This is a genomic window from Blautia sp. RTP21359st1_E11_RTP21359_211015 (assembly GCF_040910705.1).
Classification (GTDB): domain Bacteria; phylum Bacillota; class Clostridia; order Lachnospirales; family Lachnospiraceae; genus Blautia_A; species Blautia_A fusiformis.
The window spans coordinates 1-57,671 of the sequence record NZ_JBDGAB010000015.1 but is presented as its reverse complement, the minus strand read 5'-3'; the positions used below and the strand labels follow the sequence as shown (position 1 = coordinate 57,671).

The window sequence follows — 57,671 nt, the reverse complement described above, 5'->3', positions numbered from 1 at the left end:
AATTCCTGCTTATCCTCAATCGTAGATATTTCTGAACTAAATTCTTCTGCATTATCTGTGGTGTAGTTAAAAAGAACCTGCTGCACTTCCTGCATTTGTTTAATGAGTTCTGCCGGGTCTTCAATAACCTGTTTGAATGTATCTGTTTCATTTCCCGCACCAACTTCATTAGGGTCATTAAAACGGTTCAGCTCTTTGAGGTATGCTTCATTTGTTTCCTCAAAATTCCTTTTTATATTTGCAAAATCAATGACATAACCATAATGGTTTTCTTTATACGGTCTGTTGACTCTTGTAATTGCCTGCAACAAATTATGGTCTTTCAATTTTCGACCAAAATACAGGCGTTTCAATCTTGGTGCATCAAATCCGGTAAGAAGCATATTGAAAACGATAAGAATATCAACTGTCATATTATTTTTGAAGTCATCAATAATCTTATCTCTTGTATCTTTGTCATCACTATCGTGAAGTATAAGTCCAGCTCGCAAATGACTTTTCATAGAAGCGTCTTTATTAAGTTCTGCTTGAATTTCATCAAAATACGCAAACAGCTTCCTTGCCTGCTCACTTGTTTCACAAATGACCATACCGCCGAGCGTATTATCTCCCTGAATTTGTCTAAATCTCTTTAGGTCAGAAATAATATATCTAAGCAACTCTTTGACATAGTTATCGTGTTCAACAATCTGACTTTTCTTTACGTCTTTCTTTTCTACCAAGGTTTCAAGTTTTTCATAAATTTCAGAAAGTCGCTCCTTATACTGCGTTTCTATATCCTCACGGATAATTTTCAGCGTATATCCATCTAAAATTGATTTGTCATAATAGTATGTATGAATATAATTACCAAAAACTCTCCAAGATTCTCTTTCTTCTTTCAAAAGTGGTGTTCCTGTCAACGCAATCTTAATCGCATTTTTATCCGCATCAAGAAGATTAGCCAAGAATGAGCCTTCTGGTTTATATCCTCTATGTGCTTCATCAATAATAAACACTCTCTGCAAATTCGTTGCATACGCAGGAAGGTCAACTTTTGACCTATCTTCAGCAAAACGCTGTATATTTACTACTGTAATTTCAGGTTTTCCCGTATTTCCCTCTTGTGCTTGATTGTTACGGAACTGCTCCATAAGTTCAGCACGGGAACTTGCCGTTTTCACAACCAATCCACGAGCTTCAAATTCTTCTGAAGCCTGTTTCAGCAAATCAAGGCGGTCAACAATGAAATAAAACTTTGCAACTTTATTTTGTTTGCTGAAATAGTCAGAAAGAACATAAGTAAGATAATACGAAAGGGCTGTCTTTCCACTACCTTGAGTATGCCATATAACACCTGAATTAACACCTTCATCAATCTTACTTCTTACTGTTAAGGCAGCAAACATCTGTTGATAACGCATTATATGTTTCTGCTCAATAAACTCTATCTTGCCATTTATTTCTTTATGAAAACGAACATAGGCAATTCCATATTTTAATATAAATAACAATCTTTCAGGACTGCACATAGATGTCAGTACTCGATTGGTCGGTGTATAGGTATCTAAATTTGTTTGATATTCCGGAGAAGTATGAATAACCTGACAATTAAAGTCAGTCAATATCTTCTTTTCAACAATCGGGTCAATATCCTTATATGGGAAATCTGCATTATAAGGTGCAATATCCAAATTTGTAGGATTTTCTTCTCTGAAACAGTTGAACGGTGCAGACTGTTTTGCCGTCGTACAATAGAATGCCCCCTGAACCGGAACAATACCACCCATAGTGTCATATTCCATATTATTAGAGAAAATCATCAACTGTGTAATATTCAAAAATCTCCTAAATTTTTTATTAGGAAATCTCTTTTGGTTCATTCTCTTACTTTCTGCAACCATACCGCCGTGATTATTCGGCTTCTTTACTTCAACAAATACAAGTGGAAGTCCATTTACAAACAATGTAATATCAGGTCTAAATTCATCTTGGTCACGCTTACAAGTGAACTCGGCGGTAAAATGATATGTATTATTCTTTGGATTTTCAAAATCCACCAATCTAACAGGCGAAACAGACGATAAACGCTCGTAAAAACTGCGTCCTATATCATCATTATCTAATTCCTGCCTAATAGTTTTCAATGTCTGTTCCGCTTCTCCTGCGTGGGTAGGATTAAGCCGTGCGAACTGCTCCTTGAAAACGTTAATTAAGATATTGGTATCAGGGTCATATACTGTGCCTGCCATATCTTCAGTTATTTTCCCGAAATAGGTATAACCAAGGCGTGTCAAATGAACCATTGCTGGCATTTGAACACGGGTAGCTTCGTTAAACATATTTTTCTTACCACTTGCCGCCATCTTCAGACCTCCTCATATCATTCGTCTAATATGACTTCACATACATCGCCAATATCACAATGAAATACTTTGCAAATTCTCATAAGCACATCAAGGGATACTGTTTCATTCTTATTTAATTTTGTTGCAACAGACGATGAAATTTTCGCAGCACGCATTAAATCTTGTCTTTTCATTTGATTATCAATCATAAGTTTTTGAAGTTTATTGTAGCTTATTCTCATCTGTAACGCTCCTTCGTATTCTCCGTTCCTTTTGGTTACAGTTACTCATTTGACATTATACTATGAATAATCTATTTTTTCAAGATATAGGGGTTTATTCGCAACTCCTATCCGGCAAGGTGTCACTTTTTACAAACACCTAATGCGACTCTTTTAAAAAATAATAAAAAAGAGATGCCGAAGCACCTCAATTATACATTCTATTATTAACATTCATCGCAAGCGTTAAATTCTTTTCCGACCACTCCGAAACAAGCTCCGGGTGTACTTTTGCTAAACTGTTATTCATAGCCAAACCTCAACCTCCTTGTGCTTAGAGTATATGAAGTTTTGGCTTTATCTTGTAGTTTGCGAATATCCATATAAATAGAAAAAGCCCTTTGAGAAAAGGATTTCTCCTCTCTCAAAGGGCAAGTTGGCAAACTTGAATTTGTAAATATCATTTTACATTTTTATATGAAATCACAATATGACTTGGTGCAAATAATACTGATGCAATAATCAATAGCACTGACCTACTCATAATCCCACTAAATAAGAACAACATTGAAGGAATAATAGAAAGTGCTAATGCTCTGAAAACGCTGTTTTTCTTAAAACATATAATCCAAATAGCACAATAAAGCATTACCAATATGGTATCTACAATCAGATATAGTGCAAATGCTTCGTCAGACCACCACCCGAAACAAGTTCCCGGAATATTGATTATCATGAATCCGAAACAACCCAATCTCCCTACTTGTTCTGTGACCTCAACATATTTATTGTTCCACTTATTATCAAATCCATCTTTGCACTTAATCGCAAATACAACATTGGGTATCATAATGACTGCAATAAAAATCAGCCCAAAAACATTAAACCATTCCATATTATCTACCATCACAAACTGGAATTTTCCAATTTAACAAACTGGAATTTGATATGTGCTTTATAAATTTTTTCCGATCCACTCAAGTTCGTTCATGGAATCCTTATTTTTTTCAAGTTCATCTCTGGCTGTTGCGTAATATGATTTTTTGAAAAGCATATCCCATGAAAGATATTTTGCCATACAGTCAAACTGCTTATCAATCAGCTCATACTGGATACTGCCTACGGGAGAACCACCTACAACAATTGTGCCAACTTTTTTGTTTTTTAACTGCAATCCACGGCAGTAGCACTTATCAATGATAAGTTTCAATTGTGCTGACATTCCCCACCAATAAACTGGTGTAGCAAAAAGAATCATATCTGCGGCAGCAATTTTATCAATTGTAGAATTTGTATCATCCTTATCGACGCATCCCTTAGAGCATTGACAGACACCACATCCCTTGCATGGTGCAATGTTGAGTTTGTCGGGTTCAATGATTTCAATTTTATTCTTTTCTGACGCTCCTTTTATAAATGCATTGATTGCTGCCAGCGTATTTCCTTTTCTGGCACTTCCATTAATGATTACAATTTTCATGCGTGTATCCTCCAACTTCCGATTTGTATTTCTGTTTGTTTTAAAAATGGGCAACTCCGATTGGAATTGCCCACTCATTGTACTAATTATGCGATTTTTTCTTGCTTGCACCGATTTCTGCATCAAATGATGTAAGTTTGATGTAAATCGCTGTTTTTTAGTTTTTTATCAAATGAAGTACGTCCCGTCTATTCGGTAAAACGGTACATCTTTACATCATCTTAATAGAGCTTTGCACCTGCTGGAATATGGTCATCAACCATCAGAAGATGGAGCTTTTCTTCGCCTTCTTCTTCGTGGATAGCACTGAGGAGCATACCGCAAGAGTCAATGCCCATCATAGCTCTCGGTGGAAGATTTGTGATAGCGATAAGAGTTTTTCCAACCAGTTCTTCAGGCTCATAAAAGCTATGAATACCACTTAAAATAGTTCTGTCTGTGCCTGTTCCGTCATCAAGCGTAAACTGTAACAGTTTCTTTGACTTCGGTACTGCAACACACTCTTTAACCTTTACTGCACGGAAATCCGACTTGCTGAATGTGTCAAAATCAACTGCTTCCTCAAACAAAGGCTCAATCTTTACCTTAGAAAAATCAATCTTTTCAGGCTCAGCTTTCACTTCTGCAGCTGCCGGAGCTGCTTCGGAAGTCTTGGAAGCTTTCTTATCAGCGTCCAGGGACTTCATCGTCGGGAACAGAAGTACGTCACGAATTGCCTGGCTGTCTGTCAGGAGCATAACGAGACGGTCGATTCCGTATCCGATACCACCTGTTGGCGGCATACCGATCTCCAGTGCATTCAGGAAGTCTTCATCTGTGTGGTTGGCTTCCTCATCACCTGCGTCTGCAAGAGCATCCTGTGCTTTGAAACGCTCTCTCTGATCGATCGGGTCGTTGAGCTCGGAATATGCATTACACATTTCCCATGTATTGATAAAGAGCTCGAAACGCTCTACCTTGTTCGGATCGGAAGGTTTCTTCTTGGTCAGCGGAGAGATCTCGATCGGATGATCCATGATAAATGTCGGCTGGATCAGCTCTTTCTCACAGTACTCCTCGAAGAAGAGGTTGATGATATCACCCTTCTTATGGCGATCCTCATACTCGATATGATGCTCGTCAGCAAGCTTCTTGGCTGCCTCATCATCTGCTACTTCGTCAAAGTCGATTCCTGCATATTTCTTGATGGCATCGTTCATGGTCAGACGTGCGAAAGGCTTTCCAAGATCGATCTCGATACCATTGTAGGAAATCTTTGTGGAACCGCAGACCTTCTCTGCAAGGTAACGGAACATGGACTCTGTCAGCTCCATCATTCCCTCATAATCAGTATATGCCTGATAAAGCTCCATCAGAGTGAACTCCGGATTGTGACGGGTATCAACACCCTCGTTACGGAATACACGGCCGATCTCGTAAACTCTCTCAAGTCCGCCTACGATCAGTCTCTTAAGATAAAGCTCCAGGGAAATACGAAGCTTAACGTCTTCGTTCAGTGCGTTATAATGTGTCTCGAATGGTCTTGCAGCTGCACCGCCTGCGTTGGAAACCAGCATTGGTGTCTCAACTTCCATGAAGTCACGTCCTGCAAGGAAGTTACGGATCTCCTTAAGGATCTGGGAACGTTTGATGAATACATTCTTGCTGTCCTGGTTCATGATAAGATCCACATATCTCTGACGATAACGGGTATCTGTATCTGTCAGTCCGTGGAATTTCTCAGGAAGGATCTGTAAGCTCTTGGAAAGAAGAGTCATCTTCTCTGCATGAATGGAGATCTCACCTGTTCTTGTTCTGAAAGCAAATCCCTCCAGACCAAAAATATCGCCGATATCAGATTTCTTGAAATCTGCATAGGAATCGGTTCCAATGGCATCTCTTGCCACATAAACCTGAATGTTACCCTGTAAATCCTGGATATTGCAGAAAGAAGCTTTTCCCATTACACGCTTGAACATCATACGTCCTGCGATTGATACATGGATCGGGCTTGCGTCCATGATGCTTCTTCTTTCTTCATAATCCTTCTTCTGAGCCTCTTTTGCCTGCTCTTCATCAAGACCTGTTACATCAAGTTCCTTGCGATCTTTGAGAAGCTCTGCCTCATGTGCTTCATAGAGATTCTTTACCTCAAGGGAATGATGTGTCTGATCAAATTTTGTGATCTGAAACGGGTCCCTGCCATTTGCCTGAAGGTCTGCCAGTTTGTCACGACGTACCTTAAGCAGCTGGTTTACATCCTGCTTCTTCTGCTCTGCCACTTGTTGGCCTCCTTAATCTATCTGTCGTTCAAGCGGATCTGTGCGATCCGCTCCGTTGTCTGCTTTATACGTTTCTCTGGATCTCAAGAACCTTGTATTTCATGATTCCGGACGGCATCTCAACCTCAACGATATCGTTGGTGTGTGCACCGATCAGTGCTTTACCTACCGGAGACTCATTGGAGATCTTTCCCTCAAGGCTGTTAGCCTCTGTGGAACCTACGATCTTCAGCTCCATATCTTCCTCAAATTCATAATCATGAACCTTAACCTTGCAGCCTACGCTGATTCTGTCAAGATCGACTTCGTCCTCTACTACAACCTCAGCGTTCTTGAGGATCTTCTCGATCTCCTCGATACGTGCCTCGATATCTCTCTGCTCATCCTTTGCTGCATCGTACTCTGCGTTCTCAGAAAGGTCTCCCTGCTCTCTGGCCTCTTTGATCTTTCCTGCTACTTCTTTTCTCTTAACAACTTTCAGATCGTGCAGCTCGTCTTCCAGTTTTCTAAGTCCTGCGTATGTGAGTAAGTTCTTCTTTGCTTCTTCCATTTTGCCTTACTTCCTTTCAAAACCGTGCTGTTTTTTCTGAAAAAAATACAGCTTCGGATATTTCTGTTGCTACCATTCCCAAGAGCTCTTTTTTCTAAAAAAGGGCGTAAAAATCTCAGGATATTCACAATTCCTGTATTATACCGAAAAGCCCCAGTATTGTCAAGCATTCCACGTCGAAAAAGGGTCCCTGAAATATGCAAAAAAAGCCGCGCGAAATCTCAGATTTCAACACGGCTTTTCTGTATTATCCTGCCCGGTCTGATTCCTTATCTCTTCTCCGGAAAAAGATCTTTATAACGATTAGTCACCATCTGTGTCTGATACTCAAAATCCTGTTTATGCTGATTGACCAGTGTAGAAAGGATGATCCCGGAAAACCAGCAGATGATAGCTGTCAGGATCACAAACCCGCTGACGATCAGTGTCGGGATCTTTTCCACTGTCCCAACCTCCAGAAAATGTACCAGCACCGGAATAAAGAATACCATTCCCACCACAAACAGCACTGCTGCGATAAGGGAGAAGAACTCCAGCGGCTTGTAATTCTTGAACATTTTCACAATAGTCTTCAGGACCTTAAATCCATCTGCATAAGTATTCAGCTTGGACTCACTTCCCTCCGGCCTGTCACGATATTCAATGACTACATTCTCAACCTGCATGTTCTTATCGATGGCGTGGATCGTCATCTCTGTCTCGATCTCAAAATTCCTGGAAAGTACCGGGAATGTTTTTACAAAGCGGTAACTCATGGCACGGTAACCTGTCATGATATCCTTGATGTTGCTTTTGAAAAGACGGTTAATGGAACCTCTTACGATGCTGTTTCCAAAGTTGTGAAAAGGTCTCTTGTTCTCTGTAAAATATGTAGAAGAAAGGCGGTCACCAACTACCATGTCTGTGCCTTTCTCCAGAACCTTGCTGCACATTTCAGCTGCAAACTCTGCCGGATAAGTATCGTCGCCATCTACCATAAGATAACACTGCGCATCGATATCCCGAAACATACTGCGGATCACGTTTCCTTTTCCCTGCTGATACTCATAACGGACAACTGCCCCTTCTTTTCTGGCGATCTCGTCTGTTCCATCTGTAGAGTTATTATCATATACGTAGATCACAGCTTCCGGAAGTGCTTTTTTCATATCGCGGATAACCTTTGCTACCGTCTTGCTTTCGTTGTAGCAAGGAATTAAAACTGCTATTTTATCTGCCATTATTTTTCTCCTGTAAAACAAAAAAACTTTCTGCGGATTCCCGCTAACTGACTGTAGCACGCGCCCCGTTCCTTGTCAATAGAACGTTTCGTTTTCTCCGACATACTTTTCTCTTTTATCGCTCCAGTACCATGTCTGTAAGCTTTTTCAATTCTTCATAGCTTGAAATATTATTAGATTCTCTCCGGATTCCCGCACTGTGCCGCATACCGGCTGTATACCAGGCTACATGCTTCCGCATTTCACGGATCCCGATATACTCACCCTTGATCGCGATCTGATCTTCGGCATGGCGCAGGATCATCTCGCAGACTTCCTCTGCGGTTGGCCTGGAAAGCTTTTCCCCGGTGCGGAAATAGTGGTTCAGTTCCCGGAAGATCCACGGGTTCCCACGTACTGCACGGCCGATCATCACCGCATCGCAGCCAGTCTCTTTAAACATGGCTTCTGCAGTTTCCGGTGAAACGATATCTCCGTTTCCTATCACCGGAATAGTCACCGCTTCCTTCACCCTGCGGATAGCATCCCAGTCCGCCTGACCGGAATAATACTGCTGTCTGGTCCTTCCATGAACTGCGATGGCTGCTGCACCGGCATCCTCCACCCGTTTTGCGATCTCCACCACATCCACCGGCGTATTTTCATCAAAGCCAATGCGGACCTTCACCGTTACCGGCTTGGAAACTGCTCCGGAAACACTGCGGACGATCTCTTCGATCAGCTGAGGATCCTTCAGAAGAGCTGAGCCCTCGCCATTATTTACCACCTTGGGAACCGGACATCCCATATTGATATCGAGAATGTCAAAGGGACGCTCCTCAATGCTTTTTGCCACCTCTGCCATAAGGTCCGGCTCGCTGCCGAAAAGCTGCATGGATACCGGATGCTCCCCGGGATCGATTTCCATCAGCGCCTCTGTATTCTTATTATGAAAAGAGATCGCCTTGGCACTGACCATTTCCATACAGATCAGGCCTGCACCCTGCTCCTTGCAAAGTCTTCGAAATGCCAGATCCGTAACCCCTGCCATCGGTGCAAGCACAAAGGGGTTCGGTATCTCCACATTTCCGATCTTCCACTGCATCTTCATGGATCATTCCTCAACGGCATCTGCTTTTTTCTGCAGTTCCTCATCCGGGATATCTCCCAGGAAAAATACCTTGTAATACATTTCCAGAGATTCCAGAAGCTCTCTTTTGTCCCGCTGGAGTTCCTTGATCTTCAGTGCACTTCCGATCTCGTCAAAACGGGCATCTGCCTCCAGGGCCTCAGTCTTAAACTGCAGACTGCCGTCCTCATCAAATTCCAGTGTCAGGATCCCGCCTACATCCTCTGTGAAAAGCACACACATGATCTGCAGCTCCTGCTTTACCGTCTCAGGAAGAGACGCAAAATCCTGGTTAAAATAATATTTCTGCTCATAAGAGCTTGCTCCGCAGAGCACAATGTTATCCTGATACATAAAATCTCCTTTATTTATAACTTGACACTCCCCACAGCTAAAGCAGGGAGATTCTTGTTTTTTCCACTACTGCAATAAAACATCAACGGAAAATCGCTGCCGGAAATTTTATCCGATCTGTGCTGCATGTTTTACACATAGCTGTATAAACCACGTACAGAAACCTCTCCGGAATTTACTTCCTCGACTGTACCGTCTGCACGCTCTACCAGAAGCTCTCCGCAGGCATTGATCCCTCTTGCGATCCCCTCATATGGATCATTCTGATCCAATACACGTACCGGCTGGTTCAGATTGGCCAGCATTTTCTCATAATCCGGTTTCAGGCCGCTGAGATCCTCTGTCTGTACAAATCTCTCATAATTTTCCTCAAAATGCTTCATCACAAGTCCGACTACCTGTGCCCGGTCAAAGGGATGTCCGCTTTCCAGATACAGAGAGGTAGCCTTATCTGCCATTTCTTCCGGGAAGCTTTCCATATTTACGTTAATCCCGACTCCGATAACTGCACAGCCGATCTTATCCTGCTTCATGGTCATTTCGGTTAAGATACCGCAGACCTTTTTGCGGGAAACAACTACATCGTTAGGCCATTTGATCCCTACCTCAAGACCGAGTTCTGCTACTGCCTGTGCAACTGAAAGTCCCATAACAAGTGTCAGCATCGGCGCCTTCTGCGGAGAAAATTCCGGGCAGATAAGGATACTCATAGTAATGGCACTGTCCGGCGGCGCACTCCATCGTCTTGTAAAACGTCCGCGTCCTGCGGACTGATATTCTGCCACAAACAGCTCTCCGTGTCCTGCGCCTTCTTCCCTCCAGGCACGTTTTCCCCAGAGGTTGGTGGAATCTGTTTCTCTTGCAAAATGGACGGTTTTGCCCGCCCATTTTGTATGTGTTGCCTGTGAAATTATTTCTTCATTAAATAAATCTGACATTATTTCTCCGGCTCTCCTAATGTTGCAACGATCACAGCCTTAATGGTGTGCATACGGTTCTCAGCTTCGTCGAATACCTTGGACTGCGGAGACTCGAATACCTCGTCTGTAACCTCCATATCTGTAAGGTTGAAACGCTCGCCCATCTCTTTTCCGATCTTTGTCTTAAGATCATGGAATGCCGGCAGACAGTGAAGGAAGATCGCCTTTTCACCGGCATTCTCCATTACATGTCTGGTAACCTTGTATGGTGTCAGGTCGTGGATACGCTCTGTCCATACTTCGTCAGGCTCGCCCATGGATACCCATACATCTGTGTAGATGATGTCCGCATCTTTTGTTCCTGCCTCCACATCCTCTGTGAGAGTGATGGTGGAACCTGCCTCTTCTGCCCACTGCTGACACTGTGCTACAAGCTCATCATTCGGGAAATATTTCTTGTTGGTGCAGGCTACGAAATCAAGACCAAGCTTGGAGCATACAACCATCAGGGAGTTACCCATGTTGTAACGGGCATCGCCCATGTATACAAGCTTCAGGCCTTTCAGTTTGCCGAAATGCTCACGTACTGTCAGCATATCTGCAAGCATCTGTGTCGGATGATACTCGTTTGTCAGACCATTCCATACCGGTACACCTGCATGCTTCGCAAGCTCCTCAACAATATCCTGACCGAAGCCACGGTACTCGATTCCCTCATACATTCTTCCGAGAACTCTTGCAGTATCTGCGATGCTCTCCTTCTTTCCGATCTGGGAGCCTGTGGGATCCAGATAGGTAGAACCCATTCCCAGATCATGAGCTGCCACTTCGAAGGAACAGCGTGTTCTTGTGCTTGTTTTTTCAAAGATCAGGGCAATATTCTTACCTCTGTAATACTCATGAAGCTCTCCTGCTTTTTTCTTTGCCTTCAGATCTGCTGCAAGGTCGATCATGTAAGTGATCTCTTCCGGTGTAAAGTCTTTCAGTGTCAGGAAATTTCTTCCTTTAAGATTCATAATATGTCCTCCTCATGGCTGCAGATTTATTTCTGCTCTGCCGGTTTATCTGTCATGATTTCCTTCAGGGATGTTGCCAGCCCTGCGATGCCCTGTATCTCGGACGGAATGATGATCTTCGTTGCCTTACCGTCAGCAACCTTTGTAAGAGCCTCCAGGCTCTTCAGAGTAAGAACAGATTCATCTGCTCCTGCTTCCTTGATCATACGAAGTCCTTCTGCAGTTGCCTGCTGTACTTTAAGGACTGCCTGTGCCTGTCCTTCAGCCTCTTTGATCATACGCTCCTTCTGAGCCTCCGCATGAAGGATCGCCGCCTGCTTCTCAGCCTCAGCATCCAGGATAGCGGACTGTTTTTTACCCTCAGCAACAAGGATGGTGGAACGTTTCTCTCCTTCTGCTTTCAGAATGGCTTCTCGTCTCTCACGCTCAGCCTTCATCTGTTTCTCCATGGCATCCTGGATGGCTGCCGGAGGAATGATGTTCTTAAGCTCCACACGGTTAACCTTGATTCCCCATGGATCTGTAGCCACATCAAGGGAAGCACGCATCTTGGTATTGATAACCTCTCGGGATGTCAGTGTCTCATCCAGCTCCATATCACCGATGATGTTACGAAGTGTTGTAGCAGAAAGATTCTCGATCGCCATGATCGGATTCTCAACGCCATATGCGTAAAGCTTCGGATCTGTGATCTGGAAAAATACAACCGTATCGATCTGCATGGTTACATTATCTTTGGTAATTACCGGCTGCGGTGGAAAATCCACAACCTGTTCTTTCAGGTTTACTCTTCTTGCAACACGCTCAATGAACGGAACCTTGAAATGGATTCCTGTACTCCAGGTAGCCTTGTAAGCGCCAAGACGTTCCAGTACCACTGCATAGGCCTGCGGTACAATGCGGATACAGGATGCAAGTACCCACAGCACAAGAACGATGACTACAAGCAAAACAACAACTCCACCCATAATTTAGCCCTCCTTGCTAATTTCTTTTACGATCAGCTTCACTCCGCGGATCTCTTCGATCTCAACCACTGCACCTGTTGGAATTTCTTCCCCGTCATCTGCGGTCCGTGCAGTCCACTCGATGTCATTGATCCTCACCTGCCCGGTCTGGGCCAGGTTGTTGACCGGCTGTATCACTACGGCTCTTTTTCCCAGAAGGCTCTCTGCATTGGTCTTTTCCACGCCCTTGTTCATGTAGCGGACCGCCAGAGGTCTGGTAAAGATCAGAAGCACCACGGAAACTCCGAAAAATAAAAGGAGCTGTACAACAATTCCCCCACCAAGCCACGAGGCAATGCACGCCACAAGAGCACCGCCTGCAAACCAGACAGTGGTAAGTCCTACCGTGATTGCTTCAATTACCAGTAAAATTGCCAGTATTCCAAGCCAGGCCAAAGGTGTCATAAAACCCCTCCTCTCTTATTCTCTTCTCTGTCTTGCAGCTTCGTACATCAGGATTCCTGATGCCATGGCAGCATTCAGTGATTCTACTTTTCCGCACATGGGAATGCGGATCAGACAGTCTGCTGCCTCCGCTGCCTGATCGGTCAGGCCCTTTCCCTCGTTTCCGATGAAAAAAGCGGTGCCGCCCTTATAGGATTCCTGATCATAGGAATTCTCACCCTTCAGATGAGCTGCAAAACTGCGGATTCCCTTTTCTTTCAGCTTCTTTTCTAATGATACCACATCTTCCACATATAGAAAAGGCATTCTGTAAATGGAGCCCATAGTAGAACGGATCACCTTGGGATTTGTGATATCCACGCAGGTTTTTGTGAGGAAAACTCCGCTTACGCCGGCGCCCTCACCGGTCCTGAGAATGGTTCCCGCATTTCCCGGATCCTGAAGATCCTCCAGAACCATGACCAGAGGATTTTTTCCCGCCAGTACCTCTTCCTCGCTCCAGGAAGGCAGCTTCAGAACTGTCAGGATCCCCTGGGGAGTCTTGGTATCACACATCTGACGAAATACGGAATCCTTCACGATCTCACAGGGATATTTTTCTGCCTGAGACATCAGCTCTCCATCCCGGGAAACGGTCTCGGAGACAAACACCTGGGAAACCCAGCTTTCCGGTGCTTCCAGAAACATTTTCCGGCCCTCTGCCACAAAAAGTCCCTGCTCTCTTCTGGCTTTTGCCTTCTGGTTCAGCTGCATGACATTTTTTATTTTTGCATTTGATACACTGGTTATCATACTTTTATTTCTCTCCTTCCGGCAATCCGTATTCGGTTAACGTAATTCCTCACGACTTGCATTCAGATCCTTGTTTTTTCCGATGGCGATTATGGAACAGTTGTCCGGAAGCGGTTCGGAAGGATCCAGATCTACCGTGACATTTTCACCCTGCTTGATGCCAATGATATTAATGTGAAAACGCTCCCGTACATTCAGATCTACCAGATTTTTTCCACTCCAGGATACCGGCATGGAAAACTCCGCCATACTGAACTCCGCTGAAAGCTCAAACACATCCAAATACCCGCCGGACATAAGATTTCTGGCAACTCGCAGTCCCATGGACTGTTCCGGATAAATGATCTTATCTGCACCAATTTTGTCAAGTATACGTCCATGAAGAGAATTCATACTTTTTGCAACTACAAAGGGCACTCCCAGATCCTTGGCCTGCATGGTCGCGGAAATACTGGCTTCCAGATTTTCGGCAACCGCGATAATGGCTACATCCACATTCTGAACTCCCAGAGCCTTCAGGATTCCCGGTTCACGGACATCTGCTTTTACCGCATAGGTTACTTTTTCGGAAATCTCTTCGATATTTTCTTCTTTGTCATCAATGGCAAGGACATCGCAGTCTGACTCTGCCAGCGTCACCGCCAGAGTCATTCCAAACTGTCCAAGCCCGATCACGGCAAAAGATTTATTTTTCATTCTATTCTCCTGTTTAACCAATCATGATATCTTCTTCACCGAGATGCGTTGTGCTTCCCGGCCTGTTGCGTACACGCATCACAACTGCTGTTCCAAGTGTCAGCGGTCCGATACGTCCCAGATACATGGTAAGGATCACGATCCACTTGCCTGCCACATTCAGCTGAGGTGTCAGTCCTCTGGAAAGTCCTACTGTAGCCCCCGCAGAAGTGATCTCATATAAGACATCTGCCAGATCCACTCCCGGCATTACTGCGGACAAAAGCACCGTCATGGTAAAAAGGATCAGCACACTGGTTCCTGCAACAACCATGGCAGAACGGAGATAGCTCTCACGAATCCTGCGGCCGTATACCTCTACATCCTTTTTTCCCTGAAGATATGCTGCAATGGAAAGGATCAGAACCGCAATGGTAGTAGTCTTCACACCACCGGCAGTGCCCATGGGTGATCCTCCGATAAACATCCACAGCAGGGAAATGATCACGGTAGGTGTGGACAAAAGTGACTGATCCATGGTATAAAATCCCGCCGTACGTGTTGTCACTGACTGGAAAAAGGATGCCATGAGCTTTGTTCCCAGTGGTGCCCCCTTCAGCGTGGAAGGGTTTCCGGATTCAAAGATAAATACCAGAAATGCTCCTGAAAATACCAGGATCCCGGTCATCGTAAGGACCAGCTTGCTCTGAAGCCGCAGTACACGAAAAACTCTGGATGGGGAGAGCTCTTTTCTCAGAACCTTGCGGAATTTATCCCACAGATCCCACCAGACGATAAATCCAAGACCTGACACAATGATCAGGCCAATCGTAGTGATATTGACCAGCGGATTGCTCACATATACCGAAAGGCTTGTTTCCCCGAAAAGATCGATCCCAGCGTTGCAGAATGCAGATACCGCCAGAAATATGGCATGCACCAGACCTTTTTTTATTCCAAATTCCGGTACAAAGCAAAACGCATACAGGACCGCACCGATTCCTTCTGCAAGAAACACGCATTTCACCACACTGCGGACTACAACCACGACTCCACCCATTTCATCCAGGTTATAGGATTCCTTGATGATCCGCCGGTTTTTCAGGGAAATTTTCCTCCGGAGGCTGATGAATATCATATTCGCCAGTGCGATCAGTCCGATCCCGCCGATCTGTATCAGGCACAGGATAACCGCTTTTCCAATGGGGCTCCACTGGACTGCCATAACAACTGTGGAAAGTCCTGTCACACATACGCTGGTCGCCGCTGTAAAAACAGCATCCGGGAAGGTAACAGCCTGCCCGGGTGCACTGCAGAACGGCATCCACAAAATAAGTCCACCTACAAAAATCACCCCCGCAAAGCCGAGGGCAATTATTTGTGACGTATTCAGTTTATGCAATCCGTCTGAAACTTTTTTTAAGTTCATAAATATCTTTATTTTCTGTAATTATGAGAAAGAGAATTGCAGACCTCCCACATGTAGGAATCTACATTCTTCTGCATTGCAAGAGCCTCATTGATGTCGAAATCAACAAACTCACCATGACGGTATCCAACCACACGGCTGCGTTTTCCGGCAACAAGAAGATCTACTGCAAGAGCACCCATCATGGACGCATATACACGGTCCTTACATGTAGGGCTTCCACCACGCTGCATGTGACCAAGGATCGTTGCACGTGTCTCGATACCTGTTGCAGCCTCGATACGCTTCGCCATAGCCTCTGAATGGCCGATACCCTCAGCATTTACGATGATATGGTGTTTCTTGCCTTTCTTACGGCTCTCTACGATATTGTCAATAAGCTTCTGCTCATCGTAATCATATTTCTCCGGGATCAGGATATCCTCAGCACCGTTTGCGATACCGCACCATACTGCAAGGTATCCGGCGTTACGTCCCATAACCTCGATGATACTGCATCTCTCATGGGATGTGGATGTATCACGTACCTTGTCAATAGCTTCCATAGCTGTATTTACAGCAGTATCGAAACCGATGGTGTACTCGGTACATGCGATATCAAGGTCAATAGTTCCCGGCAGGCCAATGGTATTGATTCCAAGGTTCGCAAGCTTCTGAGCACCTGCGAAGGATCCGTCTCCACCGATAACAACAAGGCCGTCGATTCCATGCTTTCTGCAGATCTCTGCAGCCTGCTGCTGTCCTTCCTCTGTTCTCATCTCTGCACATCTGGCAGTATAAAGAATTGTTCCGCCTCGCTCAATCGTATCGGAAACGTCCTTTGCTGTCATATCTCTGATCTCTTCATTTAAGAGACCGCTGTATCCTTTATAGATTCCCTTTACGTTCAGTCCGCTGCTTAATCCTCTTCTGACAACAGCACGGATTGCAGCATTCATTCCAGGTGCGTCACCGCCACTGGTCAAAACGCCGATCGTTTTGATTTTGTTCTCTGCCATATTGTTATCCTCCATCTTATGAAACAACCTATTGTAATACACATATTCGGGTATAGTTTATAGCATTTTTATAAGTTTTTCAATACTCTCTCCACAATTTTAACATTGGAACTTCCATATTTTTTACACATGCGCTCCAGCCAGGAATCCTCGATATGGACCTGATAAGCAGGGGGAAGCTTCTTCATTGCCTTGACATCTTTGAGATAAATAACCACCGTGCTGTTTCCTCTGGATTCCATCAGATCATCTACCAGACCGGTCTCGGCTTTTGTGTACTCTTCCCGGCTTTCAAACTGGAGCCACAGTTCTCTTGGCATATCATCAAAAAGACGGACCTTTTCCAGGATCAGCTTGCTGGCTTTGTCGTCTTCTGCGGATACTCTTCCCTGAATAAAGAGCCGGGCATCTTCATTCAGGAACATCTGGCATTTTTCGTAATCACGTGGAAATACCACAACCTCCACGGTGCCTACCAGATCTTCCACTGTAAGGAACGCCATTACCTTATTATTCTTTGTATATTTTATGTTTTTATCCGTGATCATTCCACCCACGATCACTTTCTGATTATCGTAAACCTCCGGTATCCCTGTTTCATCATCCGGCTGAAAATCAGAAGTTTTTGCAGAGATCATTTTTTCCATCATATTCCGGTAACGCTCCAGCGGATGACCGCTGAGATAGATGCCGAGAACTTCCTTCTCAAAGGTCAGTATCGTCTCCTTCGGATATTCTGCTGCCTGCGGCATACGGATCTCAAATTCCTTTTTATCTTCTTCAGGCGCAATATCAAAAAGACTCAGCTGTCCCGCCATGGTATGCTTCTTATCCTGGTTGATACTGTCTATGATCTGCGTATAAACCGTCATTTTCTGATTCCGGTTTCCCTCCAGGCAGTCCAGCGCTCCGGCCTTGATCAGATTTTCCACAACTCTCTTGTTGATCTGGTCGATATTTCGCTCAATAAATGTTTTCAGGGAGGTATATTCTCCGTGCTCCTCACGCTCCCGCACAATCCCCTCGATTACCGGACGGCCGATACTCTTGATGGCAGAAAGTGCATAACGAATGGAACCATTGTCAACAGAAAAGCCATAAACACCATGATTGATATCCGGCGGAAGGATCCGGATCCCCATCTGGCGGCATACAGAAATATACTCGGCAACCTTGTTCGGCATTTCCACAACGGATGTCATCAGTGCAGCCATAAATTCTACCGGATAGTAATATTTGAGATATGCCGTCTGGTAGGAAACCACTGCATAAGCGGCAGCGTGAGACTTATTGAAGGCATACTTTGCAAAATCTGTCATCTCATCGTAGATCTTGTTTGCGATCTCCTCGGAAATACCGTTGGCGATACATCCCGGTACTCCCTCTTCCACGTTTCCGTAAACGAAATTCTGGCGTTCTTTTGCCATAACAGAAGCTTTTTTCTTGGACATGGCACGGCGCACCAGGTCACTTCGTCCAAGGGTGTAGCCTGCAAGCTCACGGACGATCTGCATAACCTGCTCCTGGTATACGATACAGCCATAGGTTGGCTTCAGGATCGGCTCCATCTGCAGACAGTCATAACGGATGGTATCCGGACGGTTTTTTCCACGGATGTACTGCGGAATGAAATCCATGGGACCCGGACGATAAAGCGAAATTCCCGCGATCACGTCCTCAAGGCTCTGAGGCTTCAGCTCCTTCATGAAGCTTTTCATTCCGGCACTCTCCAGCTGGAACACACCGTCAGTACGTCCTGTTCCGAGAGAATCCAGTACCTTTTTGTCGTTGTAGTCGATCTTTTGCATATCCAGAAGCATACCGGTACTTTTTTCCACCATTTTCACAGCATTCTGGATAACCGTCAGGGTACGGAGACCCAGGAAATCCATTTTCAGAAGTCCCAGCTCTTCCAGTGTTGTCATGGTAAACTGCGTGACAATGGAACCATCCTGTGCTCTGGAAAGGGGTACGTATTCCGATACATCCTTCTGGCTGATCACAACACCTGCCGCATGCATGGAGGTATGCCTCGGAAGCCCCTCCAGACGTTTTGCCAGATCGATCAGACGATGGATATCGTCCTGTTCCTCGTAAGCCTTGCGAAACTCCGGATTCATTCCCAGTGCCTTGTCAATGGTGATATTCAGCTCCTGTGGGATCATCTTGGCGATGGTGTCCACCTGGGCATAAGGCATATCCAGAACACGGCCTACATCACGAATGACACCGCGGGCTGCCAGTGTACCGAAGGTAACGATCTGAACCACGCAGTCATCACCATATTTTCTTCTTACATAATCAATAACCTCCTGTCTCCGTTCGAAGCAAAAATCCACATCGATATCCGGCATGGATACTCGCTCCGGATTCAGGAAACGTTCAAAGAGCAGATCATACCGGATCGGGTCCAGCTGGGTGATCCCAAGTGTATAGGCAACCAGGCTTCCTGCGGCAGAGCCTCGTCCCGGACCGACCATGATATCGTTGTCCCTGGCATATTTGATAAAATCCCATACAATGAGAAAGTAATCTACATATCCCATGTTTTTGATCGTAGACAGCTCATAATCCAAGCGCTTTTTCAGCTCCTCTGTTACCGGATGATAACGCTGCTCAAGTCCCTCATGGCAAAGCTTGTTCAGATATTCCCAGGAGGTAAATCCGTCCGGCACATCATATTTCGGCAGCTTGGTCACACCAAATTCAATCTCCACATGACATCTCTCCGCGATCCTGTGCGTATTTTCCAGCGCTTCCAGCGCATATGGAAAAAGCCTCGCCATCTCCTCCGGCGATTTCACATAATACTGGCCACCCTCATAGCGCATTCTGTTCTCATCGCTGAGCTTTTTCTGAGTCTGCAGACAAAGAAGAACATCATGTGGTTCCGCATCCTCTGCCATAGTGTAATGCACATCATTGGTGGCAACCAAATCGATCCCCGTCTCTCTGTGCATACGGAGAAGCTGCTGGTTTACGGTCTGCTGCTCCGGGATCCCATGGTCCTGAAGCTCCAGAAAGAAATTTCCTTTTCCGAAAATATCCTGGTAACGTAATGCCGCGATCTTGGCATCCTCATACATTCCACGTGCAAGATATCTGGCGACCTCTCCTGCCAGGCAGGCGCTTAAGGCAATGATCCCCTCGTGATATTTTTCCAGAAGCTCCAGATCCACACGTGGCTTGTAATAAAATCCTTCCACAAATGCCTTGGATACAATTTTCATCAGGTTGCTGTATCCCTGATTATTCTCAGCCAGCAGGACCAGATGATAATAGCGGTCATCCCCACTTCCCACTTCTCTGTCAAAACGGGAGCCCGGAGCCACATAAACCTCGCATCCGAGGATCGGATTGATCCCGGCTTCTCTTGCAGCCCTGTAAAAATCGATCACACCATACATAACGCCATGATCGGTGATCGCCGCACTGTCCATACCCAGTTCTTTTACTCTGGCTACATACTCTTTGATCTTATTGGAGCCATCCAGAAGGCTGTATTCTGTATGGACATGTAAATGTGTAAACTCCAAATTTATTCTCCTTATCGTAAAAAGCAGGGCTCCGGATCCTCCCCGCTCTGCACTTTTCTCTGAACGTGCCGGAGCGTGTCTGATCCGGAGCCGGTCAACACCTTGTTATTTTTTAATGTAGATCCTCTTGTCACGGATCTCTACTTTTCCTTCCTTCATCAGATGACCGACTGCACGCTTGAATGCGTTCTTGCTGAGGCCAAACTCTCTCTTGATGACTTCCGGTGAGGCATGATCATCAAATGGCAGTACCCCTGCAAATTCCTCGATCACGCTGAATACGCTCTCTGCATCCTCATTGATCTGGATGTAAGCCTTCTGGCGGTCACTGACGTTCATCTTGCCATCCTCCTTCACCTCTGTGACACGAAGATCAAGAATGGCTCCCGGTCTGTACTTGCCTGTTGCCTCCCGTGCCGGGATCAGAGCGGAATATTTATCATCTACCGCAACAAAAACGCCGAAATTCCCACTGATCTCATAGACACGGCCCTTTACCGCATCTCCCGGTACATAGGGAGTTCTGGTGGAAAGATAATGATACACCTTCATGGTTGCACAGAGTCTGCTGCTCTTATCTACATAAAGAGCTACCAGACACTCCTCGCCCTCACGGACCCGGTTGGTCTGCTCATGATACGGAAGAAGAAGATCCTTCTCCAGTCCCCAGTCAAGAAAAGCACCGATCCTGGTGACCTGTTTTACCTTAAGGACTGCGGTCTGTCCTACCTGAAGCATCGGCTCACGGGTGGTTGCGATCAGTCTGTCCTGGGAATCCTTATAGATGAATACTTCGATCTCATCACCTGCTTTGGTTCCTTCCGGTACCTGTTTAGACGGAAGAAGCACCCGCTCATTCTGAGGTGCGTTTCGGTCCTCTCCAAGATATATTCCGAAATCCACGGTTTTTACAACCAGTAATTTCTGTTTTTTACCTAATTCTATCATTCTTACTCCTGTTCCTTAAAACTATATATGATCATTTACTATTTGCTGTCTGTCCTGCATTATAACATAAGAGAATTATTATAGAAAGCACAAAAAAGGCAGCTTCGGAAATTTCTTTCCGTCACTGCCTTTTATTCGCCATTCATGGGGGATCTGCCCCCACATTGGGTCAGTCTGTTATTCTGTAGGTTTCTCAACCGGCATCGGGTTCATCATCTTGATGACAAAAAGTACGATCAGCATCAGCACGATTCCCACCGGAAGAGCGATCCATGCTGTTTTTACAAAGCCTGCAACAATATAAGTTACAAAGGATACTGCCGCAGCCAGGATCGCATACGGAAGCTGTGTGGAAACGTGAGTCACATGATCACACTGTGCTCCTGCGGAAGCCATGATCGTTGTATCGGAGATCGGTGAGCAGTGGTCTCCGCAAACTGCACCTGCCATGCAGGCGGACATGGAAATGATCATCATCTCAGGACTGGATTTCTCAAATACCGCAACAACGATCGGGATCAGGATACCAAAGGTTCCCCAGGAAGTACCTGTAGCAAATGCAAGTCCACATCCAACCAGGAAAATAATGGCCGGAAGGATAACTTCAATACCACCGGCAACAGAACGCATGGCTTCTTCTACGAATACCGCTGCACCAAGTGAGTCTGTCATAGCCTTCAGTGTCCATGCAAAGGTCAGGATCATGATCGCCGGTACCATAGCCTTGAATCCTTCCGGGATGCATCCCATACAGTCTCTGAAATTGACCACACGGCGGATCATATAGAAAATAATGGCAAACACCAGACCAAAAGCACTTCCCATTGCAAGGCCTGTAGAGGCATCACTCTGTGAAAATGCGGTAACAAAATCTGTTCCGCTGAAAAATCCTCCTGTGTAGATCATACTGATGACACAGCAGATAACAAGCACAACGATCGGGATCACAAGATCGATCACCTTTCCTCTCGGATTCGGTGTCTCATCATCCGTTGCATTCTCATACGGTCTTGCAGATGTTGTATAAAGATCTCCGTTCAGAGCATTGATCTCATGTGTTCTCATGGCACCAAACTCGGTTTTCATCAGTACCATGCCAACCATCATTACAATCGTAAGGATCGCGTAAAAGTTATACGGGATGGTTCTTACAAAAATCGCAAGTCCATCCTGTCCCTCTACGAATCCGCTGACTGCAGCAGCCCAGGATGAGATCGGTGCAATGATACATACCGGAGCAGCTGTTGCATCGATCAGGTATGCAAATTTCGCTCTGGATACGTGATGTCTGTCAGTTACCGGACGCATAACGCTTCCTACTGTCAGGCAGTTAAAATAATCGTCAATGAAGATCAGGATTCCAAGGATGATCGCTGCAAGTTCCGCGCCCACACGCGTGTGGATCTTTTTGCTGGCCCATCGTCCGAATGCGGCGGAGCCGCCGGCCTTGTTCATCATACATACCACAGATCCCAGGATAACCAGGAAGATCAGGATACCTACGTTATAGCTGTCAGCAAGAACCTTGATGATTCCTCCCTCAAAAATCTGTGTTACCGTTCCTTCAAATTTAAATCCGGAATAGATCAGTGCTCCTACTACAATTCCCACAAACAGAGAACTGTATACTTCTTTTGTGATCAGTGCAAGGACGATCGCAACAAGAGGTGGAAGCAGTGCCCAGATCGTTGCATACAGAGCAGGCTGGTAAGTCTCCTCCGCATCCGCAGCCAGCACAGTCAGGGGACTTGCCAGTGCGCCCATGAATACCATTGCCATAACAGACAATGCTGTTCCTGCTTTTTTACTCATTTTTCTCCTCCCTTTTCGGGGACAAAAAAACGGAGGCTGTCTCTTCTTAAGAACACCTCCGGTTAAATAATCCTTATTTAACTAATAGCCTGTCAGAAAATCTCCATTCAGCATATTAAATGCAGATCTCCCGAAGTGCTACCGATAGCGCTCCACATCCGTGACAGTACAACGCATATTCTGCGTTATCCCAGCACCCTGTCATCTGGCCTTCCAGAGCACTTCGGCAGATTTTCCTTTCTTTATGAACAGCCTGCCAGGGCCTTCCGTCCATAAATACTGATAAAATCCGCGCCTCTATCTTCTTATCCGTGACCGTTTGCCCTCCGCAGGACTTCCCGGCCATCTTTTTTTCTTTATACTGTAGCAGTTTCCGACATAAATATCAAGTAGTTTACACAGATTCCTGCCATTCAGACCAATATTGTTACTTTTCACTCCGTTTTCAGTAACACGCTTCGCGGAATATTACCAGCGAACTGTAATCCAATATTGCCTTATTTACTGCTCATTCAGCAGCCACTTCACATCCACTCCCAGCACCTTTGCAAACACCCGCAGTTCATAATCTGCCACAAAACGTTCTCCTCCTTCGATCCGGCTGATACTGTCACGCTCCAGCATCACTCCTTCCACCTGCATTTTTGCTGCCAGCGCAGATTGCGACATCCGTTTCATATTCCTCATCTGGCGTATTTTTTCTCCGGAAACGTTCTTTTTTCCCTGATAAGTGTATATTTTCATCCTGCCACCTATTTTAATAAATGTGTTAATGTTCTGCATTTTTCTTGACATTAGCATATATTTCGGCGGCACCTGTGTTAAAGGTCAGCAAATCTGACATTTTCTGCATTTTTCGACAAAAAATGCCGCGGTACTGTTCCGCGGCATTTCCACTCAGGCGGATATTGACGATCCACCATCGGGTTAAACTGTTTTTTCTTCTGATCAGTCTTCCTGTCCTACCTGACCATAATATGCATTTGCACCATGTTTTCTGTAGTAATGCTTATCCTGAAGCTCCTGCGGTGCCGGTTTTACATCCGGATTGATCAGCTCGCAGCGAGATGCCATCTTGGCAACCTCCTCAAGAACAACTGCGTTATGAACTGCCTCATGAGCATCCTTACCCCAGGTAAAAGGTCCGTGGTTCTTACACAGCACAGCCGGTACTGCTTCATAATCTTTGTTTTTGAAATAATCAGCAATAAGAACTCCCGTATTCTTCTCATATGCCTCTTCGATCTCTCTTTTGGTCAGATTACGTACACATGGTACTTCTCCGTAAATGTAATCTGCATGTGTGGTTCCATAACATGGGATCGATCTGCCTGCCTGCGCCCAGCTTGTTGCCCAGGATGAGTGGGTATGTACGATACCGCCGATATTCGGAAACGCTCTGTAAAGAACTGCATGTGTCGGTGTATCAGAGGATGGATTGTATCTTCCTTCTACTTTATTTCCATCAAGATCTACCACTACCATGTCTTCCGGTGTCAGCTTGTCATAATCCACACCACTTGGCTTGATCACAAAAAGTCCCTGCTCCCTGTCGATCCCGCTGACATTTCCCCATGTAAAGGTAACAAGACCATATTTTGGCAGATCCATATTTGCTCTGTAAACTTCTTCTTTTAATTTTTCAAGCATAGCGCGCCCTCCTTTTACGGTATAGTTGTTTCAAAAACGATGTACTAATCTCTACCGCCTATATTTATTTTGTAAACTCAACTACTGCGTAAGGTTCTTTATCCTCCGCGTTGAGAACTACAGCTTCTTTATTTTCTGTCATATATACTTCCGGAATGATAACATTATCCAGTACTGCCTGACGTTTATATTCAGCACGAAGCTGACCAACTTTAAAATCCTCAGGCAGATGATCCGCTGCCATCCGGATATACTGACAGTTGTTCACATGATGATTGGTGTCCAGATGATGCTTCTGTACGGAAAAAGCATTCTGCACTTCCCGTTCCTTCGGAAGCGCGATCTTTCTTGGTGCATAATCCATCTCTATTTTTTCGCCCAGATCATAGGGATCTGTATCTGCCGGTGTCAGCTTTTCCGGAAGACCGGTTTCTGTATTGATAAAGGACCAGTAGGAATTGGCCCATGCCAGCTTCTCACCATCCATTGTCTCAAGAATAAAATTACGCATTCCGATAAATCCACGGAATCCATAAGGAATTGTTGTTACTTTTATATTTTCACCAAGCTTCGGATATCGCTTCACGATCACCTGCCATGCAGAAAGTACCCAGGCTCTTTTCTGTTCCTTTAATACTTCCATGCCGACTCCTGTCTGCTCGGATTCAAAGGTACAGCAATCCTGAAAATAATCCAGAACTCCCGGCAGCGTCAGACATCCATCTTCTCCGATCTCACTGAATCTTACTCGACTCTCAAAACTGTAACTCATTCATGCCTCCTGTCATACTGTCTATACTTTATTGTAACACTTGGCAGGAAGAAACGCACTTGTTTTTTTTGGGGCGCAGCGGATTGCGAATATCTTCTTATTTTTGAGTACAAAAAAAGTACCTCGCAACTGAGGTACTTAAGAAGCAGGGCTACAAGGATTCGAACCTTGAACTGACGGAGTCAGAGTCCGTTGCCTTACCGTTTGGCGATAGCCCTATGTGTTTTGTTTTTCGCTTGCCTTATCGCTTGCGACGGATGTTATTATATAACAGCTTTTTTGAAATTGCAACCCCTTTTTTTAATTTTTTTTATTTTTTTTCAAAATTTCTTAAACTGCTGTTAAAACTCCTTATTATATGCGGGTTTACGAAGCAAAAAAAATTTTACAATCCACTCCTTTGTGTTATAATAAGCCGTATAATAAAAAGAGCGGAAACAACCGTGTATTTCCCTCCGGTCACAATATCCGGAGGCATCCAAAGGAGAACGCTATGCGAGCAAATAACCTTACTCTGCTCACGGACCTCTATGAGCTTACCATGATGCAGGGATATTTCAAAAACCCTACCAACCAGACCGTTGTCTTTGACATGTTCTACCGCAACAATCCGTGCGATGGCGGTTTTGCCATCTGTGCAGGACTGGAGCAGATGATCGAATACATCGAAAATCTCCGTTTCTCAGAAGAAGACATTACCTATCTGAGAAGTCTTGGCATCTTTGAGGATGATTTCCTTGAGTATTTGAGCAACTTCAGATTCACCGGTGATATCTACGCAATTCCGGAGGGAACCGTGATCTTCCCGAGAGAGCCAATGGTCAAGGTTATCGCACCGATCATGGAAGCTCAGCTTGTAGAGACGGCCATCCTGAACATTATGAACCATCAGAGTCTTATTGCCACTAAGGCAGCACGTGTATGCCACGCAGCCAAGGGCGATCCCATCATGGAATTCGGTCTTCGCCGTGCCCAGGGTCCGGACGCCGGGATCTTCGGTGCCAGAGCTGCAGTGATCGGCGGATGTGCCGGTACTTCCAACGTACTGACCGGCCAGATGTTTAACGTTCCGGTTCTCGGAACACATGCTCATTCCTGGATCATGAGTTTCCCGGATGAGTACACAGCCTTTAAGACCTATGCGAGACTTTACCCGAATTCCTGTACTCTTCTGGTTGACACCTACGATGTCCTGAAATCCGGTGTTCCCAATGCGATCCGTGTATTTGAGGAGATGCGTGAGGAAGGTATCCAGCTGAAGAACTATGGAATCCGTATCGACAGCGGTGATCTTGCATATCTTTCCAAAAAAGCTTACAAGATGCTGGCTGCTGCCGGTTTCGATGATGCTACCATTTCCGCATCCAGCGATCTTGATGAATATCTTATCGAAAGCCTGAAGGCCCAGGATGCCAAGATCAATTCCTGGGGCGTCGGAACCAAGCTGATCACAGCCGATAACAATCCGGCATTCGGCGGCGTATACAAGCTTGCCGCTGTAAAGGACGCTGACAGCGATGCCTTCCAGCCGAAGATCAAGCTTTCCGAAAACACAGAAAAGGTTACCAACCCGGGCAACAAGACTGTATACCGTATCTACAGCAAGAAGACCGGCAAGATCAAGGCCGATCTGATCTGCCTTGCAGATGAGAAATTCGATCCGGAAGAAACTATGGTGATCTTCGACCCGGTTGACACCTGGAAAAAGACCAAGGTTCTTGGCGGAACCTACGAACTCCGTGAGCTCCTTGTTCCGGTAATTAAAGATGGTAAGAGCGTTTACAAGTCTCCATCTGTCATGGAACTCCGCGACTACTGCAAACAGGAGCAGAACACACTGTGGGATGAATCCAGACGTTTCGTTAATCCGCAGAAGGTTTATGTAGATCTCTCCCAGTCGCTCTATGACATGAAGAAGGCTCTCCTGGAAGAAATGAGTGAAAAAGAGCTCTGATAAACAGAAATAAGCATTCATAAACCCTCCTTTCTTATCATAAGCTTATGGATAAGGAAAGGAGGGTTTTTATTGCACAGAGAATTTTATACCCGGCTGATCAGTAGGGAGCATCCTCTGCCGGAAGCCTTTGTGCCGGAACATCTTATCGATATCGGACTTCCATTTGAAGCAGCACCGGGAGATCCGAAGCGGCTTCTGGAGTATCAGGCTGCAAAAGCGGCTTCTCAGCTTTTCCATGCCTGTCACAGATGCGGTCTGAACCTGTGGGCAGTTTCCGGATATCGTTCCTACCAGCGACAGAAGGAGCTCTTTACGGAAAGCCCTTTTGTTGCCAGGCCAGGTACGAGCGAGCATCAGAGCGGACTTGCTCTGGATGTCTCCTGTCCTTCCATCCATATGGAGCTCTCCGAAAGGTTTTCCGCAACAGGAGAAGGCCGCTGGCTGAAAAAGAACGCTCCGCTCTATGGTTTCATCCTCCGGTATCCCAAAAACAGAGAGGAGATCACCGGCTTCCCTTACGAGCCCTGGCACATCCGCTATGTGACCAAACCTCTGGCTTCCTGGCTCACCATCACAAATCTGACTCTGGAAGAATACCACAGTTTTCCTTCCCGGTGCCCGCACCCTCCCTGATCTGCTGCCTCCTGGCATCTGCATCTGATGTTTATATCTTGATCTTCACACATTTTTCTGTACATCTGATGCACGTTTACTGCTCCATCTGTCTGCCAAGAAAACCGGCTGCTGTGCGGACAAGTGCACGCTCCGTGTCACCCATTTCCGCTTTTTCGCTTCTGGACAGAAGGATCACGGCCCCGATCGCATCGCTGGCACACAGAACAGGCTGTATCATTTTTCGTTCAAAAGAATCACTGTCATCGACAATGATCGGGATATTTTCCCTGCTGCTCCGACTGATCAGTCTGCATTCTCTGCCGGCAATGACTGCATCCAGCTCAGAACTGATCTCTTTTCCTTCCAGTTCCCGGCTTCCGCTGCCACATGCCGCCACCACCTGATCACGATCCGTGATACATGCCGTCAGTCCGGTGGTCTGTACCAGCGCTTCCGCATATTCCACAGCAAACGAATTCAATTCTCCAATAGGCGAATATTTTTTCAGGATGATCTGTCCTTCTCTGTCTGTAAAAATCTCCAGTGGCGTTCCTTCCTTGATCCGCAGTGTCTTTCGTATCTCTTTTGGAATCACAACCCTGCCCAGATCATCGATCCTGCGAACAATTCCCGTTGCTTTCATCTTCCTGAATTCCTCCTGTATTTTCTGTTCATTGTACGTCAATGTTATGTCAACCATTTGTTTTTCATATGGTTATTATGCGAAAAACTGGGAGAAATATGCATAAAAATCTCTTATTTATCTGTCGCTGCAGGAGCCGCATTGTCGTATGCCTGCTGCAGAAATACTTCCTGAGAATTAAGCGGAGCATTATCGGATGGTTCGATCTTATAATTTCCCTTATTGTTCATGATCCTTGCTTTTCGATTATCACTGAGCATTGTCACAAACATTTCCTGGATCTGCATACGGATATCCGGATCCTCGATAGGCGCCGCAACTTCTACACGACGAAGAGTATTTCTTGTCATAAAGTCTGCAGAGGAAATATAGATCCTTGCTCTCTCCTGTGTTCCGAAAATATAAATACGGGAATGCTCCAGAAAACGTCCTACAATACTGATAATGTGGATATTTTCTGTCTGCCCCTTCACTCCCGGGATCAGACAGCAGATACCACGGATCACCATATCAATGTGTACTCCTGCACAGGATGCTTCTACAAGCTTGTTCATAATACGTTTATCTGTCAGAGAATTCATTTTCAGACCGATATATGCCTGTTCTCCGGCCTTCGCATGCTTGATCTCCTCATCGATCATGGCAAGCACTTTGTTCTGAAGACATCTTGGTGCCACAAGAAGATGCTCCATATCTTCAACGGTTTCTCCCATTGCCAGTGCCTGGAATACTCTGGCCGCTTCCGTTCCGATCTTCGGATCCGCAGTCATAAGAGAAAGGTCTGTATACAGACGGGCTGTTTTTTCATTATAGTTTCCTGTTCCGATCTGTGTATAATATTCCACATTTCCGTCTTTTTTCTTCATGATCTGGCAAAGCTTGGAGTGTACCTTATAGCCGTCCAGACCGTAGATCACATGACAGCCCGCATCCTCCAGAAGCCGTGACCATCCGATATTGTTCTCCTCATCAAAACGTGCCTTCAGCTCCACCAGAACGAAAACTTCCTTTCCGTTTTCTGCTGCTTCGATCAGAGCCTCCACAACCTTACTCTGTTTTGCCACACGGTAAAGTGTCATCTTAATGGAAACTACATCCTCATCATTGGCAGCCTCATGGAGCATTGTAAGAAACGGCTTGATGCTTTCATATGGATAGGAAAGAAAACGGTCCTTTTTTGCGATCTGGTCAAGAATCGGTTCGTGGCTGTTAAACAGAGGAGATTTCTGAGGAATTCTTTTTTCATAAAAAAGCTCTGTTCTTTTTCTCAGGCCGTCCTGGATCTGGAATACAAAAGAAAGATCCAGCGGTATATCTCCCCGGAACACATAATTCTTGTCCACTTCCAGATACTCGCAAAGTGTTTCAACAACATCTCCGTCCATTTCTCTTGACAGCTCCAGACGGATCGGCGCCAGTTTCTTTCTTGCCTTGATCAGCTCTACCATAAACTCACGGTAATCCAGATCTTCATCATAAAGAGCATCTGCGTCAATATCCGCATTTCTGGTGATACGAAGCAGGGATTTTGCCTTGATGTGATAGCCCTTGAAGATTTTTGAAACAAAGTGAAGGATCAGCTCTTCAGACAGCATGTAGGTACCGGTTTTTCCCGGAACCGGGATCAGACGCTGGATACCTGCACTGCTGCACGGAATGATACCCAGCTTTTCTTTTCCTTTTTTTGTTTCCAGAACTACTACCGCATAGATCTCCTTATTCCGGAGAAATGGAAACGGCTGTCTTTTTCCGACGATAGACGGAGAAATAACCGGAGCAACCTCTGCTTCAAAATAGCGTTCCAGATAATTGCGATCCTCTTTTTCGATCTTATGGAAATTCAGCATATGTATGCCATATTGTTCCAGATTTTCCATGATTTCTTCATAAACCACATCTCTTTTCCGGTTCAGCTTTTTTGTTCTGGCAAGAATCGCGTCCAGCTGTTCCTCCGGCGTCATATTGGTTTTATTTTCACGGATATCCTTTGCCAGAAGCATCTGATCCACCAGAGATCCCACACGTACCATATAAAATTCATCCAGGTTGCTCTGATAGATAGACGCAAATGTGAGGCGTTCACACAGCGGATTTTCCGGATTCTCAGCCTCCTCAAGTACCCTTTCATTAAACTTCAGCCAGGATAATTCCCTGTTCATGTATATTGTATCTGCCATTTTTTCCTCCTGCGTCGCCATGTATTTTTCTTTTTCGGCCGACTTTGTCTGTATTTATCCGTATCATATCAAGCAGGCATCCAGATTTTGCCTGACTGCAGGTTCATGAATGCCTTTGCTTCACGGTTTGCATACAAGTATACTGATCGAATGTTTATTCAATAACAAGACTTTGTAAAATCCTGATAAAATTTTTTTTGAAATTAGGGGTTGCATTTTTGAATAATAGTGGTATAGTATTCATATACTTGATATGTAGTTTTGAATACTACATGTTATTTTATCAATTTCTACATTGCTATATCGTGAAACGTCACTATGATCCATCATTGATGAACTGATCATGAAGTTGTCCATATGATATAAACAGCAGTTTTTTTGCAGGAGGTGTTTTTATATGAAATTTAAATTAAAAGATCCGGGAAGTGCCATAACCCACGGAATCGGCATGCTTCTTGCCGTGGCCGGAGCCACTCCGCTGATCGTGAAGGCGGCCAGAAGCGCAGACATTCTCCATGTTTTTGCAGTAAGTGTTTTTATCCTTACCATGATCCTTCTTTACCTGGCAAGCACACTTTACCATTCCGTAAACTCTACAGTCAAGGTGAACCGCCGTCTGAAAAAAATGGATCACATGATGATCTTTGTGATGATCGCCGGCAGCTACACTCCTGTATGCCTGATCGTTCTCCACGGACGCACCGGCTATATCCTCTGTGCCCTCGTATGGACCGTTGCCATCATCGGAATGATCCTCAAGGGCTGCTGGATCAACTGCCCGAAATGGCTTTCCTCTGTGATCTACATTGGAATGGGCTGGCTGTGTGTACTTGCTTTTGTTCCGATCTTCCACAATCTGCCCCGCGCAGGCTTCGGATGGCTCCTTGCCGGCGGTATCATCTATACCATCGGCGGTGTGATCTATGCTTTGAAGCTTCCGATCTTCAATGCGAAGCATAAGAATTTCGGTTCCCACGAAGTATTTCATGTTTTTGTGATGCTGGGAAGTGTGTGCCATTTTGTTGTAATGTATTTCTTCGTAGCCGGTATGGCAATCCACTGAGTTACTCTGTAGTCAGATGGATAAAAGCCTCCTCGAATATCTGCAAAACTTAAAGCCCCGGAATACGGGCAGACCTCAGGAAGTTGAAGTTATGACTTCTCTGAAGTTGCCTCGTGTTCCGGGGCTTCTTATTATACCTGATCCGGCCTGTGATCCCGATGATCTCAGCCGATGGTCAGTGTGGAAAGGCCACTGCAGTTAAAATATGCAAATGCACCTATAGTCTGAACGCTGTCCGCAATGTCAAGCTTTACAAGATTTTCGCAGTCTGCAAATGCATAAGGTCCGATGCTGGTAACGCCTTCCTCGATCCGGACCTCTGTTATCTGGTCGCGGTATCCATTCCAGGGGACTTCTTCCTCATTTTGCCATTCATTCATAGCTCCCTGTCCTGTGATCTCGAGAACTCCGTTTTCATCAAGGCTCCAGGATACGGTATTCTCCTCCGCTCCGCAAAAACCACTCTTTTCTCCTGCCGGATCGATTTCTGTTTCCATATCTTCCGATGCTGCGCTCTCCTCAAATGCTGCTTCCGGCTGATCTTCCTGATCATCCGGGAGCATTTCCTGCGGAATGTCCGCTTCTTCATTTTCCGGAAGCTCTATTTCTTCCGGTATTTCCGATGTATCTTGTGTCTCCGGATTATCCGGTGCCTCTGAAACGTCCGCTGTTTCCGTATCATCCGGTACTGCCGGTTCCTCTGACATGTCTGGTGTCTCTGAGATCTCAGATTTATTTTCCGGTTCTGCTTCGGAAATTTCTGCTGCATCCATTGCCGGAGCTTCTCCTGTTTCAATCCCTGTAATGGATTCTGCCGACAGATCCGTCACAGTATCCGATACAGCTTCTGCTGACTCCTCCGCACTGAATGTATCCGCCGCAAAAACACTTTCCATCCATATCCCGCAGGTCAGCATACTGACTGCTGTAAGCCCTGCAAGTATTTTTTTATTTATCCTCATTTCCATGCCTCTACTTTCTGATCCTTACTGCTTTTACCTTGCTCCAGGAAGAATAGTATTTCTTTGTTCCTGATTTTTTGTATGTGCGGATCCTTACATAATACGTTTTGTTTTTCTGAAGCTTTGTCAGCGTGTATTTCGTTTTGGATACTCCGGCCACTGTTTTTTTGCTGCCGGATCTGAAATTTTTGTTTACGGAATACTGGATCTCATATCCGGTCACGTATCGGTTTTTCTTCCATGTGATCTGCGCTTTTCTGCCGGACAGGTTCTTTGCTGTCGTCAGGGTGGTTCCTGCCGGATTCACTGTGACTGTAATACTCTTTGTGGCGGCATTATATCCTGCTGTGGCAGAAGAACGGATCGTGATCCTTGCACTGCCGGTGAATTTTGCCGCAATGGTGATCCTTCCTTGTTTGTCTACTTTTACAGATTTACTGCTGGAAGAATATTTCAGCTGAGCTTTTCCGGAAGCTTTTGCATTGATGCTGATCTTTCTGGCTTTTGCATACCAGGTCCGCCGGATATTGGATGCTTTGATGGTATTGCTGCGTTTCGTTACTTTGATGGTGCAGAATGTGGAACCGGAGGTATAATTGGTTCCCTTTGCAGCGTATGCCATGATCGCCGCGGTTCCTCCGCCTTTGATGGTTACTTTACCGGTGGATGGATCGACAGCTGCAACTTTCGGGTTGCTGGAACTGTAGGTTATGGTTCCATCTGTTGTTTTTTCAGACAGCACACAGAGGAATGGTTTTGTGCCGTATTTTACAGTTATTGTTTTTTTGTCAAATTTCAGGCTCGGCTCTGTCTGTTCGATGAGGAATCCTGCTTTATAGGTTCCGCTGTAATTTCCGGCTCCTGTGATCTCCAGTTCTGCATTTCCCGCATTGGTGTTATTGCTGCATTTTACGGTGTAATCTGTATTTTTCTGCAGTGTATAGTTTCCATCCATGATGATCATTTCCGGTGTTTTTTCGGTTCCGTCATAGGTGTATTTCTGCTCTGCGATCCTGATATCGCACAGTGCAAGGCTTCGTTTTGCCGGACTGCCTGTTTTTGGATCCCATGGTACCCAGGTAATATTTCCACCGTAATCCCGAAGGATATCCAGGGACCAGGTTTTGTCTGTGTATGGATAGTATACAGTTGCAGTTACATTTTTGAAGATGTTATTTCCGAGTTTCGGACTGTTGCCGTAGAAATAGATATTCTGCAGATTTTTGCTGTCTGCAAATGCGTTGTCACCTATTTCTGTTACGTTTTCTTTGATATTCAGATTCACCAGATTTGTACAGTTGCTGAATGCGCCCGGTTCGATCACAGTTGCATTTTCCGGAAGTGATTTTCGGATCTCAAAGGTTATTGTGGCTGTTCCTGTATAATCGCTGTCGGTTTTGGCGATCGCAGTGATCTTTGCTGTTCCTGGATTTACATTATCTGCGAAATATACCTGGTAGTCTTTTCCTTCTGTCAGTGTTTTTTCGTTGTAAGTGATGGTTACTGTCGGTGTTTTTTCGGTTCCATCATATACATAGGTCTGTTCTGACAACTGAATGCTGCAGGCTGACAGATCGATCTTCGCTTTTTCCAGTATCGGAAGCTGTCTGTATTCTTTGTGTGATGCATTTCTCCTGCAAACTCTTTCTGCCTGTCCCGGTTCTGTATAAGTTGCAGCCTTTATTGTTTTCCACTCTCCGTAATCATGGCCTAACGCTGCTACTGTGGTCTGGGCCTTGAGTACAGTTCCGCATACGCTGCAATGGCTTCCTTCCGTCTTTCCGGTTGTCTCGCAGGTGGCTGCTACCGCGGCGTCTTTTACTACCTTGTGGCCTGTGGCTACTATGGTTTCTGTGCGTGTTTTCTTGCAGCGGGTACAGGTGTAAGTCTTCGTTCCGGCTGCGGTGCAGGTTGCTGCTTTTGTTATCTTTCCGCCGTCCCAGCTGTGGCCTAACGCTGCCACTGTAGTCTGCGCTTTGAGTACTGTGTTGCAGACGCTGCAGTGACTTCCTTCTGTTTTTCCTGCTGTCTCACAGGTGGCTGCTACCGCTGCGTCTTTTACTGCCTTGTGGCCGGTGGCTGCGATTGTTTCTGTTCGTGTTTTCTTGCAGCGGGTACAGGTGTAGGTCTTTGTTCCGGTTGCGGTACAGGTGGCTGCCTTTGTTACCTTTCCATTGTCCCAGCTGTGGCCTAACGCTGCTGTTGTGGTCTGAGCCTTGAGTACAGTTCCGCAGACGCTGCAATGGCTTCCTTCCGTCTTTCCGGTTGTCTCGCAGGTGGCTGCTACTGCTGCGTCTTTTACTGCCTTGTGGCCGGTGGCTGCGATTGTCTCTGTTCGTGTCTTTTTGCAGCGGGTACAGGTGTAGGTCTTTGTTCCGGCTGCGGTGCAGGTTGCTGCCTTTGTTATCTTTCCGCCGTCCCAGCTGTGGCCTAATGCTGCCACTGTGGCCTGAGCCTTTATTACCGTATTGCAGACGCTGCAATGACTTCCTTCTGTCTTTCCGGTTGTCTCGCAGGTGGCTGCTACTGCTGCATCTTTCACTGCCTTGTGACCTGTGGCTGCGATTGTTTCTGTTCGTGTTTTCTTGCAGCGGGTACAGGTGTAGGTCTTTGTTCCGGCTGCGGTACAGGTCACTGCCTTTGTTACTTTTCCATTGTCCCAACTGTGGCCTAATGCTGCCACTGTGGTCTGAGCCTTGAGTACAGTTCCGCAGACACTGCAGTGGCTTCCTTCTGTCTTTCCGGTTGTCTCGCAAGTGGCTGCTACGGCTGCATCCTTTACTGCTTTATGACCTGTAGCTGCGATTGTTTCTGTTCGTGTTTTCTTGCACCGAGTACAGGTGTAGGTCTTCGTTCCGGCTGCGGTACAGGTTGCTGCTTTTGTTATCTTTCCGCCGTCCCAGCTGTGACCTAACGCTGCCACTGTGGTCTGGGCTTTGAGTACAGTTCCGCATACGCTACAGTGGCTTCCTTCTGTTTTTCCGGTTGTCTCACAGGTGGCTGCTACCGCTGTGTCTTTTACTACCTTGTGGCCTGTGGCTGCGATCGTTTCTGTGCGTGTTTTCTTGCACCGAGTGCAGGTGTAGGTCTTCGTTCCAGCGGCGGTACAGGTGGCTGCTTTTGCCACTTTTCCGCCGTCCCAGCTGTGACCTAATGCTGCTACTGTAGTCTGAGCTTTGATCACTGTGTTGCAGACACTACAGTGACTTCCTTCTGTCTTTCCGGTTGTTTCGCAGGTGGCCGCTACTGCTGCATCTTTCACTTCTTTGTGGCCGGTTGCCGCGATTGTTTCTGTTCGGGTCTTCTTACATCGGCTGCAGGTGTAAGTTTTTGTTCCGGTTGCAGTGCAGGTCGCTGCCTTTGTCACTTTTCCGCTGTCCCAGTTGTGACCTAATGCCGCCACTGTAGTCTGAGCCTTTATTACTGTATTGCAGACGCTGCAATGGCTTCCTTCTGTCTTTCCTGCGGTCTCACAGGTAGCTGCTACCGCTGCGTCTTTCACTGCTTTGTGGCCTTCCTTAACAACAGTTCTTGTGCCGAGTTTCTTTAAAGTGCCGCCGCTTCCGGTGCCTGAATTATCAACATACATCACCCAGATTTCCAGAGTATTATTTCCTTCCTTCAAGCTACTTCCAGAAATCTTCACTTCATATGCCCTGGCATTCGGGATTGTCTGTGTAGTGGCATTCGCGGATGTAGTATAACTGATTCCATTTACCACATATTTAAAAAGTGAAATCTCTTTTGAACTGTCTCCGGCCCATCCTTTAAAGATAACCTCCTCACTGTCCTTACAGCTGATCTTCGTATTATCAGCCGGTGAAAGAATCTCGTCACCAGACTGTACTTCCTCCGAAGTATCATCATAAAATTCCACACTTACCGTATAAGACTTCTTTGTAACCCCATCCGGCGCTGTAAGCGTATATACAACCGGGCTGGTAAAATCATGCGTCGAACCATTCCAGAAGTCTGAAGAAAGTCCAGTTCCCATACCTGAGCCATAATCAATCGAAGGCTTCAATTTTGTAACATTCGTCCCCTTCGGCACCCGAAGAACGATCGTATCCTCACCGATCGCACCGATAACATCCTGCTTCAGTCCAGGATTTTCCACCTTCTTAAGCACAAAACTGTAAAATGCAGCCTGATCAGAAGGAACCACATGGATCGTCACAGTCACCTGAATACTCTCCTGTGTCTCTGTATCGCTGATCTTATACTGTGAACTGTAATCTCCGGCTGACGCCGTAACAACACCCGTATAGCCAAAAGCATTATATTTTTCTCCGGGCAGATTCGTGCGTGTCAATCCTGCCGGCAGCTTTTCCTCAATTACTGTAGTCGCATACGTTCCACTTCCACCAGTCACATTATCTGTGCACGGATACTGCACCGCACTTTTTCCTGCACTGACATACAAATCCAGTGCCGGTACAGTCAGCGGACTCCGCACCGTGATCGTCGATGACGCCACAACTACCGAGCCATACTCTGACGGCAGTTTATCCGTCGCATAAAATACGATCGTACTTCCACTGTCATCACTTTCCAGAACCTTATCTGCTGCAACTGTTGTAAAAGATCCATTCTTTCCAAAAGCAACATGAACACCATATTTCTCCAGCTCATCCGCTTTAAATATCGGGGTCTGCGTCCCATCATTATATGTGATCTGCAGTTTTACACCGGACAGATCCAGCGTATTCCCAACTATAAACTGAGTTTTTGCCGGTGCTGCAAGCACGGAAAGCTTCGTTGCTTTTCTGGCTGTTACCGTAATACTTACCGGAATTTCTTTTCCAAAATAATTAAATACCACGGATGTATCCGCAGACTTCAGCGGACCTGTTTTATCATAGGAAAAGCCACTGTAAATATATACATAACGTCCACCTATTGTAGCAAAAAAGCTGGCGCCTGAAGGATCAAACTTCTGGTTTTCACTGTATGTCGTCTTCGGACGCCCGGAAAGCACAATACTTGTAATATCACTGGCAGATGGTTTTTCGACTGTCATAGACCAGCTGATCTGTTTTCCCTTATAATTGATCGTCAGTTCCCTTGTCCCCGTTTCCGAATTTTCAAATCCGGCGATCATATCCTTCGTGATCGTTACTGATGTAGAATTATTAACAATAAGCCTTCCCCAGTACGCCGGAACTTCTCCCACGTAACATTTTGTCGGTACACCGGAAACAGAAAGCGATCTGATCGCCGATGCATCTGCACGTTCCGGCAGTCCATCCTTGGAAATCTGCCAGTCTCCGTCAAAGCTCCAGCCTTTATATGAGTTCGGATCCTTCATCTGCTCTGCTGTAAGAACACCGCCTGTTGTAAGCGTCTGTTCCGTGTTTGTCCCGATGAGCGCTCCCTGGCCGTTTTTACCATAACAGTCCGAAACATGTCCATTCAGACCGATAGCAGAATTGAGTACATTTGCATTTACCTGTGCACAGATCTGACCTGTAACTGCTGTTCCGCCAGTCACGCGAAGCGTACCTGTAAAAGCACACTGTTTCACATATCCGCCCATGTTTCCAAACTGTTCGATCCGGCCGGCAATACCTCCAAGGTAAACCTGATAAGAATTTCCGTTAGCCTGTGTGACAGAAAGATTTCCTCCTGCAACACATTTTTCAATAGTACCAATGTTTACTCCTGCGATACCACCAACATAGCTGTCTGTAGCTGTCATGGATATGGAAATATTTACTCCGGACGAACAGCCGCTGATAGTACCGGCCACCTCATTCTCTCCGACAATCCCGCCAAAAGCCGGATGGCTCATGGAACTGGTAGATCCCATATGTCCTGTTACCGTTCCGGTTACCCTGCAATCCTGGATCTTACCGGTATTATACTGTGCCACAACACCATGGATATCATGACTGTCATAATCAAAATCCGCAACAATATTCAGATCCTTTATCGTTCCTGCATTCTGCTGGATCAGAGGCTTTTGGAGACCGGTTATTGTGAAACCGGCTCCGTCCAGCGTTCCGCTAAAATACGATGCCGAAAAATTTGTCCTTCCGTCTGTACTGATATTTTTTGTCAGACGATAGTATGCTCCCTGGTTCGCCTGGATTAGATTAAGATCATCGATCGAAGATATCTTATATGGATTTGCAGACGTACCATCTCCCTCTGCCGGTGCAAGGGAAGAGCTTCTGCTTCCAATGATACGATAAACAATCCCTGCGGAGCCATCCGTCGGAACGGTAAACTTACCGTTCGACAGCTTCACCAGGATTGCCGATGCTGCCGGCAATGTATGGTTTTCATTGCTATCTCCTGCATAAACCGGGAATGTCGCTGCCTTTGCCGCAGCAATGGTATCCCCGTAAAAGCTGTATTTACCGGAGCTCTCACCGGCTGCAACTGCCGTATAAAAATCTGCCATAAGCTCCTTAAAAGAAACTCCGGTTACTTTCTCCAGATATTGCTCACAGCTGAGAGAAGAAGCATCGATCGTATAAAACTTTGGAAGCACCTTCATAGGCTGATAGCTTCCTGCCATCCGGTCGATAACATATCTTACAAAAAGATACGGCATTCCATAGTCCTGTGCATTGTCATCCCGGTAATTCTCGTAGATCAGCGAAGCCCCTGAACGGATGGCCGTATTACTTCCAATACCATTCAGCCAGCCGCTGCTGTCCGTTCCTCCCCAGAGATAGTCCATGACAGCCACTGCAAGACCCTCATTCAGCCACGAATATCTGCCGGTACTCATAAATCCGGTTTTCAGCCAGAGGATTGCATGCTGTCCCTCATGAACAAGAAGGCCATTTCGCTTTGACATCTCCCCCGAAACATAAGAGGATGCTGACGGTGTGTTGATATGGATCGCTGTGATCCCTTCATCATACATATACATACCGCTGGCGCTACTTAAAGACTCCAGCAGGATCGACAGCTTGCCTGAGCCATCCTGTGCCGGAAAATCACCTGCGCAAAGCTGGTTAAGGATACGGTAAGGCTGACCATCGTAGACAGCTGCCATATCCGCAGCGATCAGAGCTGTTTTCCCTGCGGTATCGTAATCTGCCTTCAGGGTCTCATCCATCCACACATAGCAGTGTTCCCCAACTCCGATGCAGACATATGTTTTTCCATATGTATCATGGCCGTTAGTTCTATAGATGTACTTTTTTTCACCTACCTGATAGGTGGTCGCCGCAGCCTGTACAGCAGTCAGCATCGGTTGGTCATCCTGCATGTATGCCTGCAGCTGATCATCCTCCAAACTCTGTACCTGCCCCACATCTGCTGCCTCTCCCGCAGTTTCCTCTGTTGCCGCCTGCGCCGATGCATTGCTTCCACCCTGCACGACTGCATAATCTTCTGCTTCAGAGTCCGCCGCCTGTGCCGATGTCCCGTCAAACTGCAAGGTTCCCGTATTTCCGGGATTTGTGGTATCTGTGTTAATGATAACTGCATATTCCCCGGAAAATGTTTCTCCTGGCTTACCCTCCTGAACTGCTGCAAAAACCTCTGTTCCACAAAATAACCCCAGAAACAGAAAACAGCACATAAGCCGGAGACAGAAATCTTTTGTCTTTTTCATCCTCTTTCCTTTCCTCTTCTCAGCTGACTGAGTTCTTTGATTTTTGTGTTTATTCTACCATATTCACAATATTCGCACAATTCCAAATATTTGATTTTTATTATCATAAAGCGTCTTTTTCTGCCTCCGTTGCAGCTGTTCGCCTGCCGTGTATACAAAAAAAAGCGAAAAGCTCTGGTATTGGTATCGTACAGAACTTTTCGCTCTTTTTGAGCTACTCTATAAACTTTTTAGCTTATCTGATTTTTATCCGGAATTATTCATGAGCATATAAAGATGCTCAACGCCACTACAAATCCTTGAACCAGTTCACATAAAACCAATCGATCGATTCACAAAAATGGGTAAACTATCCCCCCTAAAATCCGATTGAGTTATCTTGAACTGTCAAGGTACGTTAATAGTTGCTATTCTAACTGTACAGTCAGCTGATGGATATTCTCCAGCGTTCTGTAGAACTCCTTTTTATAAGGACAGCTACTGCATAGTTTGAATGTGATATATCTTGCTGAACAGACTGCTCTTGCAACAATCTTTATCAGCTTTAAACGAATGGTATCTACCTGTTGTTTTCGCATATTTGCGGGGAGTACCAATCGCCTAAATCAATTGAATAAGTTGTAGGCAAGCATGTGAAGTCTCATGCGGTTGGCATTTACTACTTTGGAATGACTGTTGACAGCAACAAAGTCAAATCCACTTTTGCCCTCTTTTATGAAATTTTCCATCTTGCCACGCCCACAATAAAACTGGATGATATGATAAGGTTCCATATCCATGTTTGCAACAATAAAGGTATACATATGTGTCAACTGACCGTAAGTAAGAACATAAAGTTCTTGAATACATATCTGGAAAGAGAGGTGCGATGGCAAAAAAGGATATTCCTTTAATCAACTACTTTAAAGATAAAACGCGGAAATGCAAAGAGGAAAGGCATTTGGCATGGAACAGATAGAAAATTTGTATAAGAAACTCTATTATGATAATCGTCTGGACCATATGAAAAGAGCACTTGAGGATAAGGATTACCGTAGACAATTGATAGAAGAGTATGGTTTGCAAGTAGAACCAGAACCGTGCAGATTTTTCAAACAGTAATTTTAATACACTTTCCAGAAGAAGAGCAGCGCTAGCTGTTTCCTTTTCTCTTTTTTTCAGCATAAAAAATGGGATTAACTGCTAATTATGCACGCAAGTATATATGTTTATGTTGAGGGCGAAAATGAATGGAAATAATATGTGGTAAACTAAAAGAAAATATTATATGGGAGGATTTGCTATGGAAAATTTGAAAAGAATGATAAAAAAGGTAATGATATTTTTATTGGTTTTTACGTTATGTGTTCCGCTGATGGAGCTTAACAATGCTCAGGCGGCAAAGTTATCATCCAGAAAAGTAGATAAATTATATTTAAATGCATTGAATAAATGGATTTCTCATCCTAAAAGAATGAAAATTACAGATGATTTGCGTGCGCGTTCCGGATGGAATTATAATTATACGGAAAAAAAGGTAGATATACACAGGATTTATTGCTCAGATATGTCAATGTGGATGCAAAAAGATCTAAATGCAGATGGGATTCCGGAATATCTTACTTATTTGCCGCAGGGACAGATGCTTATTTTGACAATATACAAAAATAAAGTCAAAGTTTTAGGGGTGATACAGACTACTTCATGGGTTGGTCCTAGTGTTTATTACAACAAAAAGACAAATACTTTTACAATTACAGCTATGATTACTGCAAGAACTGTTTCACGTAATGTGTATAAGATACGAAAAGGTAAGATGTATCGCGTAGCAACATTGTCAGATTATGTAGGAATGGTAATGAATATAAACGGGTATCAGCCAATTTACAGATATCTAAATGGTAAAAAAGTTTCAAAAAAGAAGTATTATAAATACTACAATAAATATTGCAAGAAAATGAAATATATTAAATGGACAGCAAATCAGGGATAAAACGAAGAGGAAACATACATGAACACAGTGAAAAAGAAAATTTTGCACTATAGGACGCTTTTAGGAATGGGGTTTTTTTTATTCTTTCTTGTAGCAGGCGCGCAGCCGGTGAAGGCATTTTCAAATACAACTACAATCAGTGCAAATGAAAAAGTATTTTATCTGACAGAAAGTTCTTTGAGTTCGCAATACAAAAATAACAGTAAGTTGTATTTGAAAACCAGTTATGGAAGAAAACTTGTTGCAAGTATGAATTATGACGGAAATGCAGGAATAACTTACAGTCTCAGTTATGGGAAGAAACTGTATTTCTGTGTTGAGAGTTCAGGTTTATACTACAATACATATACATACACGCTTGGAAAGAAAGGCTTCCAGAAGGAACGGAATAACCTTAAGCTGATAGAGCGAAGAGGAAAAAATGCAATTGCTTATATACATGAGGCAACAGATGTAGGACCTAATCAGTATTGTCTGTATAATCTTTCTTCAAGAAAATGCAAAAATCTCGGTTATGGATATGGCATAAAATTTACAGGAAAACGAGTTTATTATGTAAAAGTTTCTCAGGATTTGAAACAGGCGCAGGTGATTCGTTGCAACTATAATGGGTCAAATAAAAAGGTACTGAAAAAATTGAAAAGCTCATGGAGGATGTCGGGATTCAGATTTGTTAATGCACACAAAGTTCGTTATCACATCAGTACGTATTATAACTGGCAGTACAAGAGTGCAAATAAAACTGCAAAATTTTAAAATGTATTAAAAAATAAAGGACATAAGAACAAGTATTTTCTTAAGTGTAAGCGCTTAAATCTTGGGTAGCTTTACTGTCTACGTTTTTAAACTCATAATGATAGTAAATAGATTTTTACTACACTCCGCTTGATAGGAGATAGAAATTTACTACATTTGGAGGTTTCATTATGAGTAAGAAACGTGCCCCAGAGCGTTCCCTGGAAGAATGGATGGAACTGGTAACCGAATGCAGACAAAGCGGTCTGACAGATGCTGCATGGGGCAATGAGCATGGGATATCTCCCAACTGTTTTTACAATGCAGTTACCCGTCTCCGCAAAGAAGCCTGTCAGATACCAGATCCAGTTGGAAAATCCAGCACTCTTGACCTTACATCCCATAAACAGGATATAGTCCAGATTGCTAGAACCGAGGGTGTAAAATAAAGTGTGTAAGTTAAGAAAAACAAATTTCCAAAACTTACGCATCTTGTTCATTTCACAGAGTGTGTTAAGATAACATGAAAGGATTAGAAAAGGATGAACACACTCACTATGGCAAGAAGAAAAAAAGATGTAACCCCAAACCGACAGTTTGCACAGGCTATTCTTGATCAATAGTTTATTCTTGCAAGAATGTACCGTTGTTCCAGAGGAACGGATACCGCTGTTCCGGCTGAGGGATACCGTCAGACCGGAACAGGATACCGCCGGCATCATGCCAGCTAGTGCGAGTTTACTCGCTTAATGCTGGGGCAAGATCATACACTTCTCTCATAGACTTGTAGTTAGCTGGGTCTGTAGGAACGATATTGATCTTGTAGGCATCGTGTTTTATGCGATCCAGTATGGCTTCAGCCAAAGGACTGTCATCACCGCCGAGCTGATCACACCAGCCACTGGAATCATACTGTGAGCAGAAAATCTTAGATGAATTTCTGCGCCTCTTGTGAAGCAGTTCTAGGATATCATGCTGTTCTGATTCGTTTGGTTTCAGCAGGAGCCATTCATCGATGATGAGAAGAACAGGATTCGCATATTTCGTCTGTACCTTCTTGTATGTCCCATCATTACGGGCCATCTCAAGATCATCAGTAGATCAGGAAGTCGAACGTATTTTGTGCGAAAACGCTGTTTGCAGGCTTCCATGCCGAAAGCACAGGCCATGTAGGTCTTTCCACTGCCGGTAGCTCCGGTGATGAACAGGTTTCGATGTTCCCCTGTGATGTACTCACAGGTAGCAAGCCGGTCAATGAGCTTACGGTTCAGCTTTCGGCCAGATGTATAGTTGATATGGAACTCTTTCACGTTAAATTCAACTAAGCATGGAAAGAACCATTTAAGCGCTTACTACAAATTTACCCTCCCCCAATATTTCAAAACTTTGATTTTCTAAATTTCTAATACCTAAAATTTTTGTTTCTTCACTATTTGTTTTTTGTAACGTTATATCAATTCCAAATGAATTTTTCTCATAATAGCCAAACTGATAGTCAACAATTTCGTAATCATCATAGTTTACCATTTCATATTTATATGTTGATGCTGTAGCAAGTTGAATTGTACAATAACGTACTTCGTTGCTTTTTTCACTATATATTATTTCTCCTCCAAAACCATGTTCAAGACCATATTCAATATATAAAAGATTGTTCTCATCAATCCATTCACCTCTTAAATAGTCATAGGCTCTGTTCTCTGCCATAACTTCACTATCCAAATAGTCTCCTAACTCATAGTATACCTCCATGGCTTCTATACCATCCAACCCTTTTGCCTTTTCGTACATATATTTATCTGTAGATTCTAAATTATATAGATTGACCAGTTCATCACACCCCTCATGATCCAATTCATAAATTATTTCTGCTGCTTCATTTAACTTCCCTTCTGTCAGTAAATTTTTTGATTTGATATATTCTATTTCCGTGTCAAGTGATTTATAAAAACCCATCATCCTTGCTATATCATTTGCTTTTTCATATTCACCGTTTTCAGCACTCTGAATTGCTTTATTGTATTCCTTTTCAACAACTAGATAGATTCCTCCACCAACACAAACAACCACAATTAGAAAAAGGAGAGGGTACCACTTTCTTCGTTTTATACGTTTTTCACATGTACTAATTTTTTGGGATAATTCCATATAACTTGGTTCAGCACAATATTTAGCTCCAGCATAAAATGTTTGCATGTTTTGAAAGATTTCTAATGCGTCTTTTGCATCTCTGCTTTTTATGCGTCTATAAGTGATATCTTTGTAACGTTTCTGTATTTCAAGCTCTTGATCTTTTTCCTTTCTTTCACACGCTCTATTATATTGATTTTTAACTTCTTCTGTTGAGGAAATTAGGTGTTTTTCATACGATGTTTTTATCTGCTCTTGTTTCCTTTTCTCATCTTGCTCTGCATCCACTATCCGCTCAGTCATTTCTGCAATAACTTTATCTTTCACACCCAGTAATAATTGCTTCTGTTCAATATCAATAAAACGTAACGCTCTATTTAATAATTTATTACCTTCCCAAAACTCAGTTTCTAATTGATATTGCCGTTTCCTTTCTTCAACATACGATTCATATTCTCCACTAAACTCAAATACTGACTTAATTTCATCTTTAGAATAATATTTATACACATAATATTGTCTTGCATATTTCTTTATTATTCCACCATCATCCAGTTCAACATGTTTCGTCTGTCCATTAGCTGTTTGTGTTCTGCTCAGCCTTAAATCTTTCAATTTATCAACAGAAGAAGTATGCTGTTCAGCAAGAAACATGCCTAAATATGCATTTCCATTTTCTGCATCAAGATTTAGCACTTGATCAAAATAATTCTCAGCCTCATCCCATTTTAAGTCCTCTAGTGCCATTTGTCCTCTTTTTAAAAGTGCATCAACATTCACACCTCCATAATACGAAGTTGTTACTGGATCTTGTCCTTTCTTATGCAACAGTTTTTTTATGCCATCCAAAAGATCCTGCATAAATCCTAAATTTTCCATATTCAGTGATTGCTTTGAGCTCAATTCATCCGGTAAATCATAGGCAGTCATTCCATGATATACTGGAATAATGGTTTTATCACTATTTTTTTCTTCGGATAACTCAAGATATCTTTCCCATTCGTTTTTTACCCATACGGCATTCACATTTTCTGGATTTGTCGCCACTACTATCATAACTTTTGCGCTATTCAATGCAGCGAAAATAAGCGGTTCAAAATCAAGTCCTAATTTCCCTTTCAGAGTTTTCTTTGCGAAGAAAACTTTTAATCCGGATTTTGTAAGTGCAGTATATATTTCATAAGCAAATACACTATCTTTTGTATGCTTTCCAGTCAGGTCATCTGTTTCTTTATAACAAATAAACACATCATAAGAAGGTTCGTTTTTAGTAATTGCATCATATTTTTTATATATACTATCTATTCTTTGTGCTCGTTCTTCATATTTTTTTCTTACACCTGGTCTAGCATATGTCAGTGCATCTTTATAATCTATATCCAAAAGAATAGATTTCTTTTGCATCCTATGCAATGTAGGGTGATATTCCCCTGTTTTTCGATCTTTCACATATTCAATCCCATAGCGACTAAGTGTCAATCCCCAATGAGCTTCAGGATCTGTTTGATCTTCATCTAGGAGCTTTTCATATGTACGCATTGATCCATGAAAATCTTTATTTAAACGCAAATGTGTTGCTCTATTAAATAAATTTTGCTTTTTTTTATGATTTGGCGATATTGTATTAACTGTTCCGCAATATAAACAGATTCCTAATGTTCCTTCCTCATTAACCTGTACTTGTCCACCACATACTTCGCACAATACTTCTCCCATATCCTAGTCTCCCTCTTTATTATTGCATTCGTCCTTTAAAAGTTGATACAAACTATTATTTTTCATATGTCTCATTATTACTTTTAATTATTTGTATTTGTTATGTTCATTTTTGAGCAAAATTTGAATTTATTATCTGTTCTGCTCTGTCTGGACTCTCTCTCAACGTTACCAGGAATTGATATATTCCAACTGGTTCAAGTTCCGGTCGCACTTCATGTATTTTCACAGGATTGTATCCTCTAATTTCTGGTTCTGTCTGTAGTGTTCTGTTCTCCAACCAGATCAGAAAAGCCTCCTTTATATCTTCATACTTGCACAAATTTTGAGCAAGTATCTTTGCCACTACGATTGTTTCGCCTTTTTCTTCAACTAAATATGAAATAATCTCGTCCATTTTATTTTCCGCTTCTCTTTCCATTGCTTGTCAACTTACTTTTCCACGTTAACTCGATTTCCAAATTACATTGTCGTTAATAGACTCTTGTATTTTGAAATAATGTAAACATTCTCTTTGATACATCTGATATAATTCTTATAACATTAGCTGATTCTTAGAATATTTTTCGTAGTCAAAAATTATTCTTTTCTAATGCTAATCCATCCCTTGCTGAATACCTGACACGCCCCATTTCGTCACGTCCTAAGCATACAACCCATATTTCATCACCAATATTTACAATTTCTGAAGGTGAATTAATTCTTTTCGTACTTAGTTTCGATATATGTACAATGCCTTCCAAACCTTTATATGGATCAACTCGTATTCCCCAATCATTTATCTCTAGTACAGTACATTTTAATAACTCCCTCGGTTTCTGTACTTGTGATTTATACTTGTCTATTTGTTTTATTTTTTCCTTAACATCATTATTGGTAGGTTCCAAATCAAGGTATCTATGATAATATTCTAATGCTTTATCTAAATCTCTATGTTCAAAGAATTCATCGGCACGGGATTTTAAATTTTCTTTTGTTGCAATTCCCTGCACATTAACTGTTCCTTTAATTTCTATTATCTTTTCTTTTAGACGTTCCATAGTATATTCAAGTCCACAATACTCACATTGCGCTCTCGCCTCGGCCTTCATTACAATTTTTCCACCACACACATCACATATTAATGCATCCATTTTTCTACCTCCTGCTTGCTAACCTTCCTTTAAACTGCTGTGCAAACGCTCTCGCCTCAGCCTCTACTAACTGGTTCTCATATAATTCATGTCCCATTTCAGGTCTGATATAATTCTCAAAATTATACTGATATTGATAATCTCTTACATTTTGTGGATGATCTGCACATTCTCTTTGGTGTGCATGCCACAATTCATGTGCTACAGTATCCGCCGCTTCTTCAGAATTATATAGCATATATTCATTTATACTAAGTGTATTTGTCGCTACATTATAACCGCCATAATCACCTTCCTGCGGATTGTTATAATATTCAATCGTAGGAGTATTTTGGAATCCAATTACATCCTCTACATAATGTGCTAACTCATCAATGGCATGTTTTTGTTCTGGTAATGATATGCTTTCCCAATTTTCTGTTTCAAAATTATTGAGTAATGAATCTAGTCTTTCAACATCTTCATATATGTTAATCTCTTCGAATCCCTGATTCAATGCTTCCTGATTTAGCTGATTATATATTTCTTCATAATCTATTTCAGGAATATCTTCAACACCTTCAACATCCTCACTAGTTTCGTCACCAGTTATATCAATGCCCTCATTTGCATCATGAACAAATGGCTCTTCTCGTAAATCCGAATTTTCCGGCATATTGTCTAGTTCTTCATGTCCTAATGTTTCTTCTGCTTCTGATGAATTATCTAATTCTAGATTACCTTCTGATCGTTCCTCAGATTCTTCTACTTCAGGCAGTCCTTCAACATACGACAAGTCTTCATCCATCTGTTCTTCTGTAATTGTTTCTTCATACTCTATATTATTTCCATACAATTCGCTATTATTTAGATTTTGTGCCACTTCATCCCAATTTTGCGGCATCTCGTATATATTTTTCGTTGCTTCTCCTTGATCTAAGCTATCGTATTCGTCATAAATTCTTTCTCTTTGTTCATTTATAAACGCATCTATTTGCTCGCTGCTTACACCTCGTTCCTCCAGATTCTCACGATAATTTTGCAGAGTTTCTTCCGTATCTCTCTCTCTACTATCTATTATTTCCGGTGTTATCTCTCGGGTTAATGTCTTTACACCATTCCCATCATTTATGTCTTCTTCGTCTTCTCCAAAACTAATCTGCCCCGATGAAATCAAATTTTCCAAATTATCTTTTTCTTCAGGATTTTCTTCTAACATCTCATTATAAATTTCTTCGTTAATAAAAAGAGGTTCTGTTTCTGTCTCAACATTAGCCTCCGTGTCTTCCATAAAATCTTCAGTTAAAATATCCCTGAGTTCTCTCAATTCTTCCAAATCATCAGTATTATTTATGTACTCGGATACTTCTTCTAATGGCGAAAACTCATCAATATCGATTTCCTCAGTTATTTCGCTTTCAAGACTTTCCGGCGTTAAATCAATTTCTGAATTTTCTTCTAAATCACTTAACTCGCCTTCAAAAGAATTAGCCATCTCTTCTATTATCTCATCATGAATATTTTCATCGCTAAAAAACTGCTCCGATTCATTCACAGCATTTTCTTCTATGTCTTCTAATAATTCTCCTGTTAACGCATCCCTAATATCCAGCAAAGTATCTATATCATTGGTTTCATCTATATATTCGGACACTTCTTCTAGTGATGAATAATTGTCAATATCAAATTCCTCTATTGCTTCGTCTGCCACCATTTCCGGCATTGATTCAATCTCCGATATTTCAGGCACTTCTTCTAACCCACTCGAATCATCTACATCAAAAGAAACATCTGATATTTCTTCTATCGTTTCACTTTCATCAATTTCAGAAACAACAGCCGAACTTTCATTATCAGAACTAATATCCAGATCATTATCGAATCCGGTGTCCCCATTTTCATCCTCACACATCGCATCTTCCCCTATACTTAAATGCACATTTTGCATTATCATCGTTAGTATTCTTTATACCCGTTTCATTTTTCCATAGGATTGCAATTCAGATATGTATTCAATATCTTCATATACTGTGCTTCTGATACTTCAATATCTTTCTGTTGAACCACTTTTCTTAAAAGGCGGATCTTTACACAATTACACATTTGCATTTGATTAGTAAACAAAAAGTTTTCTTTTTCAATCCATATATCTATTGACTTTAAGCAAGCGCATAATGATTTTATATCAACAATTTTATTGCCATATTTCTGCATTAGTCTTGTAGCATAATATGCTGCGTCTGATCTGAGTTTCATAACACAAGCTTTACATGGCCGTGAATATTTACACTCTCTAAACGGAATTAAATAAAAACTGTGCTTACTCCAATAATTCATCCGTCTATGTATTTCATCATTTGATACACTCAATCTTATATTTTCATTGTCACGTATATCAGGTGTTTGAACTAAAACAGGCTCCTTTATTATTTCACTACTGACAAAGGCCTGTCCCACTTCAAGTTTTGCAATATAATCTGTCTCTAGGTTATGCATATTTGTTGCAGCTGCAATTGTTTTGCGATCTGATTCTTCTACTAAACGAAATACTACCTTTAGTCCAGTATTTTTTATCACTTCTCGTCCCACTGCTTCTGGTGATTGATCTGCTATAACTACTCCAGTTCCATAAGAACGAATCTCTGCTAGCATATTTTCCAGCGACCTTACTGTGCTATTTCCCCCATTCGCATTATCGCTATTACTTTTCGCCTTAAATAAGACATGAGCTTCATCAATTAAAAGTAAATTTTTAAATTTTCCATCACCAAATTGATTATGTTTTGTATATACACAAATATTTATCAAAAGTAATGCCATTAAAACGGACTTTTGGTTTTCGTTGTCAATGGCATTCAATTCCAATACCGTTGGTTTAGATAACAGATCTTCTAGTGGAATCGTATGTACTGTGTCGTAAATATTCGGATTTTGCTCAATCAAGTTCCTTAAACGCAAAATGCCCGCACTCTGCAGATTACCTTTTACCTCTGCACTATATTTTTGATTATCAATTAACTTCTTAAATACCAAAATAAATTCATGTAATCCAAATAATGTAACATCATCATCTTGAGCTGTGCTGTAATCCTTCCACCCATATTGTACATACGCTTCCCGAATTGCCTGTTGGAACACAGTATCTAATGGTGACGGCATCGAAAATGCTGCTTTAAAAGCACTAGCAAGACTCGGTATATATTGTTCAATCGTAATCCCTCTTGGTGGAATAAACGGGTTTATCACAAAAGGACTAATACCATTATTTCCAGGCGTAAAGATTTGAAGTTCAGGTATAGCATCTATCATTGCACGATATTCGGATTTCGTAGGCTCTATGGCCAGAAAAGGAATTCCTTTTCGGTAAACCTGCAGTAACAAACGTACAGAAAATGTAGTTTTTCCTGTTCCTGGCATTCCAACAACCAACGCATGCCTTGTCAAGTATTTGGGTGTACATCCGACCTCATCATCAATCTCATCAATACCATATATTTTCCCAATTTGAATATTGTCTTCCTGCATTGCACGAGCATCTATCAAATGAACATTTTGTACAATCTCTCTTTTTTGTATTCCGACAATTTTTTTATTATCTACCGGAACCTGAAAAACTTTCGTAGCTTCTTCCGCCGTTATCAAATATGGCAATCTCACCAAGTATCTCATTACCTGTATTTGCTGTAAAATATTCCACATCCGTGCATTTCTGTATTTTTTTACCAATGCCTGATTAACATTCCACGGATAGTAAGGAAGCATTTTTTTAATAGAAATATTTTCAGCATTAAGATTGACTGTAGTAAAAGATTCTTCCAATTTTCCTTGTAACATACTCGCAATTAACGCTGAAAGTGATGCACATTGACTTTGAGTACCATATACCAAAAAATTATATCGAAACATCGGCTGTTGCAGATTTGCGTATATATATTGATATGCGTCCTTAGCAGACTGAGCCATAAAATCCTGATAGTATGTTCCCATTCCTGTCATATTTCCCGCAGCAATTCTACTCAGCATATTGTATACTTCAGTAATACACATCCTTTCTTTACTGGTATAACTGTCTGTTATTAGCTGAATTGCCACAACTGCACCCGGATACTTTGATAATTCTTTTGTAAATAACGTATAGTCTGTTCTATCATCTTGAATTGGTGTAGCAAAATAATATGGCATTACCCCTTGCGTATGTACTGTGCATTGTTCTGCTTTTACAATAGCATTGAGATAACTCTCTGACAAATCTTCTTGTAAGTTTTGTATCTCCTTAAAGTCACTTTTTATGACTTGAAAACCACCAGCTCGTAAATGTGATATTATATTTTGTTCAATCAAGTTACCTCTTTGTACTAACTTCTCTTCAGAATCTGACAATATCCTAACAATAAAATAAAGTCGCAGCTTATTCTGCACTGATGTGTCTTTTGCCTTTTGTACATTCCACAGCAATTCAAATACTGTTTTTCCAGGTTCACAATATCTCGAACATTCTTTTAGCATCTGAATAAACATTTTTTTATTCATTTCATCTGCTATCTCTTCTTGTTCCGAAATATTTGCATAATAAGGAATAGATATTATTTCATATGAAAAACACCCTAATATTTGTTTGTTATTCATTGATAATTTATACATACCCATCCCTCATTTCATATTATTTACTTTGCTTACATAAGCTATTTCTTTCAGCTAAAACGTTATTAAACTCTTTTATGTCTTTTAAAACATCCTCTTTTTGAGCAATTTTTATTTCTATCATTTCGCTCATTTTTACTAATCTTGTCTCCTGATCCTGTACCACTATTATGCTCATTGGATCGCTATAATGCACTTTATCTATCAGCACATTTAATCTCTCACATACTTTGTCATCGGTACAGTTTGCTCTTGCATACTTCAAATTATGCTCTAATAATTATAAGAATTTCATTTTCTGATCAACACTGCTGTCTTGATTACTAATAAATTTGCCGGTTACAAGAGTACTGTAAATAATTACACAATATAAAGCTAATGGGACGATCTCGATAACAATTCCCCATTTTGCATTAAATGGAATTATCGCAAATATCACTGATAAAAGGATTTCCAGTCCGAAATATATATTGCTGAATAATACTGCTGATATTCCTGAAACTTTTTCACACGGTTTCTTCTCTAAAAGGATAAACGAAAGAATCACACCTCCTGTAGACAGTGCAAAAAAAACTTCTCCTATCCAAAATGAAACCATTTTATGTTTAAAAATCAAGCATTCTAACCCAAATGTTAAACCAAATATCAGAGTATAAAGACCAACTATCCAGTTGCACTTTTTATCCATATTCATCCCCCTGTTACATTACATTCTACCTAATACTTCTTGAACTTTACTATCATACTGTGCTTGAGAAATAAGCTCCATATCCAACATCTTCTTTAATTTTGTTAGTATTTCTATCGGATCTTCTTCTATAGTTTTAGCACTCTCCGTTGGCGATGCATCTTCCTCTATCTGGTTTGGATTCATGGCATCATTATCAACATTGAAAGGACTATCAAATTTCTCTTTTTCCGGAAACAATCCACCACCAAAGTCAATATCAAATCCTCCTAATTCTCCTGATGTATTTTCTTGTTTAGAGGTATTATTTACATTGCCGCCTCCAAAGTTTAACGGCGGGTTAGAAAACTGGCTTCCTAAAATAGGTTCCATATTATCTCTAAGCATATTTCCAAAAGCCAGAGCCATTGGTGCTTGTGCTAACATTCCCACTGCTCCCTGATTGCTTCCCAAATTTGAAGCATACAGCTTAGTAATTTCAGCCACCTGTTCATCTGCCCAGTTGTACCCTTCGATTGCTCTGCTCTTTGCACGTCCTCCAGCTCTTATTACATCTGTTTCTGCATCCGATTCCGCATCAATACGTCTTAATTTTCTTTCATAGGTCGCTTTTTGAATATCTTGCTGTCCTTCCAAGATAACTTGATATTGCTCGTCCGGAATACTGATTGTTCCAATCACAAAATTATATATTTCTACTCCAACATCGTTAAATGTTTCCTGCAGTCTTTCTCTTACAGCAACTGAAAAGTCTGACAAGTATGTGTCAAGCAGCAAAAAATTCATACCTTGTTTTTTCATTACTCTAGCAAGGTATTCTTTCACTTTTGTGGAAACATTCTCCCTGAAATAGTTTAAGCAGTCCTCCGCTTTTAATTCTCCTTCCGTTCCAACAATTTTGCTTAACAGCATGCGAGGATCTATTACTTTCAAGCCTAATGTTCCACTTGCACCAATTTCCAACAACAAATTATATGTATTATCCATTACTCTGGCTTTGCTCATTGTGCCCCATCTATAATTGAGTGCCAATGCCTTATTCACAAAATATACTTCACATCTGAATGGCGATACCCCACCTGACGGAAGATTTAATAGCTTACTGACAAGTGGGATATTGCCTGTATGAAGTGGATATTTACCAGGACCAAATGAATCTAACATCTGCCCATTCTTAAAAAATACCGCTTCTTGTGATTCATGAACAATCAACTGAGATAAAGTATTAAATTCTGAATGTGGATATTTGTAAACTAAAGTGTTATTATCTCCATCGTAAGTAATTACATCAATTAAAGTCAATTTTCTATCCTCCCATACTCGAATCGTCCCATTAAATCATATAAATATACTATTTTAATTTATCACATCTTTCCCCTCATTTTTTACCCTCGACACAAACAGACATACTTACCTACATAATTAGCATTTAATTCCAATTTCCCTGTTTATTGTTTTTTGAACACATTAAACAATTTTTATACAATTTTTCCACAAAATAGGCTGAAACCGTGCTATAATACTTCTATTACATTTTACGTGTGTCTCACATGGACAGTTGATAACCCGCTGAAACCGTGCTACAATACTTCTATTACTTGATCAGAGGTGCTCACATGTTAAAAATTGCCCTATGCGAAGACAATTCTATTCACTGCAAACAAATCCACGGCCTAGCCTGTTCCTGTCTTCAGGCGGCATACAACATTGATATTTATACTTCCGCGGATGATTTTCTTGCCCGGATCACTGATCAAAAATGTCCTTACCAGATCGTTCTGATGGACATTGAGCTTGATTCCGGAGATATGTCCGGCATTCATCTTGCCGAAAAGATCAATCTTTCCAATTCAGAAACCCAGATTATTTTTATCAGTCAGTATCTTCAGTACGCCTCGGCTGTTTATGAGACAAACCACGTTTATTTTGTCAGCAAACAGCAGATAGAAGAGTATCTTCCCAGGGCGCTTTCGGCTGCCTGTCGCAAGTTATCCGAGCTTCACCGGCAGTATTTTTGTTTCAGTTATCTTTCTCGGGATTACCGCATTCTCCGTTCCGATATACTGTATATGGAACGCAAACTGCGAAATACCGAAATACATACAAAATCTCAGATTTACTATTGTCGCGACAAAATTCAGGATCTTATCGAACAACTACGGCCTGATTTCTGCATCTGTCACAAAAGCTTCGCAGTCAATATAAATGCCATACATACCTTAAGTCATGCCGGTATTGAGATTTCTGATGGCACGTACCTTCCTGTAAGCCGAAACTGTTACCAGTCAACCAAAGATGCCTTTGCGCAGCTGCTACTAAAAAGTCAAAATGAGGACCTGTGATGTTAAAAAATCTGGCATTTACAATGCTCCCTGCGGCATATTATTCCGTTATTCCTGTATATTGTTTTATGCAGATTTTTCCTGCACGGACAAATTCAAAATTCAAAATTTGTATTCACGTTTTAGCAACCTTCTTTATTCTGTGGGCGCTTCGTTTTATCAAGTTGTATGAGCATGCCGCCGAGGCAACGACTCTGATACAGTTATTTATCTTTCTTAATGTATTTTTCCTGTTCAGAGGCCCGGTAAAACAAAAACTTCTGTCCTATTTCATCTTTCTTCTCACCGCCATATTGGCCGAAGTCCTGTCCATAAATATTTACATGCAGATTTACAACCATTTTTTTCATCATCCTGCATACACCGCTGCAAACATAGGTTCTCTTTGCAGTTTTCACGAAAAACTGATGATACAAATGATGATTTTTTCTTTTGACTATTTGTTTTATAAAAATATTTTCTCGCTCTTAAAAAAGTGTATTAACTATTTAAAATCTTCTTTGTTACTGCTTATTACTCTGCCGATTTTTCAGCCCCTGATTACAACAGAATTTACGCAGTATTACAAATTCCAGCAGAGTTTTATCCCCGTTCTTCTGTATATTATTTGCTGCTGTATAACTTTCCCGTTGTTTATACATGGGCTTCATTTATTAAAAAAAGAGCAAATTGCTTTCAACCGGAATCTTCACAAAATGGAGTTGCTGAAACAGCAGATGGAATTGTCGGAAAAAAAGAAACAGGAATATGTCAAAATACGGAAGTGGAATCACGATATAGAAAATCATCTGCTTTCTCTGGAGTATCTCACACGCACCCGTAAAGCAGATGAAGCAGAAAGATACTGTTCTTCCGTATTACTTAACAGTTCGAAGCCTGAGGAGCAGTCCTCTGCCTGCACACCCGTCAGTCTGGAGGATTCTGTATTATGAGAAGAAAAATAACTTTCATTATTTCTTTAATCCTTTTTCAGATATTTTATTTTCTGTCGCACTATACCGTACAATACCTGAATCTTTTTTTCTTACTGGCATGTCTGGTCCTACTTGTTGTCTGTTACAATCTGTACCTGCTTCTGATGCAGATTTTTACCAGTCAGAAAACAGAGGCAGAACTTAATCTGCTAAAGAAACAACAGGCTTTAAACGCCGAACACTTACAGTTAGTAAAACAGCAGGAAAACAACCTGCTCCAAACACAAAAGCAGTTTACCGATACGCTGCATACTGTCCAAAATCTGCTGCACACCGGCAATTGTGAAAAAGCAGAAAAACTCATTCATGAAACCCTTGAGACATTCCAGCGGGAGCGTTTTCATCCCTATTGCGAGGACAATCTCATTCTTGCCATTCTAGAATCCAAGCGAATGCTTGCAGAACAAGCCGGTATCCACGTAGATTACAAAATATTTCTTCCTGAAAAATCAATGATTCAGCCTTCGGATCTGAGCAGTGTTCTGTTTAATATACTGGATAATGCGATTGAGGCCTGCCGTTCCTCTGAGGATTTTAAAAAGCATCTGTCCCTGTCACTGACAACTTCAAAAGGATTTCTCTCGATCCTTGTCAGAAATACCAAAAATTCTCAGACAGTATTCAACCACAGTACCACCAAGAAAAATTCTGTTCATCATGGATTAGGACTTTCTATCATTGAAGATATCTGCCACAAATATGACGGAAGCTGGCAGTGGAACGACTGTGGAGACACTTTTGAATCGGTCATTCTTCTGCGCTATTGCTGATACAAAACAAAAAATCTCCGGAATCCCAATCTGTTTTCGCACAGATTAAGCAAGAACAATTTGGGCAAAAACGCAATCAAAACATTTCGACAAAATCTGCACACTTTTTATCATACATAA

46 protein-coding genes, 1 tRNA gene, 2 pseudogenes and 1 riboswitch (1 of these 50 running past the window's edge) are annotated in these 57,671 nt (G+C 42.8%); of the genes and pseudogenes, 10 read left to right on the top strand and 39 right to left on the bottom strand.

Translation table 11 applies throughout. From position 1 onward, the window contains the following. The 24 genes from AB5026_RS07495 to AB5026_RS07380 all read right to left on the bottom strand — a co-directional run. Positions 1–2,345: the 5' portion of a type I restriction endonuclease subunit R gene (locus tag AB5026_RS07495; RefSeq protein WP_368213062.1), read on the bottom strand. The gene continues 841 nt to the left of window position 1, outside the view; the window shows 2,345 of its 3,186 coding nt (coding positions 1–2,345); it begins with the start codon at positions 2,343–2,345; the stop codon falls past the left edge of the window. Between the two features lie 17 nt (positions 2,346–2,362). After that, a complete protein-coding gene (locus tag AB5026_RS07490; RefSeq protein ID WP_368213060.1) occupies positions 2,363–2,569 on the bottom strand; it encodes a helix-turn-helix domain-containing protein in 207 nt (68 codons plus the stop codon). 439 nt (positions 2,570–3,008) lie between these two features. Continuing rightward, a complete protein-coding gene (locus AB5026_RS07485) occupies positions 3,009–3,455 on the bottom strand; it encodes a hypothetical protein (protein WP_368213069.1) in 447 nt (148 codons plus the stop codon). Between the two features lie 48 nt (positions 3,456–3,503). Continuing rightward, entirely contained in the window at positions 3,504–4,028 is a 525-nt protein-coding gene (locus tag AB5026_RS07480) for a flavodoxin family protein (protein WP_055176454.1), read from the bottom strand. 221 nt (positions 4,029–4,249) lie between these two features. After that, positions 4,250–6,289: a lysine--tRNA ligase gene (gene lysS, locus AB5026_RS07475; RefSeq protein WP_118609127.1), complete on the bottom strand. Its 2,040-nt coding sequence runs from the start codon at positions 6,287–6,289 to the stop codon at positions 4,250–4,252. Positions 6,290–6,353: 64 nt separating this feature from the next. Beyond that, on the bottom strand, positions 6,354–6,839 hold the full coding sequence (gene greA, locus AB5026_RS07470) for a transcription elongation factor GreA (RefSeq protein ID WP_015526720.1): 486 nt from the start codon (positions 6,837–6,839) through the stop codon (positions 6,354–6,356). A gap of 269 nt (positions 6,840–7,108) precedes the next feature. Further along, positions 7,109–8,059, bottom strand: coding sequence for a glycosyltransferase family 2 protein (locus AB5026_RS07465; protein WP_118753300.1), 951 nt, complete (start codon positions 8,057–8,059; stop codon positions 7,109–7,111). Positions 8,060–8,174: 115 nt separating this feature from the next. Beyond that, the gene (dusB, locus tag AB5026_RS07460; protein WP_059086948.1) at positions 8,175–9,143 is read right to left on the bottom strand and encodes a tRNA dihydrouridine synthase DusB; all 969 of its coding nucleotides are present in this window, start codon (positions 9,141–9,143) and stop codon (positions 8,175–8,177) included. Positions 9,144–9,152: 9 nt separating this feature from the next. Next, on the bottom strand, positions 9,153–9,521 hold the full coding sequence (locus AB5026_RS07455; RefSeq protein WP_015526724.1) for a DUF6145 family protein: 369 nt from the start codon (positions 9,519–9,521) through the stop codon (positions 9,153–9,155). Positions 9,522–9,652: 131 nt separating this feature from the next. Continuing rightward, entirely contained in the window at positions 9,653–10,459 is an 807-nt protein-coding gene (locus AB5026_RS07450; RefSeq protein WP_368213059.1) for a biotin--[acetyl-CoA-carboxylase] ligase, read from the bottom strand. Then, complete coding sequence (gene argF / locus AB5026_RS07445; protein WP_015526726.1) at positions 10,459–11,457, bottom strand: ornithine carbamoyltransferase; 999 nt, start codon at positions 11,455–11,457, stop codon at positions 10,459–10,461. Before argF ends, AB5026_RS07450 begins: the two co-directional genes overlap by 1 nt. Before the next feature lie 26 nt (positions 11,458–11,483). Then, on the bottom strand, positions 11,484–12,425 hold the full coding sequence (locus tag AB5026_RS07440; RefSeq protein ID WP_015526727.1) for an SPFH domain-containing protein: 942 nt from the start codon (positions 12,423–12,425) through the stop codon (positions 11,484–11,486). A 3-nt stretch (positions 12,426–12,428) separates the two neighbouring features. Beyond that, a complete protein-coding gene (locus AB5026_RS07435; RefSeq protein WP_021652591.1) occupies positions 12,429–12,869 on the bottom strand; it encodes an NfeD family protein in 441 nt (146 codons plus the stop codon). Positions 12,870–12,884: 15 nt separating this feature from the next. Next, positions 12,885–13,661, bottom strand: a complete 777-nt coding sequence (locus AB5026_RS07430; RefSeq protein ID WP_015526729.1) for an RNA methyltransferase — start codon at positions 13,659–13,661, stop codon at positions 12,885–12,887. A gap of 36 nt (positions 13,662–13,697) precedes the next feature. Beyond that, complete coding sequence (locus AB5026_RS07425) at positions 13,698–14,357, bottom strand: TrkA family potassium uptake protein (RefSeq protein ID WP_015526730.1); 660 nt, start codon at positions 14,355–14,357, stop codon at positions 13,698–13,700. A 13-nt stretch (positions 14,358–14,370) separates the two neighbouring features. Further along, the gene (locus AB5026_RS07420) at positions 14,371–15,765 is read right to left on the bottom strand and encodes a TrkH family potassium uptake protein (protein ID WP_243239116.1); all 1,395 of its coding nucleotides are present in this window, start codon (positions 15,763–15,765) and stop codon (positions 14,371–14,373) included. Between the two features lie 8 nt (positions 15,766–15,773). Continuing rightward, on the bottom strand, positions 15,774–16,763 hold the full coding sequence (pfkA, locus tag AB5026_RS07415) for a 6-phosphofructokinase (RefSeq protein ID WP_059086454.1): 990 nt from the start codon (positions 16,761–16,763) through the stop codon (positions 15,774–15,776). 68 nt (positions 16,764–16,831) lie between these two features. Continuing rightward, a complete protein-coding gene (locus tag AB5026_RS07410) occupies positions 16,832–20,299 on the bottom strand; it encodes a DNA polymerase III subunit alpha (RefSeq protein WP_118609123.1) in 3,468 nt (1,155 codons plus the stop codon). 105 nt (positions 20,300–20,404) lie between these two features. Next, complete coding sequence (locus tag AB5026_RS07405; protein ID WP_015526733.1) at positions 20,405–21,247, bottom strand: S1 RNA-binding domain-containing protein; 843 nt, start codon at positions 21,245–21,247, stop codon at positions 20,405–20,407. A gap of 177 nt (positions 21,248–21,424) precedes the next feature. Beyond that, entirely contained in the window at positions 21,425–23,011 is a 1,587-nt protein-coding gene (locus AB5026_RS07400; protein ID WP_227945657.1) for a Na+/H+ antiporter NhaC family protein, read from the bottom strand. A gap of 185 nt (positions 23,012–23,196) precedes the next feature. After that, positions 23,197–23,367, bottom strand: a riboswitch (Lysine riboswitch). Between the two features lie 193 nt (positions 23,368–23,560). Next, the gene (locus tag AB5026_RS07395; protein WP_015526736.1) at positions 23,561–23,803 is read right to left on the bottom strand and encodes a helix-turn-helix domain-containing protein; all 243 of its coding nucleotides are present in this window, start codon (positions 23,801–23,803) and stop codon (positions 23,561–23,563) included. Positions 23,804–24,007: 204 nt separating this feature from the next. Beyond that, positions 24,008–24,709, bottom strand: coding sequence for an L-ribulose-5-phosphate 4-epimerase (gene araD / locus AB5026_RS07390; protein ID WP_015526737.1), 702 nt, complete (start codon positions 24,707–24,709; stop codon positions 24,008–24,010). Positions 24,710–24,773: 64 nt separating this feature from the next. Continuing rightward, entirely contained in the window at positions 24,774–25,481 is a 708-nt protein-coding gene (locus tag AB5026_RS07385; RefSeq protein WP_021652581.1) for an acyl-[acyl-carrier-protein] thioesterase, read from the bottom strand. 146 nt (positions 25,482–25,627) lie between these two features. Further along, positions 25,628–25,699: transfer RNA gene (locus tag AB5026_RS07380), tRNA-Gln, on the bottom strand. 275 nt (positions 25,700–25,974) lie between these two features. On the opposite strand from AB5026_RS07380, the gene AB5026_RS07375 reads away from it, so the two are divergent. After that, entirely contained in the window at positions 25,975–27,435 is a 1,461-nt protein-coding gene (locus tag AB5026_RS07375) for a nicotinate phosphoribosyltransferase (protein WP_015526739.1), read from the top strand. A 72-nt stretch (positions 27,436–27,507) separates the two neighbouring features. Beyond that, on the top strand, positions 27,508–28,071 hold the full coding sequence (locus AB5026_RS07370; protein WP_147603693.1) for a M15 family metallopeptidase: 564 nt from the start codon (positions 27,508–27,510) through the stop codon (positions 28,069–28,071). A gap of 76 nt (positions 28,072–28,147) precedes the next feature. On the opposite strand, the gene AB5026_RS07365 is transcribed toward AB5026_RS07370, so the two are convergent. Together AB5026_RS07365 and ppk1 are read right to left on the bottom strand one after the other, a co-directional pair. Beyond that, positions 28,148–28,696, bottom strand: coding sequence for a stage V sporulation T C-terminal domain-containing protein (locus tag AB5026_RS07365; protein WP_147603694.1), 549 nt, complete (start codon positions 28,694–28,696; stop codon positions 28,148–28,150). 113 nt (positions 28,697–28,809) lie between these two features. Further along, entirely contained in the window at positions 28,810–30,927 is a 2,118-nt protein-coding gene (ppk1, locus tag AB5026_RS07360; protein ID WP_368213067.1) for a polyphosphate kinase 1, read from the bottom strand. A 343-nt stretch (positions 30,928–31,270) separates the two neighbouring features. On the opposite strand from ppk1, the gene AB5026_RS07355 reads away from it, so the two are divergent. After that, positions 31,271–31,936, top strand: coding sequence for a hemolysin III family protein (locus AB5026_RS07355; RefSeq protein WP_368213058.1), 666 nt, complete (start codon positions 31,271–31,273; stop codon positions 31,934–31,936). A 164-nt stretch (positions 31,937–32,100) separates the two neighbouring features. On the opposite strand, the gene AB5026_RS07350 is transcribed toward AB5026_RS07355, so the two are convergent. The 3 genes and pseudogenes from AB5026_RS07350 to AB5026_RS07340 all read right to left on the bottom strand — a co-directional run. Then, complete coding sequence (locus AB5026_RS07350; protein ID WP_173739825.1) at positions 32,101–32,898, bottom strand: leucine-rich repeat protein; 798 nt, start codon at positions 32,896–32,898, stop codon at positions 32,101–32,103. A gap of 10 nt (positions 32,899–32,908) precedes the next feature. After that, on the bottom strand, positions 32,909–40,471 hold the full coding sequence (locus AB5026_RS07345; RefSeq protein WP_368213057.1) for a leucine-rich repeat protein: 7,563 nt from the start codon (positions 40,469–40,471) through the stop codon (positions 32,909–32,911). Between the two features lie 407 nt (positions 40,472–40,878). Then, positions 40,879–41,286, bottom strand: a pseudogene (locus AB5026_RS07340) (transposase); the annotation flags it as partial. 130 nt (positions 41,287–41,416) lie between these two features. Here AB5026_RS07340 and AB5026_RS07335 point away from each other — a divergent pair. The 4 genes from AB5026_RS07335 (at position 41,417) to AB5026_RS07320 (ending at position 43,627) form a co-directional block, all read left to right on the top strand. Further along, positions 41,417–41,572: a hypothetical protein gene (locus tag AB5026_RS07335; protein ID WP_368213055.1), complete on the top strand. Its 156-nt coding sequence runs from the start codon at positions 41,417–41,419 to the stop codon at positions 41,570–41,572. 181 nt (positions 41,573–41,753) lie between these two features. Next, positions 41,754–42,443 carry a hypothetical protein gene (locus AB5026_RS07330; RefSeq protein WP_368213054.1) on the top strand — a complete coding sequence of 230 codons (690 nt, stop codon included), beginning with the start codon at positions 41,754–41,756 and terminating at the stop codon, positions 42,441–42,443. 66 nt (positions 42,444–42,509) lie between these two features. Then, positions 42,510–43,199, top strand: coding sequence for a hypothetical protein (locus tag AB5026_RS07325; RefSeq protein WP_368213053.1), 690 nt, complete (start codon positions 42,510–42,512; stop codon positions 43,197–43,199). Between the two features lie 170 nt (positions 43,200–43,369). Continuing rightward, entirely contained in the window at positions 43,370–43,627 is a 258-nt protein-coding gene (locus tag AB5026_RS07320) for a hypothetical protein (RefSeq protein WP_368213051.1), read from the top strand. A 289-nt stretch (positions 43,628–43,916) separates the two neighbouring features. Here the strand turns inward: AB5026_RS07320 and AB5026_RS07315 are convergent. The 9 genes and pseudogenes from AB5026_RS07315 to AB5026_RS07275 all read right to left on the bottom strand — a co-directional run. Then, positions 43,917–44,473: pseudogene (locus AB5026_RS07315) on the bottom strand (ATP-binding protein); the annotation flags it as partial. Between the two features lie 46 nt (positions 44,474–44,519). Next, positions 44,520–47,024: a toll/interleukin-1 receptor domain-containing protein gene (locus AB5026_RS07310; protein ID WP_368213050.1), complete on the bottom strand. Its 2,505-nt coding sequence runs from the start codon at positions 47,022–47,024 to the stop codon at positions 44,520–44,522. A gap of 106 nt (positions 47,025–47,130) precedes the next feature. Continuing rightward, the gene (locus AB5026_RS07305; protein ID WP_368213049.1) at positions 47,131–47,445 is read right to left on the bottom strand and encodes a hypothetical protein; all 315 of its coding nucleotides are present in this window, start codon (positions 47,443–47,445) and stop codon (positions 47,131–47,133) included. A gap of 151 nt (positions 47,446–47,596) precedes the next feature. Then, the gene (locus AB5026_RS07300) at positions 47,597–48,157 is read right to left on the bottom strand and encodes a S1 RNA-binding domain-containing protein (protein ID WP_368213047.1); all 561 of its coding nucleotides are present in this window, start codon (positions 48,155–48,157) and stop codon (positions 47,597–47,599) included. Between the two features lie 4 nt (positions 48,158–48,161). After that, on the bottom strand, positions 48,162–50,048 hold the full coding sequence (locus tag AB5026_RS07295) for a hypothetical protein (RefSeq protein WP_368213046.1): 1,887 nt from the start codon (positions 50,046–50,048) through the stop codon (positions 48,162–48,164). 65 nt (positions 50,049–50,113) lie between these two features. Next, positions 50,114–52,777 (bottom strand): ATP-binding protein, encoded by a 2,664-nt coding sequence (locus AB5026_RS07290; protein WP_368213045.1) that lies wholly within the window; start codon positions 52,775–52,777, stop codon positions 50,114–50,116. 19 nt (positions 52,778–52,796) lie between these two features. Then, positions 52,797–53,042 (bottom strand): hypothetical protein, encoded by a 246-nt coding sequence (locus tag AB5026_RS07285; RefSeq protein ID WP_368213044.1) that lies wholly within the window; start codon positions 53,040–53,042, stop codon positions 52,797–52,799. Positions 53,043–53,057: 15 nt separating this feature from the next. After that, the gene (locus AB5026_RS07280) at positions 53,058–53,465 is read right to left on the bottom strand and encodes a hypothetical protein (RefSeq protein ID WP_368213043.1); all 408 of its coding nucleotides are present in this window, start codon (positions 53,463–53,465) and stop codon (positions 53,058–53,060) included. An 18-nt stretch (positions 53,466–53,483) separates the two neighbouring features. Next, positions 53,484–54,767 carry an SPFH domain-containing protein gene (locus tag AB5026_RS07275; protein WP_368213042.1) on the bottom strand — a complete coding sequence of 428 codons (1,284 nt, stop codon included), beginning with the start codon at positions 54,765–54,767 and terminating at the stop codon, positions 53,484–53,486. A gap of 314 nt (positions 54,768–55,081) precedes the next feature. Here AB5026_RS07275 and AB5026_RS07270 point away from each other — a divergent pair, with 314 nt between their 5' ends. After that, entirely contained in the window at positions 55,082–55,807 is a 726-nt protein-coding gene (locus AB5026_RS07270; protein WP_368213041.1) for a LytR/AlgR family response regulator transcription factor, read from the top strand. Positions 55,808–56,010: 203 nt separating this feature from the next. Here AB5026_RS07270 and AB5026_RS07265 read toward each other — a convergent pair whose 3' ends face one another. Continuing rightward, positions 56,011–56,148, bottom strand: coding sequence for a hypothetical protein (locus tag AB5026_RS07265; RefSeq protein WP_368213040.1), 138 nt, complete (start codon positions 56,146–56,148; stop codon positions 56,011–56,013). A gap of 354 nt (positions 56,149–56,502) precedes the next feature. Here AB5026_RS07265 and AB5026_RS07260 point away from each other — a divergent pair, with 354 nt between their 5' ends. Both AB5026_RS07260 and AB5026_RS07255 read left to right on the top strand, forming a co-directional pair. Further along, positions 56,503–56,739, top strand: a complete 237-nt coding sequence (locus tag AB5026_RS07260; RefSeq protein WP_368213038.1) for a hypothetical protein — start codon at positions 56,503–56,505, stop codon at positions 56,737–56,739. Then, entirely contained in the window at positions 56,736–57,551 is an 816-nt protein-coding gene (locus AB5026_RS07255) for a sensor histidine kinase (RefSeq protein WP_368213036.1), read from the top strand. The genes AB5026_RS07260 and AB5026_RS07255 overlap by 4 nt, the downstream gene beginning before the upstream one ends. The last annotated feature ends 120 nt before the right edge of the window (positions 57,552–57,671 follow it).

Bases quoted from the DNA above. Each gene is read 5' to 3' on its own strand.
- AB5026_RS07280 (WP_368213043.1), bottom strand. From the start codon at position 53,465: ATGGATAAAAAGTGCAACTGGATAGTTGGTCTTTATACTCTGATATTT.
- dusB (WP_059086948.1), bottom strand. From the start codon at position 9,143: ATGCAGTGGAAGATCGGAAATGTGGAGATACCGAACCCCTTTGTGCTT.
- AB5026_RS07260 (WP_368213038.1), top strand. From the start codon at position 56,503: ATGGAGTTGCTGAAACAGCAGATGGAATTGTCGGAAAAAAAGAAACAG.
- AB5026_RS07330 (WP_368213054.1), top strand. From the start codon at position 41,754: ATGGAAAATTTGAAAAGAATGATAAAAAAGGTAATGATATTTTTATTG.
- AB5026_RS07350 (WP_173739825.1), bottom strand. From the start codon at position 32,898: ATGAGGATAAATAAAAAAATACTTGCAGGGCTTACAGCAGTCAGTATG.
- AB5026_RS07490 (WP_368213060.1), bottom strand. From the start codon at position 2,569: ATGAGAATAAGCTACAATAAACTTCAAAAACTTATGATTGATAATCAA.
- argF (WP_015526726.1), bottom strand. From the start codon at position 11,457: ATGAATCTTAAAGGAAGAAATTTCCTGACACTGAAAGACTTTACACCG.
- AB5026_RS07335 (WP_368213055.1), top strand. From the start codon at position 41,417: ATGGAACAGATAGAAAATTTGTATAAGAAACTCTATTATGATAATCGT.
- AB5026_RS07485 (WP_368213069.1), bottom strand. From the start codon at position 3,455: ATGGTAGATAATATGGAATGGTTTAATGTTTTTGGGCTGATTTTTATT.
- AB5026_RS07450 (WP_368213059.1), bottom strand. From the start codon at position 10,459: ATGTCAGATTTATTTAATGAAGAAATAATTTCACAGGCAACACATACA.
- AB5026_RS07265 (WP_368213040.1), bottom strand. From the start codon at position 56,148: ATGGTTGTAAATCTGCATGTAAATATTTATGGACAGGACTTCGGCCAA.
- AB5026_RS07430 (WP_015526729.1), bottom strand. From the start codon at position 13,661: ATGATAACCAGTGTATCAAATGCAAAAATAAAAAATGTCATGCAGCTG.
- AB5026_RS07295 (WP_368213046.1), bottom strand. From the start codon at position 50,048: ATGTGTGAGGATGAAAATGGGGACACCGGATTCGATAATGATCTGGAT.
- araD (WP_015526737.1), bottom strand. From the start codon at position 24,709: ATGCTTGAAAAATTAAAAGAAGAAGTTTACAGAGCAAATATGGATCTG.
- AB5026_RS07355 (WP_368213058.1), top strand. From the start codon at position 31,271: ATGAAATTTAAATTAAAAGATCCGGGAAGTGCCATAACCCACGGAATC.
- AB5026_RS07480 (WP_055176454.1), bottom strand. From the start codon at position 4,028: ATGAAAATTGTAATCATTAATGGAAGTGCCAGAAAAGGAAATACGCTG.
- AB5026_RS07375 (WP_015526739.1), top strand. From the start codon at position 25,975: ATGCGAGCAAATAACCTTACTCTGCTCACGGACCTCTATGAGCTTACC.
- AB5026_RS07440 (WP_015526727.1), bottom strand. From the start codon at position 12,425: ATGGGTGGAGTTGTTGTTTTGCTTGTAGTCATCGTTCTTGTGCTGTGG.
- AB5026_RS07455 (WP_015526724.1), bottom strand. From the start codon at position 9,521: ATGTATCAGGATAACATTGTGCTCTGCGGAGCAAGCTCTTATGAGCAG.
- AB5026_RS07400 (WP_227945657.1), bottom strand. From the start codon at position 23,011: ATGGGCGCACTGGCAAGTCCCCTGACTGTGCTGGCTGCGGATGCGGAG.
- AB5026_RS07305 (WP_368213049.1), bottom strand. From the start codon at position 47,445: ATGGAAAGAGAAGCGGAAAATAAAATGGACGAGATTATTTCATATTTA.
- AB5026_RS07425 (WP_015526730.1), bottom strand. From the start codon at position 14,357: ATGAAAAATAAATCTTTTGCCGTGATCGGGCTTGGACAGTTTGGAATG.
- AB5026_RS07435 (WP_021652591.1), bottom strand. From the start codon at position 12,869: ATGACACCTTTGGCCTGGCTTGGAATACTGGCAATTTTACTGGTAATT.
- AB5026_RS07385 (WP_021652581.1), bottom strand. From the start codon at position 25,481: ATGAGTTACAGTTTTGAGAGTCGAGTAAGATTCAGTGAGATCGGAGAA.
- AB5026_RS07255 (WP_368213036.1), top strand. From the start codon at position 56,736: ATGAGAAGAAAAATAACTTTCATTATTTCTTTAATCCTTTTTCAGATA.
- AB5026_RS07420 (WP_243239116.1), bottom strand. From the start codon at position 15,765: ATGAACTTAAAAAAAGTTTCAGACGGATTGCATAAACTGAATACGTCA.
- AB5026_RS07465 (WP_118753300.1), bottom strand. From the start codon at position 8,059: ATGGCAGATAAAATAGCAGTTTTAATTCCTTGCTACAACGAAAGCAAG.
- pfkA (WP_059086454.1), bottom strand. From the start codon at position 16,763: ATGGCAGAGAACAAAATCAAAACGATCGGCGTTTTGACCAGTGGCGGT.
- AB5026_RS07365 (WP_147603694.1), bottom strand. From the start codon at position 28,696: ATGAAAGCAACGGGAATTGTTCGCAGGATCGATGATCTGGGCAGGGTT.
- AB5026_RS07320 (WP_368213051.1), top strand. From the start codon at position 43,370: ATGAGTAAGAAACGTGCCCCAGAGCGTTCCCTGGAAGAATGGATGGAA.
- AB5026_RS07395 (WP_015526736.1), bottom strand. From the start codon at position 23,803: ATGAAAATATACACTTATCAGGGAAAAAAGAACGTTTCCGGAGAAAAA.
- AB5026_RS07300 (WP_368213047.1), bottom strand. From the start codon at position 48,157: ATGGATGCATTAATATGTGATGTGTGTGGTGGAAAAATTGTAATGAAG.
- AB5026_RS07290 (WP_368213045.1), bottom strand. From the start codon at position 52,777: ATGTATAAATTATCAATGAATAACAAACAAATATTAGGGTGTTTTTCA.
- AB5026_RS07270 (WP_368213041.1), top strand. From the start codon at position 55,082: ATGTTAAAAATTGCCCTATGCGAAGACAATTCTATTCACTGCAAACAA.
- greA (WP_015526720.1), bottom strand. From the start codon at position 6,839: ATGGAAGAAGCAAAGAAGAACTTACTCACATACGCAGGACTTAGAAAA.
- AB5026_RS07345 (WP_368213057.1), bottom strand. From the start codon at position 40,471: ATGAAAAAGACAAAAGATTTCTGTCTCCGGCTTATGTGCTGTTTTCTG.
- AB5026_RS07310 (WP_368213050.1), bottom strand. From the start codon at position 47,024: ATGGGAGAAGTATTGTGCGAAGTATGTGGTGGACAAGTACAGGTTAAT.
- AB5026_RS07325 (WP_368213053.1), top strand. From the start codon at position 42,510: ATGGGGTTTTTTTTATTCTTTCTTGTAGCAGGCGCGCAGCCGGTGAAG.
- AB5026_RS07405 (WP_015526733.1), bottom strand. From the start codon at position 21,247: ATGATAGAATTAGGTAAAAAACAGAAATTACTGGTTGTAAAAACCGTG.